Below are 44,482 nucleotides of genomic sequence, written 5' to 3' on the forward strand. Positions count from 1 at the left end.
GCAACGGTAATCAATATTCACCACGCCAATGCAATCAATCCTTATATCAATTATCCTTTTATTGAATATAAAAAGATGAAATCGTATATCGATGAAGCACATCAAAAAGGCTTAAAAGTAAAAATCTACAACACGGTTAGAGAGGTTTCTAACAAAGCTTATGAAACTTTCGCTCTTAGAAGTTTAGGTCACGAAATTTATTCTCCAGGAAAAGGTGGCGGATTCTCTTGGCTGCAAGAACACGTTGGCGACGATTATATAGCTGCTTGGTTTGTTCCTGAAATAAAAGATGCTGCAATCGTAAACAGCGGTATGAACCGTTGGCATAATTATTATGTAGAAGGTATGAACTGGCTGACCCAAAATGTGGGCATTGACGGAATATATCTTGACGACGTTGCTTTCGACAGAATCACGATGAAACGTATCAAAAGAGTTTTGACTAAAGATGGTCATCCCGGAATTATCGATTTACATAGTGCGAACCAATATAACAAAAGTGACGGATTTAATAATAGTGCCAACTTATACATGGAGCACTTCCCGTACATCAATAGATTATGGTTTGGAGAATATTTTGATTATGAAAAAAATCAGCCTGACTTTTTCTTGACAGAAGTAAGCGGAATCCCGTTTGGTTTAATGGGAGAAATGCTTCAAGATGGTGGAAATCCGTGGAGAGGAATGGTTTACGGAATGACAAACAGACTACCATGGAGCGATGGTGCTGATCCAAGAAACATCTGGAAACTTTGGGATTCTTTCGGAATTAAAGGTTCTGAAATGATTGGATATTGGAGCGAAAACTGTCCTGTAAAAACAAACAACGACAAAGTTTTGGCAACTGTTTACAAAAAGAACGGAACAGCTTTAATTTCAATCGCAAGTTGGGCAGATGCCGATGTAAATGTGAAATTAAATATCGACTGGAAAAAACTAGGAATCAATCCTGCAAAAGCGACAATTACAGCTCCAGAAGTTACCAATTTCCAACCAGCAAAAACATTTACAACAAAAGACGAAATACCAGTTTCTAAAGGAAAAGGCTGGTTGTTGATTGTGAAATAATAAAATCCATATTTTGTTGTGCCGTTAGGCACTAAATATCGGTAGAAAACATGAATTAGAAAAAATTTAGCGTGCCGTAGGTACGCAACAAAACGATAATTATTGCGTACCTACGGCACGCCAACGTATTTGAACCTGATTTTCTCTACCAATATCTAGTGCCTAACGGCACATTTAACGCCAATTAACACAAATTAAATCATTTTAATCTATGTAATCTGTGGCAAAAAAACAACCACAAATAACCAAGCTCTCCATCATGAAATTTAGACCATTATTATCAATTCTACTCCTTGGAAGCCTGTTTGTCAACGCACAAAACAAACCGACTGTAAAAGAATACAAAAAAGTATTTACCACATATCCGTTCTCAGATCCTGATCCGATTCCAAAACCTGACACAAAGTTTTATCCGTATTTCCGTTTTGACGGTTTTACTGACAAACCCGTTCAGAAAGAATGGAAAGTAATCGAAATTGAAAATGATTATATCAAACTGATGATTTTGCCAGAAATTGGCGGAAAAGTCTGGTCGGCTATAGAAAAATCTACAGGAAAAGACATTGTTTACAACAATCATGTGGTAAAATTTAGAGACATTGCCATGCGCGGACCGTGGACAAGCGGAGGCGTTGAAGGCAATTACGGAATTATCGGCCATACGCCAAACTGCGCCACTCCTGTCGATTACAAAATTATAAACCGAGAAGACGGAAGCATTAGCTGTGTGATTGGCGTTTTAGATTTATTGACGAGAACTTCTTGGAAATTAGACATTAATCTGCCAAAAGACAAAGCGTATTTTACCACAAATTCGTTTTGGTCGAACACAACCGAATTTGAACAGCCTTATTACACTTGGATGAATACGGGAATAAAAGCAGCCGAAAATCTGCAGTTTATTTATCCTGGACAAACATATATCGGTCATAACGGAGAATACAATTCGTGGCCAATTGACAAAGAAAACGGCAAAGATTTATCTTTCTACAAAAACAACAATTTTGGAGGCTACAAATCGTATCACGTATTCGGGAAATATGATGATTTCTTTGGAGGATATTATCACGACGAAGATTTCGGAATGGGAAGATATGGCAATCACGATGACAAACCCGGCAAAAAAATATGGATTTGGGGATTGTCGCAGCAAGGCATGATTTGGGAAAAATTACTGACCGATACTGACGGACAATATGTAGAAGTGCAAAGCGGAAGATTGTTTAATCAGGCAAGCGAAACCAGTAGTCTTACACCTTTCAAACAGCGTTCCTTTGCTCCATATCAAACTGATACTTGGACCGAATATTGGTTTCCTGTAAAACACACAAAAGGCTTTGTAAAAGCCAACAATTATGGTTCAGTTAATATCAAAAACGAAAATGGCTGGCTGAAAATCTATTTTTCTCCGCTTCAAAAATTAAACGAAAAAATTGAAGTTTTTGAAAACGATAAAAAAGTGTATTCTAAAGATATTGCTCTGAATACCATGCAAACTTTCAAAGATTCTATTCAAGTAAAAGTGGATTCTAATAAATTGAAATTTGTTTTAGGTCAAAATAAATTAGTTTGGAATTCAGCGCCAGAAGATGGAAACATCAACCGTCCTGTAGAAATTCCAAAAGATTTTGACCATAATTCAGTTTATGGATTGTATCAGCAAGGAAAAAATTACATCAGTTTCAAAGATTATGCTTTGTCTGAAGACAAACTAAATGCTTGTTTGAAACTAGATCCAAACTACGCTCCTGCCCTTTCTGCATTGGCTTCTTTGCAAATTAGAAAATTAGATTATAAAGCAGCTGCAAATTTAGCAAGCAAAGCTTTATCAATAGATACTTACGATGCTTCGGCGAATTATTTTTATGCTTTGGCTAATTTCCATTTAGGAAATACTATTGATGCAAAAGATGGTTTTGATATTGCCGCTGCAAGTGTTGAATTTAGAAGTCCTGCTTACACCGCTTTAAGCAAAATTTATTTAGCAGAAAACGATCTTTCAAAAGCGGCTGAATATGCTGAAAAAAGCTTAATCTATAATCAATACAATATAGAAGGTTTACAGGTTTTAGCGGTTTTATATCGTCTTCAAAATAATTCTGATAAAACAAATTCAGTTTTAAAAATCATTACAAAATTAGATCCGCTAAATCATTTTACTGATTTTGAAAAATACCTTTGGAACAATTCAAACGATTCCAAAAATGCTTTTGTTTCTGCGATCCAAAACGAAATGCCAGAACAGACTTTTCTTGAATTGGGAATTTGGTACAATAATTTAAGCCGAAAAGAAGAAGCTCTAAAAGTGTTTTCTATTGCAGAACCAAGCGCTGAAACTATATATTGGAAAGCTTTCTTAGAAAACAAACCAGTTGATGTAAGCAAAATCAAACCTGGAACTAGTTTCCCTTTCAGAAATGAAACTGCTGAAATTCTAAAATCATTAATTAAAACAAATGATCAATACCAATTAAAATATCATTTAGGCTTGATTGAATGGAATCGCAATAGCATTTCAGAAGCTAAAAGATTGTTTTCAGAATGCGGTACAAAACCAAATGATCCTGCATTTTATGGAGCTAAAGCTTCTTTATTTAAAGACGATGCTTCGATAGTATTGACAAGTCTTCAACAGGCTATAAAATTGGATCCGCAAGGTTGGAGATACCATAAAATGCTGGCAGAACATTACATCGCTCAAAAACAATTTGATAAAGCGCTTACAACGGCTGAATCTTTTTATAAAAAACATCAAGACAATTATTTGATTGGAATGCTGTATGCCAAAACATTATTGCTAAACAAAAAATACCGCGAAGCTGATGTGTTTTTAACCAAATTGCAGATTCTTCCGTTTGAAGGTGCAACAGCTGGAAGACAACTATATCACGAAGCTAAACTGATGCAGGCTTTGGCAGAAATCAAAAACAAGCAGTACAAAAAAGCATTACAATTTATTGCTGATGCAAAACTGTTTCCAGAGAATTTAGGCGTTGGAAAACCGTATGACGAAAATATTGATGAAAGATTAGAAAACTGGTTAGATTATCAATGTTACAGCAGTCTTGGAAACAAAGAAATGGCTTCTAAATCTTTAGAAAAAATTGTCGCTTTCAAACCAGTAGTCGATAATACGGTTATGAATTTCCTCCCAGCAAATCAATTGGTTTCGGCTTGGGCAATAGAAAAAACTTCCTCTGCTAAAGAAGCTGAAAAATGGATTAAATCTCAGGCCGATTTATATCCGACAAATAAAATAGTGCAATGGACTTTATTGTCTTACACTAAAAAACCATCGGATATTTTAAGTGAAGATGAAAAAGACGGCGAAGTCAGAATTATCGAAAAATTGTAAAGAACTTTCAAAACAATAAAATGAAAAAGCATTTTTTAAAATATACATTTTTGGGTCTTGTCGTTTTGATGAGTCCAAAAATTGAAGCACAAAACAAAGCAGAAAAGGTTGATGAATTATCCATTTACCGTGCTACTCCTTTAAAAACACATGATTTAATTCATACCAAACTCGAAGTTTCATTCGATTACGGAAAACGTTATTTATACGGAAAAGAATGGATTACTTTAAAACCTCATTTTTACGAAACCGATTCGCTTAAGTTGGACGCAAAAGGAATGGATTTTAAAGAAATTGCTATTATTGACGGCAAAAAAAGTATTCCGTTGCAATACAAATACGATAACGAAGAACTTTCAATCGCTTTAAACAGAAAATACAAACGAACTGAAAAGTACACGATTTTCATTAATTACACCGCAAAACCAGCAGAACTGAAAAGCAAAGCTGGCGAATCGATTACCAATTCAAACGGATTGTATTTTATTAATCCTGACGGAAAAGGTGACAAACCAACACAAATATGGACGCAAGGCGAGACGGAAGCTTCTTCTTGCTGGTTCCCAACAATCGATAAACCCAATCAGAAAACAACTTCTGAAATTGCGATGACTGTCGAGGCAAAATATACGACGCTTTCAAACGGTAAACTAACGTCGCAAAAAGTAAATAAAGACGGAACAAGAACAGATATCTGGAAAATGGAACAGCCAAATGCGCCTTATTTGTTTATGCTGGCTGTTGGTGATTTTAAAATCTATAAAGATTCGTATAACGGTAAAGAAGTCAGCTATTATTTGGAGCCAAAATATGCGCCTTATGCCAAACAGATTTTCTATAAAACGCCCGATATGATGAATTTTTACGGTAAAATGCTTGGTGTAGAATATCCTTGGGCAAAATATGCGCAAATTGTTGTGAAAGATTATTTTGGAGGTGCGATGGAAAATACTTCTGCGACTGTTCATGGAGAATATGTACAAAAAACAGAAAGAGAATTATTAGATGATAATCAAGAAAGCACCATTGCTCACGAACTTTTTCATCAATGGTTTGGAGATTACGTAACGGCTGAGTCTTGGTCAAACTTAACCATGAACGAATCGTTTGCCACTTTTGGAGAAGTTTTATGGCATGGTCATGATGCTGGACAAGATGCTGAAGACAGATCGCGTTATGAAAAATTGCAGAATTATTTACGCTCACAAAAAAATGGCGACAGTCCAATTTTAGCACGTTTTCATTACAAAAATGCAGACGATATGTTTGATAATATCAGCTATTCTAAAGGTTCTATCATTTTGTATGCCATGAAAAACCAAATGGGTGATGAAGCCTTTTTTAAAGGACTAAATCATTATTTAACCACAAATGCTTATAAATCTGGCGAACCGCATCAACTGCGCTTGTCTATGGAAGAAGTAACTGGAAAAGACTGGTTGCCTTATTTTGAGCAATGGTATTATAACGCTGGAAGTCCGATTCTGGATGTGACTTACAGATATGCTAACGGAAAAATTATTATTACCATTAGTCAATCTCAGGATAGCGCAGTGCAAACTTTTACCCTGCCTTTGAAAGTTGATTTTTATGTAAACGGAACTAAAATCAGAAAGGATATTTTAATTGATAAAAGACAACAAAGCTTCACTTTTGATCTTCCTTCAAAACCTGAATTTATAGATTTAGATCCAGATAAAATTCTAGTGGGCGAAGTGAATGTAGACAAAAAAACAGCAGCTGATTATTTGTATCAATATAAAAATGCTCCATCCTATTACAACCGAATTGAAGCTATAAAATTTGCTTCGAAAGACAGAAGTCAGGAATCGCAACTTATTTTACTGGAAGGTTTAAAAGACCAACAGGAAGATTTAAGAGTTCTGAGTATCAAGTCAATTGACTTAAATGAAAAACAAACAAAAGATCAGGTTTTAAAAACGCTACTTGATGTTGCAAAAAATGATAAAAAGACAATTGCCAGAGCTAATGCTATTGTAAAATTGGCTTCTACAGGAGATGCTTCTTATAAAAGTTTAATGGAAGAAAGCATTAAAGAACAGTCGTATAACGTGATTGCAGCAGGATTAGCAGGATTAACAAAATATGCGGCAGCTGAAGCAGATAAAGCATTGGCTTCATTAGATGACGATACCCAAAAACATGTAACGCCATTAATGAAAAGATTTAGTAGTCAAAAATAATTATTAAAAGTCCTTTAGGTCTGTTTTTGTTTTTGAAAACCTCTCTAATTTGGTTCATTAGAGAGGTTGTTTAAAAAAATTATCTAACAATAATCACTCATGAAAATCACCTTCTTAAAACCTATAACAATCCTTTTTCTTTTGTTCGGATGGACAATTGCATCGGCACAAATGATTAAGACCAAAACGCCTTCACGTCCAAAAGGACAGCAAGACGTATTGAGAATGGCAGCAGATCCAATTCCGACGGTTCGTGTTGCTTTCATCGGACTTGGAATGCGCGGCCCTGGAGCAGTCGAACGCATGACACATATTCCAGGTGTAGAAATTGTGGCTTTGTGCGACATGACTCAAGAAAATACTGCGAAGTCAAATGAAATCTTAACGAAAGCTGGTTTCCCAAAAGCACAAGAATTCTATGGTGATGAAAATGCTTGGAGAAAAGTTACGGCTTTGCCGAATGTAGACTTGGTATATGTTGCCACAGATTGGAAACATCACGCTGTGATTGGTGTTCAGGCCATGAAAGATGGAAAACACGTTGCAATAGAAGTTCCAGGCGCTTTGACCATGAAAGAAATCTGGGAATTGATAGATACTTCTGAAAAGACGAGAAAACACTGCATGCAATTGGAAAACTGTGTTTATGATTTTTTCGAATTGACCACTTTAAATATGGCTCAGCAAGGCGTTTTTGGAGAAATTCTTCATGCAGAAGGTTCGTATATTCATGGTTTACAGCCTTTTTGGGGAGAATACTGGAACAACTGGAGAATGGATTATAACATTAAACATCGTGGAGATATTTATGCCACACACGGAATGGGACCTGCATGTCAGGCACTAAATATTCACCGTGGTGATAAAATGAATTTCTTGGTTTCTATGGATACGAAAGCTGTTGGAAATCCTGCTTACATTAAAGAAAAATCGGGACAGGAAATTAAAGATTTTAGAAACGGAGACCATACGATGACGATGATTCGCACAGAAAACGGAAAAACAATTCACATCCAACACGATGTTACTTCTCCTCGCCCATACAGCAGAATGTATCAATTAAGTGGTACAAAAGGTTTTGCTAATAAATATCCGCTTGAAGGTTATGCTTTGGACGGAAAAGAATTAAGCGATGACGTAAAACCAAATCACGAAAAATTGAGCGCGCATTCTTTTGTTCCTGAAGAAGTGAAAAAAGCGTTGATGGAAAAATACAAACACCCTATTGCCAAAGGAATCGAAGAACAGGCTAAAAAAGTGGGCGGTCATGGCGGAATGGATTTTATTATGGACTATCGTTTAATCTATTGTCTGCAAAAAGGACTTCCGCTTGATATGGACGTTTATGATTTAGCCGAATGGTCTTGCCTTGGACCATTAACAGAAATTTCATTAGACCATAATTCTGCTCCTGTAGAAATTCCAGATTTTACTCGTGGAGGCTGGAACAAACTTAAAAAATTAGAGTTTTCAGAATAAATATTATTGGTTAGTTAGTAAGAGGAACAAGAGGGCAAAGTAGATGTTGCTCTCTTGTCTGTTTTAGACAATTCGTAAAAACAAAAAAGCCACCTGATTCTCTCAGATGGCTTCTTTTATTTTTGATAAAAATTAATTCCAGTTGAACGTAATTTTCTTTTCGATTTCACTGCTTAAGCTTAAAAACACTGGGCAAGTCATTGCAGCACGTTCTAAAATAGTTTTGCTTTTTTCGTCAGCATTGCTTTTCATTTGAAACACAATTTCAATTGCACCGATTCTTCTTGGTTCAGCATTCATGATTTTAGTTACTTCTGCTGTAGATCCAATAAAATCAACTTCTAAATCACGAGCTTTGATTCCCATAATAGTCATCATGCAGCTTGCCAAAGCGTTTGCAACAGTATCTGTTGGAGAAAATGCTTCTCCTTTTCCGTTATTATCTAATGGTGCGTCAGAAATGATTTCGCTTCCTGATTGCACATGAATTGAACTTGTTCTTAAATCTCCTAAATAGGTTACTTTTGATGTCATTAATTTGCTACTTTTAAAGTTAAGTCACTATCATAATATAAGATGTAAACACCTTTATTAGCGTGTCCGCCATCTTCTTTTCTATAATATTGAAATTTATTATCTACCTGCTGAGTTGCCATCAAATCAGCTGTTTCTTGGAATGTTTTTCCTTGCATTAAACGGATCATCGTATCAAACGTTACGTCAAATCCTCTGGTTGCATAAGTCGTCGGATTTGCTTTGTTTTTTAGACGATATTGTTTTTCATAAATTAAAACTGGCTGTTCATCACTTTCGCGAGTTACAGAAGGATACATTAATTTTAGTTTTACCAAGTTATCAAAATTGATTTCATCTGTATCCAGTGTACTATTTGGTTCTAAAATCACTAATTGAACCTGACACGTTTTTTGAGAATCGAGTAAAGCTTTTATAGTAGCTTTTACCATCGCTGTATTTCCTGTTTCCATCACAACATAATTCAAACGATTTGGTATTAACAGACTTTTTAAGTTAGCCACATCCAAACCGCCAGTTTCAGTTAGAGATGCAAATGCCACTCCTTTCTGATTTTGCTTAATGTAGTTGATAACAGATTCTTTTTTCTTATCAACGACCGCTACGATATTTCCGTTTTTAGAACGCATATAATCAAAAACTGAATTTCTGATTACATCGTTTGACGGTATAGTTTGGTACAAATTATCAATCGGATTAGCACTATCTTTTGATAAAGGCGAAATTACAGGAACATTATACGAACGCAACATGCTTGCTGCCGTTTCTGCGTTACTTTGGTAAAATGGCCCAATTACAGCATCTGCATCTTGAAGTTTCGGAGTCAAACCTACAACATTCGAAGTGGTTTTAGTTTCCTGAGAGTCATAAATTGCAACGTCAATTGGCAGTTTCAATGTTTTTGCAGAATCAATCGCCATCAAAGCTCCAGAATAAAAATCTAGAGTCATATTTAAGAACTTATCGTTTTTAATTCTGTTAGCCGTTCCCGAAGTATCGCTTTGCACTTTAGCCAAATTAAAAGGAAGCAATAAAACTACTTTTTTGCGCTCATTGATACCTCTTTTTTTGGTTAATTCCACAATTTCTACATTTTCGTTTTCAGTAGATTTTACTTTATCAACAATCTTAATTCCACCGCCAGTACTTTCTGCTGGTTTACTTGTAGAAGAATCAGCTGGTTTATCACCAGGAACTTGTGCTGCAATAATTGGTGCAGGAGCTACATATCCAGCAGGAACTTTTAGAACCATCCCCTCTTTTACACCTTCCGAAAGTGACGGATTTAATGCCACTAATTCATCTTGAGATAAATGAAAAACTCTTCCTAAACTATAAAAAGTCTCTTTCGGTTTCACCTGATACTCCATATACGTAACCGCTTTTTTAGAAGATTCGGCAGGTTTCTTATTTTCCGCAGGCTTTGCTGTTTCAGTTGCAACATGCTCTGTTTTTGGAGCTGTTCCTTTTATGGTCAGTCTGTACCCAACTGGCAAACTAGAAACAATATCTGGATTGCGTTTTTCTAATTCTTCTACAGTCATATTATACTGCTTTGCAATTCCAAATTTTGTTTCTTTTGGCTGAACATCGTGATAAACATATTTTTCAGCGCCTTTTTCTTTCGAAGGTTTTGCTGTTGCTTTTGGAGCAGATCCTTTTGCAGGAATAACCAGTTTCTGTCCAATCTGTACGCCAGTTTTCTCCAAAAACGGATTTGCTGCTTTTAAAGCTTCATCAGAGATTCCGTATTTTTTCTCAATGCTGTAAAACGTTTCTTTTGGCTGTACTTCATGAATAATTTCTTTTCCTGAAGCAACAGTTTTAGTTTCAGAAACTTCTTTTTTTGCTTCTCCAGTCGCCGTCGGAATCAGCAATACTGTATTTGGGCTTAAACCCGTTCTAGCATCTGGATTTAGCTTATAAATATCATAAGGAGTTACCTTAAATTTTTGGGCAATCTGATTAATAGTTTCACCGCTTGACACTTTATACTTCACCACTTTTTCCTGAGAAAAAGCACTTGAACTGATAAAGAATACAAGAGACAATAATGTTAAATAGTATTTCATAATATGGCTTAAAACAATTTAATTTCTAATTTAAAAATATCTCACAGATTTCTTCCAAGCAAAATTCGAGCCGTTTGTTATTTCAATCGAAAATCATCTCAAATCGATTTCTACTTTGGCAATTATGATTTCTTTATATAACTCATCTTCTTCTTTTTTCTTGCATTTATAAAGCACTTCTTCCATGTTTTCGAATTTATCGCTGTAAACATAGTATGAAAGACTGTTAATATTGAAAAAGAAACTAGCGTTAAAATCGCCAGAATCAATGAGTTTCATAATAAGCTTATCTCGGTCAACTGCGTCTGTAAATATACCCAAAACTAAGTAATACCCGTTCGAAACTTCTCTAAGATTATCATAAACTTCTACTTTTACTGTTTTATCAGGTCTTAACGGATTGTCTTTCAATTCCTGTTTCATTTCTTCCAGCGAAATTGTTTTTGAATTTTCAGCAGTGTTGTCCTTTTTCTGTTTTTTGACTGCTTCATCCTGATATTTTTTTAGTTTAATCAAAGCCAATTTATCATCAAACTTTCGAGCTTCCATGCTATAATACGAAGCTTTACTGATATGTCTTTTTACTTCAATTTTTTTCTGATTGTCAAGTGAATCAATTTTAGCAATCAAGAGCTGATTTTTTTCGTCTCCTTTTTGCTGATCTTCTTTATAGCGTTTAATTTCTTCTAAAGATAAACGCTGCTGCAAAGGTTCTGTATTGGCTTTTTTCTCGCTTTCGCGGATTTTCTTTTTATACTCCTGATTTTCCTCAACGACAATTTTCTCTACTTTATTCATCAAACCAGCATACACTTTTCTATTTTCTGCCAGTTCCTTTTTCAGTTGAGATGATAATTCATTGGTTTTATTGATTCCCTCAGAAGATTGTTTTTCAAGTCTTTTTGATTCTTCGACATTTAGAATATCCATTCGTTTCAATTCTTTCAAGTCATCATTCATTGTCGTAACAAGCGAATCTAATTTTGCCATTAAAACATCTTGAACATTTTTATTGGCTTCTAAAACCAAACGCAATTTTTCAACTGAATTTTCTTTAGAACCATTCATATCGTTCAGATTCACTTTCAAATCATTAATCTTTATAATTTTCTGATTCATCTCTTTCTGAACAACCAATCGGTCTTTTAAATCTTCAATTTCAACCGTTTTGGCTCTTGTTTTTTCAACCACAACTTGTTTTTCGGCAAGCGCCAGCATCAATTCTTCGCTTTCGTTTGCTGGCTTTATTGCTGTAGTATTAATAGCCAATTTGTTTCCAACAATTAATCCGTTTACAATTTCAGGATTTTGAGATTCTAGCTGATCGATCGAAATTCCGTATTTCTTTGCAATCGAAAATTTGGTTTCCTTCGGTTCAACCACATGAAAAACCGTTTCCTGGTTTATCACACGAACTCTTCCGTCCAGAGTTTTTCTTTTGTTTGGAATCGAAATCGTCTGTCCAATCTGCAATCCATTAATTAAAATATCTTTATTGAGATTTTCTAAATCCTGAACCGAAACATTATATTGTCTAGCAATGCTAAATAAAGATTCTTTAGCTACAACCAAATGTGTCGCTTTTGAAGAAACAACATTTTCTTGCTTTGAAAAATGATCTGGATTTTGAGGAATAATCAGTTCTTGACCGATTTGAAGTCCGTTGGCAAGAGTTTCCTGATTGGCATTTTGAATAGCTTCAACTGAAACATCATATTGTTTTGATAAACCAAACAATGTTTCTTTTGGTGCAACAATATGAGTTTGCTGCTTTGAAATTGTGTTTTCTGAGTGGTGAACTGGAATCTTTAAAACCTGATTGTCTTTGATTCCGTTTTGCGATTCGGGGTTGAGTTTGTAAATCTCATCGATAGAAACCTTATACTTTTGGGCAATAAAATAAGCGGTCTCACCTTTTTGAATCTTGTGCTCGATAATTGAATCTTGCGCAATTATTTTGTTAAAAGACAAAATAAACACAAGAGAAATTGTTAAAAGTTCTCTCATAAATAGTAGGTTATAAAAAATTAAGGCCTTACAAATGTAAGACCTTAATTTTAAATTATGCTACTATTCCCACTCAATTGTTGCAGGTGGTTTTGAACTAATATCGTAAACTACACGATTCACGCCTTTTACTTTATTGATAATATCATTAGACACTTTCATCAAGAAATCGTAAGGTAAATGAACCCAGTCAGCGGTCATACCGTCTGTTGATTCTACAGCTCTAAGCGCTACTACTTTTTCATAAGTACGCTCATCACCCATAACTCCAACACTGTTTACAGGAAGCAAAATTGCTCCCGCCTGCCAAACTTTGTCGTATAATCCCCAAGATTTTAATCCTTCAATGAAAACAGAATCTACATCTTGCAAAATTCTAACTTTCTCTGGAGTAATATCTCCTAAAATTCTTATTGATAATCCTGGCCCTGGAAAAGGGTGTCTTCCTAATAATTCAGGATCTATTCCTAATGTAGCTCCTACTCTTCGCACTTCGTCTTTGAAAAGCATTCTAAGCGGTTCTACAATTTTTAATTTCATATAATCTGGCAATCCACCAACGTTGTGGTGTGATTTAATAGTTGCAGATGGCCCTTTTACCGAAACAGACTCAATAACGTCTGGGTAAATAGTTCCTTGTGCCAACCATTTTACGTCTTCTAATAAGTGCGATTCATCATCAAAAACTTCAATAAATACACGACCGATTGTTTTACGTTTTGTTTCAGGATCACTAATTCCAGCTAATTCACCAAGGAAGCGATCCCCTGCATCTACACCTTTTACATTTAACCCCATTCCTTTGTATTGGTTCAATACATTTTCGAATTCGTTTTTACGTAAAAGACCGTTGTTAACAAAGATGCAATATAAATTCTGTCCGATTGCTTTGTTTAATAAAACTGCTGCTACAGTAGAATCTACTCCACCAGATAAACCAAGAACTACTTTATCGTTTCCTAGTTTTTCTTTTAATTCTGCTACCATTTCGTCAACGAAAGCATTTGGAGTAAAGTTTTGAGGAACTTCAGCAATTTTCACTAAGAAGTTTTCCAACATCTTTTTTCCATCTGTTGAATGGTAAACTTCTGGATGGTATTGAATCGCATAAGTAGTTTCGCCTTCAATTTTGTAAGCTGCGTATTCTACATCATGCGTGCTAGCTAATTTTACAGCATTTGTTGGAAGCGCTTTGATACTATCGCTATGGCTCATCCAAACTTGGCTGTTTTCTGAAACTCCTTCAAAGAAAGTTTCGCCTTCTTTAATATAAGACAAGTTTGCTCTACCGTATTCTCTAGTATTTGAAGCTGCCACTTCTCCACCGCTGAAATGAGCTAAATATTGTGCTCCGTAACAAACAGCAAGTAAAGGCATTTTACCTCTAATTTGTGATAAATCAGGATGTGGTGCATCTTCTCCTCTTACAGAGAAAGGGCTTCCTCCTAAAATTACGGCTTTATAACTTGATAAATCACTTGGAATGTGATTGTAAGGAAAAATTTCGCAGAATATATTTAATTCGCGAACTCTACGCGCAATAAGCTGAGTATATTGCGATCCGAAATCTAAAATAAGTACGTTGTGTTGCATGCGCAAAAGTACTTTTTATATTCGAAATTCAAAAATCGGAACGGTGAAAAAAAATATTTTTTTTTCACCGGAAGATACTAAGAAACTAAGATGCTAAGATTCTAAGCTTTTTTCTTCGCAAAACTAAAAACTTAAAATCTTAGCATCTTAGCATCTTAGTAACTTAGAGACTTAGTATCTTCGCAAAAAAAATCCAAACAATCCAAAAATCCGTATCTAACGAAAACCCAATTTAAATTTAACTATGAAATCAAAAATTATTGCCCTGACTGCTTTTGTGTCGGTCTTTTTTTCTTCTTGTAATACGGTTGATGATTTATTGACTTTTACAATTTCGAACAATACTTCGATTACAATCAAAAGCACTTCACCTGTTAACTTGCCATCAGAAATTTTTACACCAGAGGTTACAACCAATTCTTCTGCTGAGTTTGAAAACAACAAAACCAAAGCTAGTTTGGTAAAAGATGTAAAAATCAGATCGCTGAAATTATCCATTACAGATCCTTCGGATAAAACATTTACATTTTTAAAATCGATTCATCTGTATATTTCAACATCAAATTCTGATGAAATCGAATTAGCGTATGCAGACAATATCAACGTATCTAGCAACACAATCGATTTGATTTGTACCGATCAAAAACTAGATCAATACATTAAAGCAGATAGCTACAAAATAAGAACTAAAGTGACCATAAAGGAAACTTTAACAAAAGATGTTACTGTAAAAGCAGATATGAAGTTTAAGGTGACGGCGGATCCGTTCTAAGATACTGAGATGCTAAGATTCTAAGACTCTAAGTCGTGAAATAATCAGATTATAAAAAAAGGCGATTCTAAAATTAGAATCGCCTTTTTTGTTTGTTTAAGCTTCCGGAAAAAACTTAGAATCTCAGTATCTTAGAACCTTAGCATCTTAAAAAAAAATCATTCTTTCGTCACAACAATAGAAGCCTTGAATCCTGCAGCTAGATTATCCCAATAATCATTTGTCACTAAATTGCCTTTATCGTCGTAGACTTGTATTTCTGCCGTATTTCCTCCTAGTGTACCTATATTTAAGGCTTCAAAGTCTAATTTATTGAATCCTTGTGCCAAATTGATTTTTACTTGCTGGAAATTGGAATCCAATAAAATTCTATCACGGATTACATAATCGTTTGAAGATACTTTTACTAAATCTCCGTCAATAGCTCCAAAATCCCGGAACTTAACAATAAAGTATTCCGATTTGGTTTTAAAATCCCCTAGCGAAATATTTTTCTTTACCAAAACACCGCGACCTTCCCTTAAGCCGGCGTCTTTTAAAGATTTATCCAAATCTTTTTCCATTTTGGCTACATATCGATCGCCTGGATTAGCAAAATCTGTTTCTGTAGACATCGTAAATTTGCTTTTCTCTTCTCCAATCTGAAACTTTGATTTTGGAGTTATAGTCGTATTTTCAAAAACATTTGGAGTTTTAATTGCTGGCATATCATTAAAATTTGCCAGTGGGTCTTTTGTCTCAGGAACCGGAGTCTTTTTAGGTTTTGCAGTAAACTTTCCGCCTGGAATAGTTTTGAATTTAGTACTAGACTCAATTTGGGCTGATACAGACAGTGCAGTAAAAAATAATATGAAAAATAAAATGTGCTTCATTGAAAAAAAAGTATTATCGAATCGCCTTTTATAATTAATATAATCAAAAGTCCAGCTTCACAAAAATAGTATAATTTACTTACTTGCTACAACTTTAGGAGTTTTATAACATATAATTAAGCTAATTTTTGGAAGCAAAAAACCTGCCAAGATTTTTTATTTCATAAAAAATAAATTTCAAATCTAAAATTTACAAATTCCAAAAAAATCATTTTACAAAAGCATTCAGCATTTTGATTATTAACAACTTATTCTTAACTTCAAGACTTTATTTTACCATTTAAAATCTCAATAAAATGGATTATATCGATTATTACAAAGTATTGGATGTCACAAAATCTGCTACAGAAGCGGAAATCAAAAAAGCATATAGAAAATTGGCTAGAAAATATCATCCCGATTTAAATCCGAATGATAAAGAAGCGGAAAAAAAATTCAAGGAGATAAATGAAGCCAACGAAGTTTTAAGCAATGCAGAGAACCGAAAAAAATATGATAAGTACGGAAAAGACTGGAAACATGCTGACGAATTTGAAAAAGCGGGCTACAATCCTAATCAGCAGCAAAGCAGACAGCAAAGCGGTTATCAATATTCTGAAGACGATTTTTCTGGTTTTGGAGGCGGAGACTTTTCTGGCAGTGATTTCTCAGATTTTTTCAATTCGATGTACGGCGGAGGCAGAAGCAGATCGCAGTCCAAATATAGAGGACAGGACTTTAATGCCGAACTAGAATTAGACCTTAAATCGGCTTACACTACACACAAACAGAATTTAACCGTAAACGGAAAAAATATCCGAATTACAATTCCTGCTGGTGTCGAAAACGGACAGATCATTAAAATTCCCAATCATGGCGGACCTGGTGTAAACGGTGGCCCAAACGGCGATTTATACATTACGTTTATAATTTCTAATAATTCAGATTTTAAACGAGAAGGAAATAATTTATATGCTGAGGCTCCAATAGATCTGTACACCGCAGTTTTAGGTGGCGAAACGTATATCAACACTTTTGACGGGAAAGTAAAAATCAAAGTCCCGGCAGAAACACAGCCAGGAACAAAGGTGAAGTTGAAAGGAAAAGGTTTTCCTGTTTATAAAAAAGAGAATCAGTTTGGAGATTTATACATCACGTACACTATAAAAATTCCAACAAAACTGTCGGATAAAGAAAAAGAGTTATTTGAAGAACTAGCAAAACTTAGAAAGTCATGAAAAATAAAAATTTAATCCAGATCAAACAGTTTTGTATTTACCACGAAATTGAGAACACCTTTATAACCGAACTTCATAATTACGGACTCATTCATATTATAACGGAAGAAAATGACGAGTATCTGGAACCAAAACAGCTTCCTATAGTTGAAAAAATGATTCGTATGCATTATGATCTCAAAATAAATCTGGAAGGAATTGATGCCATTGCAAATCTTTTGAATAAGATCGAAACCCTACAGCAAAATTTGAATACCGTACAAAACAGGCTTCGTATTTACGAAGAAAAAGAAACCGAATAAAATATCACAAAAAAGCTTGATTTCTGAATTGATTTCAAGCTTTTTTTAATCGCCGAGAGAAGCATAATCCTTAAATTGCGGCATCTTTAATTAACCTGAATTTGCTTTTAAAACCATACTGACAAATTCGCAAAAATTATAAAAAATGAAAAGAGAAAACATCTTGACTGGATCTCCGTGGGAAGACAAAATGGGATATTGCCGTGCCGTAAGAATTGGCAATATTGTTGAAGTTTCTGGAACTGTGGCTATTGTTGACGGCGAAAAAGTAAAAGCTGATGACGCTTATGCTCAAACATATAATATTTTGGAACGAGTAGAAAAAGTTTTAGAAGATTTAAATGTGGGGATGAAAGATGTGATTAGAACAAGAATTTTCACAACAGACGTCTCTACTTTCGAAGAAGTCGCTAGAGCGCACTCTGCTTTCTTTAAAGATGTCAAACCCACAACAGGATTTTATGAAATTAGCAAATTAGTTGCTCCAGAATATTTGGTAGAAATCGAATTTACTGCTGTAGTATAATATTTTTTTGTCACGAATTTCGCTAATTCCGCCAATTATTTTCCTTTTAATTCGCGAAAATTGGCGAAATTCGTGGCAAACTTTTAGAATTCATTAATGGCTTCCCAAAATCCTAACCAATTTCTGCTTTCTCTTCCTAAATGGATTCTTATCTGTGCTTTAGTAGGCATATTTTCAGGTTCTGCATCTGCTTTCTTTTTAGTTGCTTTAGAATGGGTTACACAATTTAGAATCCAGCATAAGTGGATTATCTGGCTTTTGCCTTTTGGCGGATTTTTGGTTGGATTGAGTTATTACTATTGGGGAGAATCTGTTGCCAAAGGAAATAATCTTTTACTGGAAGAATATGAAGAACCTAAGAAAGTGATACCTTTTAAAATGGCTCCTTTAGTTCTTTTAGGAACATTACTTACCCATTTATTTGGAGGATCTGCAGGACGCGAAGGAACAGCAGTACAGATGGGAGGCGCAATTGCCGACCAATTTACCAAGTTTTTCAACCTTGATCATTCAGAACGCAGAATTTTAATCATTCTCGGAATAAGCGCGGGTTTTGCCTCTGTTTTTGGAACACCTCTGGCTGGTGCCATTTTTGCATTGGAAGTTTTATATTTCAGTAAAATTAACTTCAAAAGCATTTTACTTTCTTTTCTAGTAGCTTACGCTGCTTATTTTACTGTAGAATTTTGGCAAATAAAACATACACATTACAGCATTCCAATAATTCCAGAACTTAGCTTAAACAATATAATTTTTACTCTAATTATTGGAGTTTTATCAGGATTTGCGGCTTTATTATTTTCTAGAAGCACACATTTTTGGGGCTATATTTTTTCAAAAAACATTAAATATCCTCCGCTTCGTCCTGTAATTGGCGGTGTGATTTTAGCTATTGCTATTGCAGGTTTAGGTTTTACAAAATTCTCTGGACTAGGCGTTCCTGTTATTGTTGATTCCTTTTCAAATGCAAATCAGTGGTATGATTTTTTACTTAAAATTTTATTTACAGGATTTACACTCGGAGCTGGTTTTAAAGGCGGAGAAGTAACGCCTTTATTTTTTGTTGGAGCTACTTTAGGAAGCGCTTTATCAACCGTAATTCCGATGCCAATTGCTCTCTTAGCAGGAATCGGATTTGTTGCTGTCTTTTCTGGAGCAACCCATACTCCTATTGCCTGCACCGTTATGGGAATGGAATTATTCGGAATTGCTCCTGGAATCTTCATCGCAATCGCCTGCACAATTGCTTATTTTTCTTCTGGTTCTATTGGAATCTACAAATCTCAGATTGTAAAAGGAGCAAAATATAAATTATACCAAAAATTTCTTTAGAGTATCTTAGTCTCAGTCACAGTTTTCAGTCGCAGTCGTTGTTTACGCCAATAGTATGCTGCAAACTGGGCCTAAACAAGAAGACTGAAAACTGAGACTGAGACTGACCACTTAACACTGCCACTAAAATTATTTTCAGCATTACATTAAAAAAATGTAAATTCGCACACTATGAAAATACAAGATATTCAAGCGATTCAATTATTGCTTGCTGCACCAAAGAAAATCGCAATAATTCCGCACAGAGGACCAGATGGTGATGCCATGGGTTCTACTCTAGCTTTGTACCATTTTTTACTCAAAAATAATCATCAGCCAACCGTTATTTCTCCAAATGATTTTCCTGATTTTTTAGCTTGGCTTCCAGGTTCAGAAACAGTAAAAATCTATGAAAAAGACACTCAAAACTGTATTAAAATATTAGAAGAAGCCGAGCTTATTTTTACGCTAGATTTTAATGCTTTTCATCGTACAGGGGAAATGGAGCATACTCTAGCAAAACTTACAGCTCCATTTATCATGATCGATCATCATGAAAAACCTCATGATTATGCGGCTTATATGTACTCAGACACTTCTTACGGATCTACTTGTGAGATGGTTTATAATTTCATTGCCTTCTTAAACAAAAAAGAAGATATTGATAAAACCATTGCCACTTGCATCTATACAGGAATTTTGACTGATTCAGGCTCTTTCCGTTTTCCAGGAACCACTGGAAACACGCATAGAATTATTGCCGAATTGATCGATTTAGGAGTCGAAAACACTCAAATTCCGGTTTTACTATACGATAATAGTTCTTTTAGCCGTTTGCAGTTATTGGGTCGTGCACTTCAAAACATGAAAATTTTTGAAGAACATAAAACGTCTTACATGACACTTACACAAGAAGAACTTGATTCGTTTAACTATGTAAAAGGTGATACTGAAGGAATCGTAAATTACGGATTAAGCATTCGCGGAATTGTTTTTACAGCCATATTTATTGAAAACAGAGAAGAAAAAATCATAAAAATTTCTTTCCGTTCTCAAGGCGGATTTGATGTGAACCAATTTGCAAGAGACCATTTTAATGGAGGCGGACATGTCAATGCAGCAGGCGGAAGATCTGAGGCTTCTATGGAAGAAACAGTAAATAAATTTGAAGATTTAGTCAAAAAACTAAAATTATAACCCAAATCATGAATTACCTAAAACTTAGCATTTACACTTTGCTTTTTACTGTTTTCTTAAGCAGCTGCAAGCATCATGAAGAAGCCAGAAGACCTATTTCTAGAGCTTCGGGAACATTCATGAAGAAATCGGCCGACCGAAATAAAAAGTTAGTCGCAAACGAAGAAAGCGTTATAAAAAAAATAATCCAAAACAATCCAAAAGTAAAATATTATGCCACGCCAAAAGGGTACTGGTTTTGCTACGAAGAAAAAAATACAGCAGAAACTGCAGCGCCAAGAAAAGGTGATATTGCTTACTTCAACATGGAAATAAAAGATATAAAAGGCAATAGTATTTACTCTGAATCTGATCTTGGCCCGCAAACCTATTATGTAGACAAACAAGATATTATGATGGGTTTACGGGACGGAATTAAAAGAATGCATAAAAATGAAACGGTTACGTTTTTATTTCCATCGCATATGGCATACGGATATCACGGAGACAACAAAAAAATTGGTCCAAACGAATCTTTAATCGTTACGGTTACGCTTAGAAATTTTGTTCCAGATCCAGCGGCACAAACGGCAAAACCAGCTACACAATCGCCTCAAACCGCAACACCAAAACCTCCAGTTGCAAAACCTGCAGCGCAAGCCAATAAAGACACATTAACTCAATAAACACAATATCTTAAAATGAAAAAGAGTATTTTATTATTACTAATAGCCGTAAGCTCATTTTATTCTTGTAAGGACGATCACAGTAATCTGCCAGATGGTTTATATGCCGATATCGAGACAAACAAAGGTCACATCATTGTGGAACTTGATTACAAAAAAGCACCTATCACTGTAGCCAACTTTGTGACTTTAGCTGAAGGCAAAAACGAGTTCGTAACACACGAACAGTTAAAAAAGAAACCTTTCTTTGATGGTCTAAAATTTCATAGAGTAATCGAAAGTTTCATGATTCAAACTGGTGACCCGTTAGGAACTGGTTCTGGTGATACTGGATATAAATTTAAAGACGAATTCTCAGATTTAAAATTTGACAAAGCCGGAGTTTTGGCAATGGCCAATAACGGACCTGGCACAAACAGCAGCCAATTTTTCATCACTCACGTAGAGACTCCTTGGTTAGATAACCTTCATACTATTTTTGGTCATGTGGTAAGCGCAAAAGATCAGGAAGTGGTCAACAAAGTGGTTCAAGGTGACAATATTGTTTCTGTTACGATCATCAGAAATGGTGAAGCTGCTAAAAAATTTGATGCTGTAAAAGTATTCCATGATTATTTTGCTGACATTGCGAAAGAACAGCAGAAATATGCTGGAGTTCAAAAAGAAAAAGTAGATTCTTATGCTACTTTAAAAGCAAAAGCAACTAAAACGACGAGCGGTTTAGAATATGTAATTACAGAAAAAGGAAATGGCAAAAAACCTGCTGCAGGAAGCCAAATCTACATTAGCTATGCAGGTTTCCTTGAAAACGGAACTTTGTTTGACACTAGCATTGAAGAAGTGGCAAAACAATTCGGAAAATTTGATCCAGCTAGAGCAGCACAAGGCGGCTACCAGCCAATTCAATTTCAAGCTGGAAAAAAAGACGGTTTAATTCCTGGTTTTATTGAAGGGGTTGAACAATTATCTTTTGGAGACAAAGCAGTTCTTTTCATTCCGTCTCACTTGGCTTATGGAGCAACCGGTGCTGGAGGTGTAATACCGCCAAATGCTAATATTATTTTCGAAATTCAAATTTCAGACAAAAAATAACCGAATTATAGACTTAAAATTAAAAAGCAATGAAATTTAAATTTCTGTTTTTATTTTGCTTAGCAATAGTAAATATTCAGGCTCAAACTAAAAAACCTGCTGCAAAGCCAGCAGCTAAACCTGCAACAGCAGCAACTGCTGCGGCAAATCCAGGCGATGGAATTTTTGCAACAATTTCTACTACAAAAGGAGACATTGTGCTTTCTTTAGAATATGTAAAAGCTCCTGTTACAGTAGCAAACTTCATTACTTTAGCAGAAGGAACAAATCCTAATGTCAAAGCATCTCTTAAAGGAAAACCATTTTATAACGGATTAAAATTTCACAGAGTTATTAACGATTTCATGATTCAAGGTGGTGATCCTGAAGGAAATGGCACTGGAGGTCCAGGATATTCTTTTAAAGATGAATTTGTAGACGATTTAAAATTTGAAAAAGGCGGTGTGCTAGCGATGGCAAATTCTGGTCCTGCAACAAACGGAAGCCAATTTTTCATTACACATAAAGATACACCTTGGCTGAACGGAAAACATACTATTTTTGGACATGTGGTTTCTGGAATGGACGTTGTAAATAAAATTGTTCAGGACGATGTAATGACAAAAATCGTTATTACACGCAAAGGTGCAGCAGCAAAGAAATTTGATGCTTTGAAAGTTTTAAGTGATGATGTTAAAAAAGAAGCCGCTAAAAAAGAAGAAGCAAAAAAAGTAATAACGGCTAAAGCAGCTTATTTTAAAGACTTGAAAGCAAAAGCAACTGCCACTTCAACAGGTTTAAAATATGTAGTAACTCAAAAAGGTACTGGCGTTAAAGGTGCTGAAGGTTCTACAATCTACTTTCACTACGCTGGATATTTTGAAGACGGAAACTTATTTGACAGCAGCATGGCTCAAGTAGCAAAAACACACGGAAAATATGATGCAAACAGAGATGCTCAAGGCGGTTACAAAGCTTTTCCTTTTACAGTTGGTAAAAAAGACGGTATGATTCCTGGTTTTATTGAAGCGCTTGATATGATGACAGACGGAGAAAAAGCGACTTTCTTCTTGCCTTCAAATTTAGCGTATGGAGAAAAAGGCGCTGGCGGTGTAATTCCTCCAAATGCAACTTTGATTTTTGAAATTGAAACATATCAAAATCAGCCTAATTAATTAGAAAAGAGAAGATTTGTTCTTCATAAATATAAAAAGCCATCAGAATTATTTTTGATGGCTTTTCTATTTTCGCCATTTTAGTTTTTTAAAGAATTCTTAATTCAAGACTTTAAAACCCATTTTTGTTGCCATTTAATTACCATTTTCAACATAGTACGATAGAATCCTAAACAAAATAGCTTACCTTTGCCGGCTTAATTTTTTAAAACAGATAATTTATGACGTCGCAAAATAATGTATTAAAAGGTGTTTTTCTTGTTGCTTTGGGAGCAACCACTTACGGAATGTTGGCCACATTTGTAAAAATGGCTTATTCTGAAGGATACACAACTGCAGAAGTCACAACCTCACAATTTATTTACGGAATTCTAGGTATTCTTATAATCAATCTTTTTCAGCGCATTAAAAACAAAAATACAGCCGTAAAAGCATCTCCTAAAAACATTTTCAACTTAATGCTCGCAGGAACTTCATTAGGAATGACAAGTTTATTTTACTATTTGGCTGTCAAATATATTCCTGTTTCTATTGGAATCGTTTTATTAATGCAAACCGTTTGGATGGGAGTTTTACTTGAAATGATTTTAGAAAAAAAATTGCCTTCAAAACAAAAAGTAATTGCTGTATGTATTGTGCTTTTCGGAACTGTTTTAGCAACCAATATTATCAATAATGATATCAAATTAGACTGGAGAGGTTTAGTTTGGGGAATGCTGGCCGCAGCTTCTTTCACTACAACAATGTTTACTGCCAATCGTGTCGCAACCGAAATTTCTTCAGCGCAAAGAAGTCTTTATATGCTTCTAGGCGGTGCTATTATTGTTTTTTCATTCGCTTTTGCAACTCAGGTAACTGCATTCAATCTAGAAATCTTCTTAAAATGGGGAATTGTTTTATCATTGTTTGGCACTATAATTCCACCGCTTTTAATGACTGCTGGATTTCCTTTAACGGGAATTGGATTAGGAAGCATAGTTTCTGCGCTTGAACTGCCAGTTTCTGTAATGATGGCCTATGTTTTATTAAACGAAAAAGTAATCTTTTCTCAATGGGTTGGAATTGTATTGATCATTCTAGCCATTATTATTATGAATGTAAATTTCAAGCCTAAAAGATAACTCCAAATAAGCATTATTAAAAAAAACAGTTCTGTAATGCAATAATTGTTAATTTTTTTATAATTTCGTGATAAACAATTAAATATCATGATTTTACCTTGGCATTTATATTTAATGGCTTCCTTATATATTCTTGCTGGACTAAATCATTTTAGAAATCCTGGAATGTACATAAAAATCATTCCGCCTGCATTTAAAAACCCCAAATTAATAAATATTTTAAGTGGTGCCGCCGAAATCATTTTAGGCATCTTTCTGCTCCTGCCTTTTTCATCACATTTTGCCGCCTGGGGAATTATAATGCTATTAATTGCTGTATTTCCTGCTAATTTGTACATGTTTCAAAATAAAAAAGCAGGTTTTGGTTTACCAAGATGGATTTTATTTGTACGTTTGCCCTTACAAATTGTTTTAATTTATTGGGCTTACCAATATACATTCTAAACATTAACCATTAAATTATTTTATTATGAAAAAATTATTTGCAGAGTTTTTTGGGACTTATTGGCTTGTTTTTGGCGGATGCGGAAGCGCAATTTTTGCTGCTGGAATTCCAGATTTAGGAATCGGATTTGCGGGTGTTGCTTTAGCTTTTGGTTTAACGGTACTTACCATGGCATACGCTGTTGGTCATATTTCTGGCGGTCATTTTAATCCAGCGGTTTCTTTTGGTTTGTGGGCAGGCGGAAGATTTTCTGGTAAAGATCTTATTCCGTACATTATTGCACAATGTGTTGGAGCTGCTGCTGCTGCCGGAACTTTATACACAATAGCTTCTGGAAAGGCTGGTTTTGCAATAGACAACACAAAAGCTGGTGCCTTTGCATCTAATGGTTTTGGAGCTTTTTCTCCTGATGGTTATTCGTTACAGTCTGCTTTTATTGCAGAATTTGTACTTACTTTATTCTTCTTATTAGTAATTTTAGGAGCAACCGATAAATTTGCAAACGGCAGATTTGCAGGAATCGCAATTGGTTTGGCTCTGACTTTAATACACTTAATCAGTATTCCAATTACAAATACTTCTGTAAATCCTGCAAGATCATTATCTCAAGCTATTTTTGTTGGTGGAGAGCCATTATCTCAGGTTTGGCTGTTTTGGGTCGCCCCTATTCTTGGTGCATTAGGGGCTGGTTTCCTTTATAAAACACTGCTTCAAAATCATGCCGAAGCATAAAAGAGAAGAAGTCGACATATCATCAAAAAAAATAAAATATGGAATTTTTATATTTCTTACTTATAGGAGCCATTTCTGGATGGCTAGCCGGTCAAATCTGGAAAGGTTCTGGTTTTGGATTACTTGGCAACATCGTTGTTGGAATCATAGGCGGATTTATCGGAGGATGGATCGCCGGAAAACTTGGTATAGGAGGCGGAGGTCTTCTGTGGCAAATTCTGATTGCCGTAGGTGGTGCTTGGGTTTTATTATTTATAATCAGCCTCATCAAAAAATAATAACCAATTAGTTGGTACATAATTGAAATCGAAAGAGAAAATCTGATATATTTATATTTGATTTTCTCTTTTTTTGGATAAAATCAACAAGAAAATTTTATTTCAACTCAAATATGTATGTATTATGAACGAAATCATTTCTTACTTCAGTACGATTCCATCGTCGCATAGAAGCCTTATTCTGGTAGGTGGTATTACGATTTTCTGGCTTATTGAAAACAGTTTCCCTTTGTTTAAAATGCAATATAAAAAATGGCCTCATGCTGGAATAAATTTCTTTTTTACCTTCACCACCATTGTAGTCAACTTTATTCTTGCGTTTATTTTAATAAAAACCGCGGCATGGACAATCGAAAATAATTTTGGAATTCTGCAATGGCTTCCGCAAATGCCTATTTTGCTTTATACCATAATTGGGTTATTGCTTTTGGATTTAATTGGGGCTTATTTAGCTCATTTGGTAGAACACAAGGTAAAAATTTTATGGCAGTTTCATTTAGTTCACCATACCGACACTTGGATCGACACTACAACAGCAAATAGACATCATCCGGGAGAAAGCGTAGTCCGTTTTGTTTTTACCACTTTAGGCGTTTTAATTGTTGGAACACCAATGTGGATGGTCTTCCTCTATCAGTCATTATCTGTTATTGCTTCACAATTTAATCACGCCAATATTTCGCTTCCAGAAAAATTAGATGTTTTCTTAAGTTATTTTATCGTTTCTCCAAATATGCATAAAGTTCACCATCATTATGTGCTGCCTTACACGGATAGCAATTACGGAAATATTTTTTCTGTCTGGGACAGACTTTTTGGAACTTTCACCTATTTGCCCAAAGATCAGCTTGTATACGGTGTAGATACTCATATGCTTCCTGAGGAAAATAATGAGTTGAAGAATTTGTTAAAAATTCCATTTCAAAAATCAAGATCCTTTAAAAACAGCTAAATTCTCTAAAAAAAGTGCACTTTCCTGAACCAACTTATTATTTTTTTTTTTAATATTGATACAAGAATTGAAAATCAATCTATTAATAATTAACACCCTATTTTGAATTAATTTTCACGAGATGAAAAAGAGTAGCCGCAAAGAATTAACTCCGGAACAAACCGAAAGACTTGTTTCGTTAGCTTTAGAAGAAAGAAATCCATTTGAAATTATAAAAAAAGAATTTGGATTGGCAGAAAAAGAAGTCCTGGACATCATGAAAAAGAAAATGCCTCTTGAAAAATTTGAGATGTGGAAAAAGAAGGCAATTGCGAACAAGCCAAAACCAAAACCAGTTAAAATAGATGATTTTGATGAAGATTTGGACGGAAAATATTATATTAAGAATAAATTAGACTAACATAGAGCTCCTGTTTTTCAGGAGTTTTTTTTATTATTAAATTTATTGTGATTTTTTAGTAACTTTTTAATGCTTTTTGTGACAAATACAATTAACTAAACATATACAAATGAAAAAAATACTTTACACCTTAGCTCTAGCGGTCACTTTTTGGAGCTGTAAAACAGGGAGCACAGGAGCCGCAAAAAGCAATATAGTTGAAGTTAATATCAATTTAACGGATGTTAAAGACGATAAAGTCTTAGTAACAGTCACACCACCAGCCATTAAAACGGATGAAATTGTTTACAGTATTCCGAAAACCGTCCCTGGAACCTATTCAACAGATAATTACGGAAAGTATTCTGAAGATTTCAGAGCATTTGATGCTAAAGGCAATCCTCTTACAGTAAAAAGATTAGACGATAATTCTTGGTCTATTTCAAACGCAAAAACACTAAAAAGAATTACTTATTTAGTAAACGATACTTTCGATACTGAAAAAGGAACTGGATTTGGAAACGATGATGTTTTCTCTCCTGCAGGAACAAACATCGATGCCGGAAAAAATTTCATGGTTAATACTCATGGATTTGTGGGGTATTTTAAAGATAAATTAGATGTTCCGTACAAAGTTACTATCACTCATCCTGAAACACTTTGGGGAGCAACTTCTATGACCGATCAGGATGCAAGCAATACTTCTGATGTGTTCACGACTTCTCGTTATGCAATTTTGGTAGAAAACCCAATTATGTATTCTAAACCTGATTACACTACTTTTAATGTAAACGGAATGGACATCTTAATTGCCGTATACTCTCCTACTGGAAAATATACTGCTGAAAGCATTACTCCAGAGATGAAAACGATGATGACCGCGCAGAAAAACTTTTTAGGAAAAGTAAATTCTACTAAAAAATATACTGTGTTATTGTACTTATCAAGTATGGCAAAAGATGATGCTCACGGTTTTGGAGCTTTGGAACATCCAACTGCTACAACGGTAGTTTTGCCAGAATCTATGCCAAAAGAAAAATTGGTAGAATCTATGAAAGATGTGGTTTCTCATGAGTTCTTCCACATTGTAACTCCATTAACTATTCACTCAAAAGAAATTCAGTATTTTGATTACAATGCACCAAAAATGTCTGAACATTTATGGATGTATGAAGGTGTAACAGAATATTTTGCTAATCTTTTCCAAATCAACCAAGGTTTGATTGACGAATCTGAATTCTATACTCGTATTGCCGACAAAATTGCACAATCTAAACAATTAGATGATACAATGTCTTTTACTGTAATGAGTAAAAATGTATTAGAACAGCCTTATAAAGACCAATACTTAAATGTGTACCAAAAAGGAGCTTTAATTGGAATGTGCATCGATATTATCATTAGAGAAAAAAGCAATGGAGAAAGAGGAATTCTTGATTTAATGCATAAATTATCTGATGAATATGGTGTTGAAAAACCGTTCAATGACGATGAATTATTTGCTAAAATCACTTCATTGACTTATCCTGAAGTTGGAGACTTTTTAAACAAATATGTGGCTGGAACTACTCCAATTCCTTACGATTTTTACTTAGCTAAAGTTGGTGTTACAAAAGCAATGGAGAAAAAATCTGGAAATCCGTTTATTAAAGGGCAAACTCCATACATTACGGTTGATAAAGCAACAAAAGAAATTGCTGTTCGCCCAGATTCAGAATCTGTTGATTTCTATAAAAATCTGAATTTAAAAGGTGGTGATAAAATCTTAGCTGTAAATAATAAATCATACAATTTGGATAACATTTATGATTTGGTTACTGAAAGCGAAAACTGGAAAGATAATGACCCAATTACCTTGAAAGTAAAACGTGGCGGAAAAGAAGAAACCATTAAAGGAACTGTAAAACTACCTTTTGAAGAAGCTGAAACTTTTAAAGCAACTGATGCTTCAAAGGAGAAACTTAAAAATGCATGGTTAAAAGGTTAATTTCCTTTTAAAGCATAAAAAAACCGACAAGTGATTGTCGGTTTTTTTATGCTTTGTCATCCTGAGGAACGAAGGATCGCACTTGCTAATCGTCAAAGATTATCAAATATACTTTGTGGAGTTTCTTGTGTGATCCTTCCTTCGTGAGGATGACAATATTATACCTATTTCTTCACAGGAAATTTCCAATCAAACTCATCTTTGTTGTTGATGATCGCTCCAATTTCAAACTTCACTACTTCATCAAATTCAGTTTGAAGGATAAACCAATTGTCTTCGTTGAAATAGTTTTCAAAAGTATCAAAAGTCTCTTGATTGTATTTATTGATTCCTTTTGCAGCGAAATCTTTCTTTACATCAGCAATTTTTCTTCCGATTAATTTGAATCCGAAAACTTCTAAGTCATTACTTGAAGCTACAATATATCCCAATTTAAGATCTTCTTCCTGATAAAAAGTTAATCTCATTTTATGAGCATTGTAAACAAAAATTACGTTATCATCTTCGTCTTTATAGTTTTTATCAGGTTTTCCTAAAGCAGCTGTTACGTCATTCTGCTTCATTCCGAAAAGCAGTTTATCTATTCCTGATTTTAAATTGATCTTCATATTGATTGTCTTTATTTGAAGTGCAAATTTCGTGAAGTTTTTATAAAATTGGATACATTTCTGTTTTTATTAAAAATTAATTATTTAATACGGCCAACTTTTCTAGCAACTGTTATATAATCTTCTGATTCAACAAATTTTATAGCTTCTAAAATTATACGATTCAATGCATCCGTTTCACTTTGAGATATGTTTGTTCCGAATTTAGCAACTTTAATTTCTGAAAGTATTTCCTTTTCTAATGATGATCGTATCTCAACCTCCTTTCTGTTTAGCAAAAGACTCCCGGGAACTAAACTATTTTCAATTTGTCTTTTACTTTTTTCTAAAATGACTTTTTGCACAAAATCAATTTCATAAAAAATTGAATTATCTTTTTTCATTTTTAATGTGACAGTTCCCCCATCCATCCAAACACCAACATTTTCAATTATAATTTCCTTTTCCATTTGAAATTATTTACCAACAAAATTCTTTTTATTCGGTTTACTGCTCATATAAAATGTAATTTTCCCTCCATTTATAACATCTTCATGTTTCAAGAAAGGTTTCGAAAGTTCTTTTCCGTTTAAAAGTACTTTTGAAACAAAAACATTTTTATCAGATTGATTTACGGTTTCAACTTCAAATGTCTTTCCATTTTCTAAATTTAAAATAGCACTTTTAAGCAACGGACTTCCCAATGCGTATTCATCAGAACCCGGAGCAACTGGATAAAATCCTAAACTGCTGAAAATATACCAAGCACTCATTTGTCCGAAATCATCATTTCCGCCTAAACCATCAGCGCCATTTCGGTACATTTTTTTCAAAATCATTCTAATTTTATCTTGAGCTTTCCACGGAGAATCTGTCCAGTTGTACAAGTACACAACATGATGCGAAGGCTCATTTCCATGAACATAATTTCCAATAATCCCGTCTCTTGTGATATCTTCAGTATTTTCAAAATATTTGTCTGGAAGATGCATATTGAATAATGAGTCTAAACGAACTTTAAATTTCTCATTTCCTCCCATCAATTGAATCATATTGGCAGGATCTTGCGGAACATATAAGCTGTAATTCCACGAATTTCCTTCAATAAAACCTTGTCCGTGGGTATCTAATGGATCAAATTCTTTCTTAAAGGTTCCGTCATTCAATTTCGGACGCATAAAACCTGTTTTTTCATCATAGACATTTTTATAATTTTTAGATCTATTGATGAATTCATTATAAATAGCTGTCTTTCCCAATTTCTTCGCAGCTTGCGCAATTGCCCAGTCATCATAAGCATATTCTAAAGTTTTAGAAACCGAAGCGCCATTTTTATCTTCTGGAACATAGCCTTTATTCATATAAAATTCTAAACCATCATAATACGGCACTTTTGCAGTATTAACACAAGCTTGAAGCGCTTTTTCGGCATCAAAACTGATGTTGCTTTTTACAATTGCATCTGCCACAACCGAAACAGAATGATATCCAATCATACACCAATTTTCGTTAGCATAATGTGACCAGATTGGAAGCATTTTATGAACGCTTTGATCCGAATGTGCCAGCATCGAACTTACCATATCTCCGTTTCTTTTTGGCTGCACAATATTAAATAATGGATGCAAAGCACGATACGTATCCCAAAGCGAATAACTGGTATAATTGGTAAAGTTTTCGGCTTTATGAACATTCATATCCAGACCCTTATAATTTCCGTTTAAATCCATGTATTCCGTTGGACCTAAAAATGCATGATACATTGCAGTATAAAAATTTACCAAATCTTCCTTTTGAATGGTTTCAACCTGAACTTTATTCAATTCTTTGTTCCAAACTTCCTGACTTTGCTTTTTCACTTTTTCGAAATCCCAATCAGGTGTTTCTTTTTTCATGTTTTCAAGTGCTCCGGCAGAACTCACAGGCGACAATGCCATTTTGATTTTGATTTTTTCTCCTTCATTCGTATCAAAATCAAAAAACAATTTTAGGTTTTGTCCTGCCATTTCTGGAAAATTTTTCGTTTGATCAAATCTTCCCCAGAAACCTCTGTAAACGCTTTTTTCCTGAGCCGCTTGTCCGTAACTCTTAATGGGTTTATTAAATGACATCGCAAAATAAACTGTTCTGGTTCTTGCCCAGCCGTTTGTCTGACGGTATCCTGTTATCAGAGTATCGTTTTCTACACGAACAAATGTCCAAACATTCTTTTTATCATAATTATAAATTCCTGAAGTCAAATCGAGAATGATATGTGCCTCATCAGATTTCGGAAAAGTATACTGATGCATTCCGACACGAGTTGTTGCCGTAAGTTCTGCCTTTATTTTATGATCTTCCAGAAAAACGCTGTAGTAAGCTGGTTCAGCTTTTTCTGTCGAATGCGAAAATGCCGATCTATAACCCGATAATGGTTTTGATGCCACACCTGGATTTAATTGTAGTTTTCCTGTTGTTGGCATAATCAAGAAATCGCCTAAATCTGAATGTCCTGTTCCACTGAAATGGGTATGGCTGAAACCTACAATCGTTTTATCTTCGTACTGATAACCAGCACAGTATTTATAGACTTCGCCGTTATATTTTCCGTTTAAACTATAAGCAATAGTGTCCGTTTCTGGGCTCAATTGTACGCTCCCAAAAGGAACTGTTGCTCCTGGATAAGTATGTCCCATTTTGGCTGTTCCAATCATCGGATCAACATACTGAATAAGGTTTCTTTTTTCAGTTACTTTCTTCTGCCCATTTATAGTATTTGAAAAAGCGAACAGTAAAATTGATAGTCCGAAAAAGCAATTTTTAAAGTTAGTTTTGATCATTTTAGATTTTTTATTTTCTGAAATCTTTGTGTTTTCAATTCATGCAGAAAAGTACAACAAAATCTATTTTTAAAAAACATAAATTTAGCAGGACTCAAAAGGTTTAAATATCTTTGGTCTACTAAAAGCCGAATCTAAACATGAAAAAATATATTTTAATTTTACTTTCTTTTTCTTCTTCATTTATTTTTTCTCAAAAAATTGAAAGCCATAGATTAACGAAACAGGAAATTGCGCAACGAGAACTCGAAAATCTAACCGATTTTCCGATCTACAGAGCGTTTGAGTTTAGTGATAAAGGTGGTGTTTATGAATTGGTTTTGGGCGAAAACCAGAAAACAATTTCTAAGAAAGATACTCTAAACACCAAAATACAGGCAATTTGTGTCATAAATGATCATGGCGGTTTTTTGGAAAAATGGAGAATTAACGACTTACTTGAAGATACTCTCCCAAAAGAAAAAAATATTTGGTTCTGGACAAAATATTGCAGCACAAAAGATATTGATGGCGACGGTTATATTGAACCTGTTATTGTGTATGGAACTCGCAACGAAGATGGCTATATAAGGCGCGTAAAAATTATTACGGTTTATAAGAACAAAAAATATGTTATTCGCGCAGTTGAATGCGATTTCGATAATTGCAGAAGTTTTGAAAAGGATCAAAGTTGGAATACGCTTCCGCAGAAAATAAAAACGTATATCAATCAATTGACTGAAAAAATGAGAAAAGAACAGAATGTGCTTTTAAAAAACGGGTAGATTTAATTGATAATTGATAATTGCTATTCGCTCATTTCATCATAACGTTCTGGAACTTGCGGATCGTAAAGCGGGCATTTGAATTCTTCCATGATATCTACTAATTTATTCATGGTTTTTCCTTCTGTTCCGTAGCAGTCAATTTTTACACTTTGCGGAGTGGTAATTACTTGAAATGCACCTTTCCCTTTAGGATTCTTCCAGCTATTTTCATCCACTCTTTCCCATTCAGAAAAAACAGAATTGATTCTATTCACGATTACTTCAACTTGAAGTTCAGCCAGACCTTCAACTTCTTGTTTTTCAACAAGCGCTTCATAAACTTCCTGATTATTCAGGTAAATTTCGTCTAGATATCTCCAAAAAAGTAATTCGTACATAATATAATGTTTTAAAAAAAGATAGAGATGCACAATTATGCATCTCTAAATTTAATAATTATTTTTAAAAGTTTCAAAATCTTTGCAACTCTGAACCTTTGAACCTTTGCAACTTAAAAATTAATAATTGAATGTTCCGTATTCGCTAGTAATAGTAAGTTTTTTAGAATCCGAAACTTCTACTCTACCTACGATTTGTGCGTCTACATTGAATGATTTCGAAATTTCAATAATATCTTGTGCGATATTTTCCGGAACATAAAGCTCCATTCTGTGACCGCAGTTGAATACTTGATACATTTCCTTCCAATCTGTTTTTGATTGTTCTTGAATTAATTTGAACAATGGCGGCACTGGAAATAAATTATCTTTTATAATGTGCAAATCTTTTACGAAATGTAAAATTTTAGTTTGTGCACCACCGCTGCAATGCACCATTCCGTGAATATCTTTTGGTGTGTATTTATCTAAAATCTTTTTGATAATTGGCGCGTAAGTTCTGGTTGGCGAAAGCACTAACTGACCTGCATTTATCGGACTGTTTTCTACCTCATCAGTCAAATTTACTTGTCCTGAATAAATTAATTCTTCTGGAACTGCTGCATCGTAACTTTCAGGATATTTTTTTGCTAAATATTTGCCGAAAACGTCGTGACGCGCTGAAGTTAATCCATTACTTCCCATTCCGCCGTTATAGCTTTTTTCGTAAGTTGCTTGACCAAAAGAAGCTAAACCAACAATTACATCTCCAGCTTGAATGTTTGCATTATCTACAACATCAGAGCGTTTCATTCTTGCTGTTACAGTAGAATCTACAATAATAGTTCGAACGACATCGCCAACATCAGCAGTTTCCCCTCCCGTTGAATGAATGGTAACTCCGAATGATTTTAATTCGTTGATTAATTCTTCTGTTCCGTTGATGATGGCAGAAATAACTTCGGCAGGAATTAAATTTTTATTTCTTCCAATAGTAGAAGAAAGCAGAATATTATCTGTTGCACCAACACATAGTAAATCATCAATATTCATGATTAAGGCATCTTGAGCGATTCCTTTCCAAACCGAAAGATCTCCAGTTTCTTTCCAATACATATAAGCCAAAGATGACTTTGTACCTGCTCCGTCAGCGTGCATAATAAGGCAATGCTCATCATCCTGTGTTAGATAATCAGGAACAATTTTACAAAATGCTTGCGGAAATAAACCTTTGTCAATATTTTTTATAGCGTTATGTACGTCTTCTTTTGATGCCGAAACACCTCTTTGTGCATATCTTTTGCTAGAATCTGAACTCATGAAAATTAGTTTGTGTTGATGTGCTGCAAAGATAATCCCTTTTTTTAATTCTTTTACTTATTCGATTATTTGATTCTAAAAAAAATTGCCACGAATTACACAAATTTTCACAAACTTTTATCTTTCTATAAAATCATCTTCATCTGAAGATTTTTGAAAAAATTAATTTGCGTGAATTCGTATAATTCGTGGCAAAACTATATTCCAAAATTATTATTTCGTGAATAACAATTCTCTGTATTTAGTCAATGTCCAGCTTTCGTCATCTACTAGCAGCTCTAATTTATCGCAGTGATTACGAATATCTTCAAAATAAGGCTTCACATTATTGCAATACGCTTCTGCCATTTTTTGCGCATCTGTCAATTGATTTGCTTTTTTTCTTTCGTTAGTCATTGCCAATACTTTAGAATTGATTCCTTCAATATGACCTGAAATTTCTTTAATTAAAACAATCTGCTCTTTGGCTAATGCTTCAAAATCTTTTCCGAAAATTTCTTTTAGTCCTTTAACGTTGTCAATTAAAGTATTTTGGTAACGAATTGCAGTCGGGATAACATGATTTCTAGCAATATCTCCTAAAACACGTCCTTCAATTTGGATTTTTTTAGTGTATTCTTCCAGTTCGATTTCATAACGCGCTTCAGCTTCAACATGATTAAAAATTCCTAATTGCTCAAACAAATCCAATGCTTGTTTAGAAACTTTAGCCTTAATCGCTTCTGGAGTAGTTTTAAAATTGCTTAAACCTCTTTTTGCCGCTTCTTTTTCCCAAGCTTCGCTATAACCGTCGCCTTCAAAAAGAATCTTTTTAGATTGTTTGATGTATTCTCTTAAGACATTAAAGATTGCATCGTCTTTTTTCATGTCTTTATTTTCAATCAAATTCTCTACTTCATTTTTAAAGTCAAATAATTGTTTTGCTACAATCGCATTCAAAGTTGTCATTGCATTTGAACAGTTTGAATTTGAACCGACTGCTCTAAACTCAAATTTATTTCCTGTAAAAGCAAAAGGCGAAGTTCTGTTACGATCTGTATTGTCTAATAATACGTCTGGAATTTTACCAACAACATTCAATTTCAAATCTGTTTTTTCTTCTGGCGAAAGTTTTCCTGTTGTTACGCTTTCTAATTCAGATAAAACTTTTGTCAATTGAGCACCAATAAATACAGACATAATCGCTGGCGGCGCTTCGTTTGCTCCTAATCTGTGATCGTTACTTGCTGTTGCAATAGAAGCTCTAAGCAAAGTTTCGTTATCGTTTACTGCTTTTATTGTATTAATAAAGAAAGTCAGGAACTGTAAATTACTCATTGGGGTTTTACTCGGACTCAATAAATTAACTCCTGTATCGGTAGCCAATGACCAGTTGTTGTGTTTCCCGGAACCGTTAACTCCTTTAAATGGTTTTTCGTGAAATAATACTTTAAAGTCATGACGCTCTGCCACTCTCTGCATTACATCCATTAATAAAGAGTTATGGTCAACTGCTAAATTCGTTTCCTCAAAAATCGGAGCCAACTCAAACTGATTTGGCGCTACCTCATTATGACGCGTTTTTACAGGAATACCCAATAACATACATTCCTGCTCCAAATCTCTCATATAGGTAAGAGCGCGAGTTGGGATAGATCCGAAATAATGATCATCTAACTGCTGTCCTTTTGCAGACGTGTGTCCTAATAATGTTCTCCCTGTCATCATTAAGTCTGGGCGAGAATTTGCCAAAGCTTTATCGATCAAGAAATATTCCTGCTCCCATCCTAAAGTTGCTGTTACCTTTTTTACGTTTTTGTCAAAGTATTTACAAACTTCAGTCGCTGCCTCATCAATTGCAGATAATGCTCTTAATAAAGGAATTTTATTATCTAAAGCCTCGCCAGTGTACGCAATAAATACTGTTGGGATACATAAAGTTGTACCATATATAAAAGCTGGAGAAGTTGGATCCCATGCTGTATAACCTCTTGCTTCAAACGTATTTCTAATTCCGCCGTTCGGGAAACTAGAGGCATCTGGTTCTTGCTGTACCAATTGCGCGCCTCCAAATTTTTCTACAGATTCGCTTCCGTCATAAGAAGTTTCAAAAAAAGCATCATGTTTTTCTGCCGTAGTTCCTGTCAATGGCTGAAACCAGTGCGTATAATGAGTCACTCCCTTAGAAAGAGCCCATTCTTTCATTCCCATGGCAATATAATCAGCCAGCTTTCTATCTATTTTTGTTCCATGCTGGATGGCATCTCTTACTCCTCTAAAAGCATCTGAAGTTAAATATTGCTTCATTGCTTTTTCATTAAACACATTTGAACCGAAAAGATTTGATTTTCGGCCAATTTCTTCAAAATGCACCGGCTTTCTGTTAGAAGCTTGCTGTAAAGCTTGAAAACGTAATGTTGACATGGTTATGTATATTTTAAATTCGTAATAATTTTCATTAAAAAAATAAGAGACAAATATAAACAATAAATGAGCCTATTTTAAATATAAACAATAGAAATTTAGTCAACGATTTTTCAACAGAAGACGCTTTTTATGAAGAATAATGAATTCAAATCGCAGAAATATAACAAAACTGTACGGTATTATTGATTAAATAAACATTTTTTCATAATTTCTTAACTCATAAATTCAAAAATGAGCCTTAATTATTACGAATTTATTTTTTTAAGGTTCATAAAATTGCTTTTTTTAAAATATACCCCTATCAAAATTGCGCTTATCCAAAAAATTATACTTCACAAAACAAAATAGCCCCCTAATTTTTGGGACTAAAAAAATAAATCTATATTTGACCCAACGAAAAAAAACAAAAAAATTAATTTATATTATTATGGCTAAAATTAAGTTAGAGTACATTTGGTTAGACGGATATGAACCAACTCAAAATCTTAGAAGTAAAACTAAAGTTGAAGAACATGAAAACTTCAAAGGAACATTAGAAGAACTTGGAAATTGGTCATTTGATGGTTCATCAACAAGACAAGCTGAAGGTGGATCTTCTGACTGTTTATTAGTTCCAGTTGCAATCTATCCAGATCCAACTCGTATCAACGGATGGTTAGTAATGTGCGAAGTTATGTATGCTGACGGAACACCACACCCTTCTAACGGTAGAGCTACAATTGATGATGATAATGATGATTTTTGGTTTGGATTCGAACAAGAGTATTTCATTATGGATACTAAAACTCAACTTCCACTTGGTTTCCCAGTTGGAGGATACCCTGCTCCACAAGGGATGTACTACTGTTCAGTAGGTGGAAAAAACACACACGGTAGAAAATTAGTTGAAGAGCACGCTGATTTATGTATTGCTGCTGGAATCAACTTTGAAGGAATCAACCAAGAGGTTGCTTGCGGACAATGGGAGTTCCAATTATTCGCTAAAGGAGCTAAAAAAGCTGGAGACGAAATCTGGGTTGCTCGTTACCTATTAGACCGTTTAACTGAGAAATATGGTTACTATATCGAATATCACCCAAAACCTCTAGGAGATACAGACTGGAACGGTTCTGGTATGCACGCTAACTTCTCTAACACAGTTCTTAGAACATGCGGTTCTCAAGAAGTTTACGAGAAAATCTGCGAGGCTTTCCGTCCTGTTACAAAAGAGCACATCGCGGTTTACGGAGCTTACAACGAGCAACGTTTAACTGGTAAACACGAAACTGCTTCTATCAACGATTTCTCTTATGGAGTTTCAGACAGAGGATGTTCAATCAGAATTCCTTTAATGACTGTTCAAAGAGGATGGAAAGGTTGGTTGGAAGACAGAAGACCAGCTTCAAACGGAGACCCTTACAAAATCGCTGCTAGAATTATCAAAACTGTTAACTCAGCGCTATAATTCAAAGCTTACATTATATTCTAAAAGTGCCACATTTATTTGCTGGCACTTTTTTTTTGAAAAAATCTTAACAAGTTCAACTTTGTCAAAGTTTCAAACTTTGACAAAGTTCACTCATAACTCATAACTCATAACTTATAACTTATAATTTTAAAAGCAAGTTTCTGATAAATTTAATTTTTAAGTTAAACTTCAAAACTTATCTTTGTAAATCATTTAAAAAAAATCATTATGATAGTCTGGTCACTCTTTTTACTTGCTGTAGTTTTTATTCTTGCTTTAGACTTAGGGGTCTTCAACAAAACACCACATATTATTAGCACAAAAGAAGCCAGCAAATGGACCTTAGTTTGGGTTACCTTATCCTTCCTGTTTTCAGGGGTAATTTATTGGCTGTACACTACAGATTATATCGCAAACCCAGATGATTTAAAACCATCAGTCGCTTCGATGAAGTTTATAACGGGTTACTTAATTGAACTTTCGCTAAGTGTCGATAACATTTTTGTTATTGCCATTATTTTTGCTTCATTCAAAATTCCGCAAAAATACCAGCACCGTGTTTTGTTCTGGGGAATCTTAGGGGCTATTGTTTTCCGCGGATTGATGATTTTCTTCGGAGTAATGCTGATCAATAAATTTGCTTGGACAACTTATGTATTTGGAGTTTTCTTAATATTTACTGCGATAAAAATGCTTTTTTCTGGAGAAGAAGAAGATTTTCACCCAAAAGACTCATTCGTTTACAAGACATTAGGCAAAGTTATGCCTATTACATCTGAAATGGATGGAGAAAGATTTTTCATTTCAACCAAAACAGCAAAAAAAGCTGCTACTCCATTATTCGTAGCCCTAATTGTTATTGAAGTTATGGACGTTTTATTTGCTGTTGACAGCGTTCCCGCAATTCTTGCTATAACCAAAGATCCGTTTTTAGTATTCAGTTCCAATATTTTTGCTATTCTAGGACTACGTTCTATGTATTTCTTCTTAGCAAATATGCTGGCAAAATTCAGTTATTTAGAATACAGTTTGGTAGCAATATTAGCTTTTGTTGGATTAAAAATGCTTTTGCACGATTTCTTCCACGTACCAGAATGGGCTTCATTAGGATTTATTGCTTTATCTCTTCTAGTAGGAATTTTGGTTTCTCTTAAGTTCGGACCAGAAAAAGTTTTAAATGATTCGTCAAGCGAAGAATAATAGCTATAAAAATATATTCATAAAAAAAGGAAATCTTAAGATTTCCTTTTTTTATGAATATATCAAAAACCATCACAGCTTAATTTGTTGCACCTGACTCTCACTTAACTTAGCAGCTTTCATTACATCATTAAGACTATTTTTATTAACTGTCGAAGCTAAAGCAGAAGGAATTACAACAATTCGAAAAGATTGGTTATTTATATAACTAGGAGTTTCTGCAAGATCATAATTTGCTCCTACATAAATTTGAAAATCTTTTTTACTAAAATCGTAATCGTATGTTATTTCATCTCCATTATTAAAGTAAAGCGTGGTTGGAATTAATTGCCAAATTGGAGTTTGAGGATTTATTGTCCCTTTTAATCGATAAACTAAAACTGTTTCATCGTCAAACAAATCACCTCCAACTTTACTTTGAAAAGTTCCAGAAATAAAATAACCGTCATTAGCATTATATGAAAAATTTGCATTTAAAATTTCAAATGCTTCTCCAGTTAAACCATCTCTTCCTGGAGGCCCTTCTGGTCCTTCACAGCTAGAAAATGCAATTAAACCGATAACTGCAAATAAGGTAAGTATCTTTTTCATAATTATTTTTTTTAAGGATTATACTATAAAGGTATTCCAAAAATTAAACCAAAAAAAAGAAAAACATGATTTTCCTCTAACTTTTTTAAACCTCATCCACATTTGCTGAATCATCTTACTTGTAAAACACTCGTAATTAAAGGATAAACAAAAAAATAATTTTCAAAAAAAAGCATCCGCTTTTAACGGATGCTTTAAATAAGATTTATAAATTATTTAATTACCTGCAGAAATAATTTTTTTAGTACTACTGCCTTTGTTAGTTGTAATTTGTAAAATGTAAACTTGGAATTTACCTACGTAGAAATCAATATTAAAGTTATATTCTTTTCCAAAATAAGAATCTGTATCTGTTTTTGAAGATAACAGTTTTCCTGATAGATCAAACAATTCAATTTTTACATTGGTAGCATAATCAAAGTTATAACGAATCGTAATGTAGTTTTTGAATGGAACAGGATAAGCATCAAAACCAGGTTTTTTACTTTCTTTTGCGCTACTCTGCACTACAGCTGTTTCCTGAGTAGTAGGTGCCTGAGTAACTATTGACTCTTGAGTAGCGACACAAGCAAGTGGCTGAATATTGTATCCTATTGCGATTCTACATTCGTCAAATGCATTATTTATCAAATCTACTAAGCTTGCAATATCAGAAAGAGAAACTCCATAAGTGTTTCCTCCACCTAATGCTTGATTAGCCAAGTTAAACAAATCACCAACTGTTTTATCTCCTCCTAGTTTACTAACGACATTATTCGGAATAGTGTAATATTTGTATTCATTACTTACTGTTCCGTCAGGATTACAAGAACGTACTTTTGGAGTTTTAGATCCACAACCGCCCTCAGGTTGAGCAACTGCCAATATACCTGCCTGCAATTTAAATTTACTCAATTCACTATCAATACCTAAATTAAGTCCTAACGTAATGGTTTGAGCCAATAAGGTATTATCAAGTTTTCCTTTTTTAAGATATGATGCAGGTAATGCGCTTATATGAGGATCTCCATTTGCCAATTTTTTACTTGCACCTCCTCCTGGCAAAACTGCTATTACACCATTAATATCAGCTTGATTATTAGATACCAAAACAGATTTTCCAACTAAACCAATTGTCATTGTTCCTCCTGGATAAGCACTTAATGCTTTCGCAATAAGAGCTTTGGTTGTGTAAGATTGTCCTCCTACACAGGCAATACCTCCAACATTTCCGTAAGCTCCTTGAGTATAAGTACAAATTGGTGTTGTACACGGAGTGATCAAAAATGTAGATACTTTTTTAATCGTTTCACAATTGTTAGAAACAACGTATTCAATAACTAATGCTGTTCCAATCTGAGGTTTCACAAATTGAGATAAATCTGTAGCCTGAACATTTCCAGCACATCCTCCCGTAAATTTAAATCCGGCAATCCAAGCTGCAAATGCACCATCTGGATCCTCACCGCAAACAACTGTTTTATTTGGAGGACTTAAAACATTAAGCAAGTTTACTTTAGTAATAGTAAAGTCTCGGCTGATTGTAGTTTCATAACATTTATCAGTTACTTTATAGCTAACTGTTGTTGTTCCACCCTCACATAATTTTGGTGCAACCGGACTGCCTTGAATAGCTCCTTTCGCATCACAACCGCCGCTTACTTTAAAGCCTGCTTTGAAGGTTTCAAAAGCAGCATCCAATGCAGCCTGATCAGCGTAGATACAAGCAGAAGCGCTTACTGCAGCAGGAGCCTCTGGTGTTACAGCTGCAGGAACGGTAATGGTAAAGTCTCTAGTGATTGTAGTTGTATAACATTTATCAGTAATCATATAACTTACACTGGTAGTTCCGCCCTGACATAAGTTTGGCGCTGTCGGATTACCTACAAATGAACCTTTGGCATCACAACCACCACTTACGCTAAAGCCTTGTTTGAAGATTTCAAAGGCAGCATTTATAGCAGCTTGGTCAGCATAAGCGCAAGCGGAAGCGCTAAACGGATCTGGCGATACAGGAACCACTGCTGAAGGAGCTGTAATCGTGAAGTCTCGGCTGATGGTTGTCTCATAGCATTTATCAGTCACTTTATAGGTAACTGTCACTGTTCCGCCATCGCATAAATTCGGCGCTACGGGACTGCCTTGGATTTCCTCTTTCGCATCGCAGCCGCCGCTTACGCTAAAGCCTGATTTGAAGGTTTCGAAAGCTGCGTCCAATGCAGTCTGATCGGCATACGTGCATGCGGAAGCGCTAAACGGATCTGGCGTTACAGGAACCACTGCTGAAGGAGCGGTAATCGTGAAGTCTCTGCTGATGGTTTCTTCATAGCATTTGTCGCTCACTTTATAGGTAACTGTCACTGTTCCTCCGTCGCATAGTTTCGGCGCTACGGGACTGCCTTGGATTTCCCCTTTCGCATCACATCCTCCGCTTACGCTAAAGCCCGCTTTGAAAGTCTCGAAAGCTGCGTCCAATGCTGCCTGATCGGCATACGCGCAAGCGGAAGCGCTAAACGGATCTGGAGATAAAGGAACCACTGGTGAAGGAGCGGTAATGGTGAAGTCTCGGCTGATTGTAGTAGTGTAGCATTTATCAGTAATCATGTAGCTTACACTTGTAGTTCCGCCCTGACATAAGTTTGGCGCTGTCGGATTACCAATAAATTCACCTTTAGCATCGCAGCCGCCGCTTACGCTAAAGCCTTGTTTGAATATCTCGAAAGCTGCGTCCAATGCTGCCTGATCGGCATACGCGCAAGCGGAAGCGCTAAACGGATCTGGAGATAAAGGAACCACTGCTGAAGGAGCGGTAATGGTGAAGTCTCTGCTGATGGTTTCTTCATAGCATTTGTCGCTCACTTTATAGGTAACTGTCACTGTTCCTCCGTCGCATAGTTTCGGAGCTGTCGGACTGCCTTGGATCTCCCCATTCGCATCACAGCCGCCGCTTACGCTAAAGCCTTGTTTGAATATCTCGAAAGCTACATCCAATGCTGCCTGATCGGCATACGCGCAAGCGGAAGCGCTAAACGGATCTGGCGATACAGGAACCACTGCTGAAGGAGCGGTAATCGTGAAGTCTCTGCTGATCGTTTCTTCATAGCATTTGTCGCTCACTTTATAGGTAACTGTCACTGTTCCTCCGTCGCATAGTTTCGGAGCTGTCGGACTGCCTTGGATTTCCCCTTTCGCATCGCAGCCGCCGCTCACTTTAAAGCCTGATTTGAAGGCCTCGAATGCGGCATCCAGTGCGGCCTGGTCTGCATACGCGCAGGCTGAAGCGCTGACTGCGGTCGGAGCTTCTGTGCTCACCGTCGCAGGAGCCGTAATCGTAAAGTCTCGACTGATGGTTGTAGTGTAGCATTTATCAGTAATCATGTAGCTTACACTTGTAGTTCCGCCCTGACATAAGTTTGGTACTATTGGACTGCCCACAAATTCACCTTTCGCATCACAGCCGCCACTTACGCTAAAGCCTGCTTTGAAGGTCTCGAAAGCTGCGTCCAATGCTGCCTGATCGGCATACGCACAAGCAGAAGCGCTAAACGGATCTGGAGATACAGGAACCACTGCTGAAGGAGCAATAATGGTGAAGTCTCGGCTGATGGTTGTCTCATAGCATTTATCGGTCACTTTATAGGTAACTGTCACTGTTCCGCCGTCGCAAAGTTTCGGCGCTACGGGACTGCCTTGGAT

The 44,482-nt window shown here is 35.1% G+C and carries 36 protein-coding genes (1 of these 36 only partly in view); 23 read left to right on the forward strand and 13 right to left on the reverse strand.

Translation table 11 applies throughout. The features are described from left to right. The 4 genes from BLP44_RS06240 to BLP44_RS06255 form a co-directional block, all read left to right on the forward strand. On the forward strand, nucleotides 1-1,068 hold the 3' portion of the coding sequence (locus tag BLP44_RS06240) for a glycoside hydrolase domain-containing protein (RefSeq protein ID WP_091130662.1). It extends 1,887 nt beyond the left edge of the window; the window shows 1,068 of its 2,955 coding nt (coding positions 1,888-2,955); the start codon falls outside the window, past its left edge; it ends in the stop codon at nucleotides 1,066-1,068. A gap of 259 nt (nucleotides 1,069-1,327) precedes the next feature. After that, nucleotides 1,328-4,423: a DUF5107 domain-containing protein gene (locus BLP44_RS06245; RefSeq protein ID WP_091130665.1), complete on the forward strand. Its 3,096-nt coding sequence runs from the start codon at nucleotides 1,328-1,330 to the stop codon at nucleotides 4,421-4,423. Between the two features lie 20 nt (nucleotides 4,424-4,443). Then, entirely contained in the window at nucleotides 4,444-6,627 is a 2,184-nt protein-coding gene (locus tag BLP44_RS06250; protein WP_091130670.1) for a M1 family metallopeptidase, read from the forward strand. A gap of 99 nt (nucleotides 6,628-6,726) precedes the next feature. Beyond that, complete coding sequence (locus tag BLP44_RS06255) at nucleotides 6,727-8,106, forward strand: Gfo/Idh/MocA family protein (protein ID WP_091130671.1); 1,380 nt, start codon at nucleotides 6,727-6,729, stop codon at nucleotides 8,104-8,106. A gap of 132 nt (nucleotides 8,107-8,238) precedes the next feature. On the opposite strand, the gene BLP44_RS06260 is transcribed toward BLP44_RS06255, so the two are convergent. The 4 genes from BLP44_RS06260 to guaA form a co-directional block, all read right to left on the reverse strand. After that, on the reverse strand, nucleotides 8,239-8,640 hold the full coding sequence (locus tag BLP44_RS06260) for an OsmC family protein (protein WP_091130672.1): 402 nt from the start codon (nucleotides 8,638-8,640) through the stop codon (nucleotides 8,239-8,241). Beyond that, entirely contained in the window at nucleotides 8,640-10,712 is a 2,073-nt protein-coding gene (locus BLP44_RS06265) for a PBP1 and LysM peptidoglycan-binding domain-containing protein (RefSeq protein ID WP_091130673.1), read from the reverse strand. Before BLP44_RS06265 ends, BLP44_RS06260 begins: the two co-directional genes overlap by 1 nt. A gap of 93 nt (nucleotides 10,713-10,805) precedes the next feature. Further along, a complete protein-coding gene (locus BLP44_RS06270) occupies nucleotides 10,806-12,719 on the reverse strand; it encodes a LysM peptidoglycan-binding domain-containing protein (protein WP_091130674.1) in 1,914 nt (637 codons plus the stop codon). Nucleotides 12,720-12,782: 63 nt separating this feature from the next. Then, complete coding sequence (guaA, locus tag BLP44_RS06275; RefSeq protein ID WP_008462460.1) at nucleotides 12,783-14,312, reverse strand: glutamine-hydrolyzing GMP synthase; 1,530 nt, start codon at nucleotides 14,310-14,312, stop codon at nucleotides 12,783-12,785. 244 nt (nucleotides 14,313-14,556) lie between these two features. Between guaA and BLP44_RS06280 the strand changes: the two genes are divergently transcribed. Continuing rightward, nucleotides 14,557-15,084 carry a hypothetical protein gene (locus tag BLP44_RS06280; RefSeq protein ID WP_066032310.1) on the forward strand — a complete coding sequence of 176 codons (528 nt, stop codon included), beginning with the start codon at nucleotides 14,557-14,559 and terminating at the stop codon, nucleotides 15,082-15,084. 158 nt (nucleotides 15,085-15,242) lie between these two features. On the opposite strand, the gene BLP44_RS06285 is transcribed toward BLP44_RS06280, so the two are convergent. Continuing rightward, nucleotides 15,243-15,956, reverse strand: coding sequence for a hypothetical protein (locus tag BLP44_RS06285; RefSeq protein ID WP_091130675.1), 714 nt, complete (start codon nucleotides 15,954-15,956; stop codon nucleotides 15,243-15,245). A gap of 296 nt (nucleotides 15,957-16,252) precedes the next feature. Here BLP44_RS06285 and BLP44_RS06290 point away from each other — a divergent pair, with 296 nt between their 5' ends. The 15 genes from BLP44_RS06290 (at nucleotide 16,253) to BLP44_RS06360 (ending at nucleotide 29,314) form a co-directional block, all read left to right on the forward strand. Beyond that, entirely contained in the window at nucleotides 16,253-17,173 is a 921-nt protein-coding gene (locus BLP44_RS06290) for a DnaJ C-terminal domain-containing protein (protein WP_091130676.1), read from the forward strand. Further along, complete coding sequence (locus BLP44_RS06295; RefSeq protein ID WP_091130677.1) at nucleotides 17,170-17,475, forward strand: chaperone modulator CbpM; 306 nt, start codon at nucleotides 17,170-17,172, stop codon at nucleotides 17,473-17,475. Before BLP44_RS06290 ends, BLP44_RS06295 begins: the two co-directional genes overlap by 4 nt. A gap of 145 nt (nucleotides 17,476-17,620) precedes the next feature. Next, on the forward strand, nucleotides 17,621-18,001 hold the full coding sequence (locus tag BLP44_RS06300) for a RidA family protein (RefSeq protein ID WP_008462456.1): 381 nt from the start codon (nucleotides 17,621-17,623) through the stop codon (nucleotides 17,999-18,001). 96 nt (nucleotides 18,002-18,097) lie between these two features. After that, entirely contained in the window at nucleotides 18,098-19,333 is a 1,236-nt protein-coding gene (locus BLP44_RS06305) for a voltage-gated chloride channel family protein (RefSeq protein ID WP_091130678.1), read from the forward strand. Nucleotides 19,334-19,504: 171 nt separating this feature from the next. After that, complete coding sequence (locus BLP44_RS06310) at nucleotides 19,505-20,509, forward strand: DHH family phosphoesterase (protein ID WP_008462454.1); 1,005 nt, start codon at nucleotides 19,505-19,507, stop codon at nucleotides 20,507-20,509. A gap of 8 nt (nucleotides 20,510-20,517) precedes the next feature. Next, nucleotides 20,518-21,174: a gliding motility-associated peptidyl-prolyl isomerase GldI gene (gene gldI, locus BLP44_RS06315; protein WP_066032316.1), complete on the forward strand. Its 657-nt coding sequence runs from the start codon at nucleotides 20,518-20,520 to the stop codon at nucleotides 21,172-21,174. A 15-nt stretch (nucleotides 21,175-21,189) separates the two neighbouring features. Next, nucleotides 21,190-22,266, forward strand: coding sequence for a peptidylprolyl isomerase (locus BLP44_RS06320; RefSeq protein ID WP_091130679.1), 1,077 nt, complete (start codon nucleotides 21,190-21,192; stop codon nucleotides 22,264-22,266). Nucleotides 22,267-22,295: 29 nt separating this feature from the next. Then, nucleotides 22,296-23,420 (forward strand): peptidylprolyl isomerase, encoded by a 1,125-nt coding sequence (locus tag BLP44_RS06325; RefSeq protein WP_091130680.1) that lies wholly within the window; start codon nucleotides 22,296-22,298, stop codon nucleotides 23,418-23,420. Nucleotides 23,421-23,641: 221 nt separating this feature from the next. After that, nucleotides 23,642-24,541 carry an EamA family transporter gene (locus BLP44_RS06330; RefSeq protein ID WP_008462450.1) on the forward strand — a complete coding sequence of 300 codons (900 nt, stop codon included), beginning with the start codon at nucleotides 23,642-23,644 and terminating at the stop codon, nucleotides 24,539-24,541. Between the two features lie 87 nt (nucleotides 24,542-24,628). Next, complete coding sequence (locus tag BLP44_RS06335; RefSeq protein ID WP_066032319.1) at nucleotides 24,629-24,985, forward strand: DoxX family protein; 357 nt, start codon at nucleotides 24,629-24,631, stop codon at nucleotides 24,983-24,985. Between the two features lie 25 nt (nucleotides 24,986-25,010). After that, nucleotides 25,011-25,718, forward strand: a complete 708-nt coding sequence (gene aqpZ / locus BLP44_RS06340; RefSeq protein WP_091130681.1) for an aquaporin Z — start codon at nucleotides 25,011-25,013, stop codon at nucleotides 25,716-25,718. Between the two features lie 38 nt (nucleotides 25,719-25,756). Then, nucleotides 25,757-25,996, forward strand: a complete 240-nt coding sequence (locus BLP44_RS06345) for a GlsB/YeaQ/YmgE family stress response membrane protein (protein ID WP_008462447.1) — start codon at nucleotides 25,757-25,759, stop codon at nucleotides 25,994-25,996. Nucleotides 25,997-26,120: 124 nt separating this feature from the next. Further along, nucleotides 26,121-26,948 (forward strand): sterol desaturase family protein, encoded by an 828-nt coding sequence (locus BLP44_RS06350; RefSeq protein WP_091130682.1) that lies wholly within the window; start codon nucleotides 26,121-26,123, stop codon nucleotides 26,946-26,948. A 121-nt stretch (nucleotides 26,949-27,069) separates the two neighbouring features. Next, the gene (locus BLP44_RS06355; RefSeq protein ID WP_008462445.1) at nucleotides 27,070-27,348 is read left to right on the forward strand and encodes a DUF2805 domain-containing protein; all 279 of its coding nucleotides are present in this window, start codon (nucleotides 27,070-27,072) and stop codon (nucleotides 27,346-27,348) included. Nucleotides 27,349-27,457: 109 nt separating this feature from the next. Continuing rightward, entirely contained in the window at nucleotides 27,458-29,314 is a 1,857-nt protein-coding gene (locus BLP44_RS06360) for a M61 family metallopeptidase (RefSeq protein WP_091130683.1), read from the forward strand. A 164-nt stretch (nucleotides 29,315-29,478) separates the two neighbouring features. Here BLP44_RS06360 and BLP44_RS06365 read toward each other — a convergent pair whose 3' ends face one another. The 3 genes from BLP44_RS06365 to BLP44_RS06375 all read right to left on the reverse strand — a co-directional run bounded on the left by BLP44_RS06365 (nucleotide 29,479) and on the right by BLP44_RS06375 (nucleotide 32,720). Further along, nucleotides 29,479-29,922 carry a hypothetical protein gene (locus BLP44_RS06365; RefSeq protein WP_066032324.1) on the reverse strand — a complete coding sequence of 148 codons (444 nt, stop codon included), beginning with the start codon at nucleotides 29,920-29,922 and terminating at the stop codon, nucleotides 29,479-29,481. Nucleotides 29,923-30,002: 80 nt separating this feature from the next. Continuing rightward, complete coding sequence (locus BLP44_RS06370; protein WP_008462442.1) at nucleotides 30,003-30,371, reverse strand: hypothetical protein; 369 nt, start codon at nucleotides 30,369-30,371, stop codon at nucleotides 30,003-30,005. Between the two features lie 6 nt (nucleotides 30,372-30,377). Further along, nucleotides 30,378-32,720, reverse strand: coding sequence for a GH92 family glycosyl hydrolase (locus BLP44_RS06375; protein ID WP_091130684.1), 2,343 nt, complete (start codon nucleotides 32,718-32,720; stop codon nucleotides 30,378-30,380). A gap of 140 nt (nucleotides 32,721-32,860) precedes the next feature. On the opposite strand from BLP44_RS06375, the gene BLP44_RS06380 reads away from it, so the two are divergent. Further along, nucleotides 32,861-33,484, forward strand: a complete 624-nt coding sequence (locus BLP44_RS06380; protein WP_008462440.1) for a M949_RS01915 family surface polysaccharide biosynthesis protein — start codon at nucleotides 32,861-32,863, stop codon at nucleotides 33,482-33,484. 23 nt (nucleotides 33,485-33,507) lie between these two features. Here the strand turns inward: BLP44_RS06380 and BLP44_RS06385 are convergent, their stop codons facing one another. From BLP44_RS06385 to BLP44_RS06395, 3 genes are all read right to left on the reverse strand, one after another. Next, entirely contained in the window at nucleotides 33,508-33,864 is a 357-nt protein-coding gene (locus BLP44_RS06385; RefSeq protein ID WP_091130685.1) for a hypothetical protein, read from the reverse strand. A 120-nt stretch (nucleotides 33,865-33,984) separates the two neighbouring features. Then, nucleotides 33,985-35,163 (reverse strand): AIR synthase related protein, encoded by a 1,179-nt coding sequence (locus BLP44_RS06390; RefSeq protein ID WP_091130686.1) that lies wholly within the window; start codon nucleotides 35,161-35,163, stop codon nucleotides 33,985-33,987. 213 nt (nucleotides 35,164-35,376) lie between these two features. Next, nucleotides 35,377-37,566, reverse strand: coding sequence for a glutamine synthetase III family protein (locus tag BLP44_RS06395; protein WP_008462435.1), 2,190 nt, complete (start codon nucleotides 37,564-37,566; stop codon nucleotides 35,377-35,379). Between the two features lie 430 nt (nucleotides 37,567-37,996). On the opposite strand from BLP44_RS06395, the gene BLP44_RS06400 reads away from it, so the two are divergent. Together BLP44_RS06400 and BLP44_RS06405 are read left to right on the forward strand one after the other, a co-directional pair. Continuing rightward, a complete protein-coding gene (locus BLP44_RS06400; RefSeq protein ID WP_008462434.1) occupies nucleotides 37,997-39,013 on the forward strand; it encodes a glutamine synthetase beta-grasp domain-containing protein in 1,017 nt (338 codons plus the stop codon). Between the two features lie 231 nt (nucleotides 39,014-39,244). Continuing rightward, the gene (locus tag BLP44_RS06405) at nucleotides 39,245-40,216 is read left to right on the forward strand and encodes a TerC family protein (RefSeq protein ID WP_066032329.1); all 972 of its coding nucleotides are present in this window, start codon (nucleotides 39,245-39,247) and stop codon (nucleotides 40,214-40,216) included. Nucleotides 40,217-40,288: 72 nt separating this feature from the next. Here the strand turns inward: BLP44_RS06405 and BLP44_RS06410 are convergent, their stop codons facing one another. Both BLP44_RS06410 and BLP44_RS06415 read right to left on the reverse strand, forming a co-directional pair. Next, entirely contained in the window at nucleotides 40,289-40,807 is a 519-nt protein-coding gene (locus BLP44_RS06410; RefSeq protein WP_091130687.1) for a hypothetical protein, read from the reverse strand. Between the two features lie 216 nt (nucleotides 40,808-41,023). After that, nucleotides 41,024-44,482 (reverse strand): T9SS type A sorting domain-containing protein (locus BLP44_RS06415; protein ID WP_170830219.1); only part of this gene is annotated, 3,459 nt, incomplete at its 5' end.

Source organism: Flavobacterium anhuiense (assembly GCF_900101855.1).
GTDB lineage: Bacteria > Bacteroidota > Bacteroidia > Flavobacteriales > Flavobacteriaceae > Flavobacterium > Flavobacterium anhuiense.

Bases quoted from the DNA above. Each gene is read 5' to 3' on its own strand.
- BLP44_RS06245 (WP_091130665.1), top strand. From the start codon at position 1,328: ATGAAATTTAGACCATTATTATCAATTCTACTCCTTGGAAGCCTGTTT.
- BLP44_RS06250 (WP_091130670.1), top strand. From the start codon at position 4,444: ATGAAAAAGCATTTTTTAAAATATACATTTTTGGGTCTTGTCGTTTTG.
- BLP44_RS06255 (WP_091130671.1), top strand. From the start codon at position 6,727: ATGAAAATCACCTTCTTAAAACCTATAACAATCCTTTTTCTTTTGTTC.
- BLP44_RS06260 (WP_091130672.1), bottom strand. From the start codon at position 8,640: ATGACATCAAAAGTAACCTATTTAGGAGATTTAAGAACAAGTTCAATT.
- BLP44_RS06265 (WP_091130673.1), bottom strand. From the start codon at position 10,712: ATGAAATACTATTTAACATTATTGTCTCTTGTATTCTTTATCAGTTCA.
- BLP44_RS06270 (WP_091130674.1), bottom strand. From the start codon at position 12,719: ATGAGAGAACTTTTAACAATTTCTCTTGTGTTTATTTTGTCTTTTAAC.
- guaA (WP_008462460.1), bottom strand. From the start codon at position 14,312: ATGCAACACAACGTACTTATTTTAGATTTCGGATCGCAATATACTCAG.
- BLP44_RS06280 (WP_066032310.1), top strand. From the start codon at position 14,557: ATGAAATCAAAAATTATTGCCCTGACTGCTTTTGTGTCGGTCTTTTTT.
- BLP44_RS06285 (WP_091130675.1), bottom strand. From the start codon at position 15,956: ATGAAGCACATTTTATTTTTCATATTATTTTTTACTGCACTGTCTGTA.
- BLP44_RS06290 (WP_091130676.1), top strand. From the start codon at position 16,253: ATGGATTATATCGATTATTACAAAGTATTGGATGTCACAAAATCTGCT.
- BLP44_RS06295 (WP_091130677.1), top strand. From the start codon at position 17,170: ATGAAAAATAAAAATTTAATCCAGATCAAACAGTTTTGTATTTACCAC.
- BLP44_RS06300 (WP_008462456.1), top strand. From the start codon at position 17,621: ATGAAAAGAGAAAACATCTTGACTGGATCTCCGTGGGAAGACAAAATG.
- BLP44_RS06305 (WP_091130678.1), top strand. From the start codon at position 18,098: ATGGCTTCCCAAAATCCTAACCAATTTCTGCTTTCTCTTCCTAAATGG.
- BLP44_RS06310 (WP_008462454.1), top strand. From the start codon at position 19,505: ATGAAAATACAAGATATTCAAGCGATTCAATTATTGCTTGCTGCACCA.
- gldI (WP_066032316.1), top strand. From the start codon at position 20,518: ATGAATTACCTAAAACTTAGCATTTACACTTTGCTTTTTACTGTTTTC.
- BLP44_RS06320 (WP_091130679.1), top strand. From the start codon at position 21,190: ATGAAAAAGAGTATTTTATTATTACTAATAGCCGTAAGCTCATTTTAT.
- BLP44_RS06325 (WP_091130680.1), top strand. From the start codon at position 22,296: ATGAAATTTAAATTTCTGTTTTTATTTTGCTTAGCAATAGTAAATATT.
- BLP44_RS06330 (WP_008462450.1), top strand. From the start codon at position 23,642: ATGACGTCGCAAAATAATGTATTAAAAGGTGTTTTTCTTGTTGCTTTG.
- BLP44_RS06335 (WP_066032319.1), top strand. From the start codon at position 24,629: ATGATTTTACCTTGGCATTTATATTTAATGGCTTCCTTATATATTCTT.
- aqpZ (WP_091130681.1), top strand. From the start codon at position 25,011: ATGAAAAAATTATTTGCAGAGTTTTTTGGGACTTATTGGCTTGTTTTT.
- BLP44_RS06345 (WP_008462447.1), top strand. From the start codon at position 25,757: ATGGAATTTTTATATTTCTTACTTATAGGAGCCATTTCTGGATGGCTA.
- BLP44_RS06350 (WP_091130682.1), top strand. From the start codon at position 26,121: ATGAACGAAATCATTTCTTACTTCAGTACGATTCCATCGTCGCATAGA.
- BLP44_RS06355 (WP_008462445.1), top strand. From the start codon at position 27,070: ATGAAAAAGAGTAGCCGCAAAGAATTAACTCCGGAACAAACCGAAAGA.
- BLP44_RS06360 (WP_091130683.1), top strand. From the start codon at position 27,458: ATGAAAAAAATACTTTACACCTTAGCTCTAGCGGTCACTTTTTGGAGC.
- BLP44_RS06365 (WP_066032324.1), bottom strand. From the start codon at position 29,922: ATGAAGATCAATTTAAAATCAGGAATAGATAAACTGCTTTTCGGAATG.
- BLP44_RS06370 (WP_008462442.1), bottom strand. From the start codon at position 30,371: ATGGAAAAGGAAATTATAATTGAAAATGTTGGTGTTTGGATGGATGGG.
- BLP44_RS06375 (WP_091130684.1), bottom strand. From the start codon at position 32,720: ATGATCAAAACTAACTTTAAAAATTGCTTTTTCGGACTATCAATTTTA.
- BLP44_RS06380 (WP_008462440.1), top strand. From the start codon at position 32,861: ATGAAAAAATATATTTTAATTTTACTTTCTTTTTCTTCTTCATTTATT.
- BLP44_RS06385 (WP_091130685.1), bottom strand. From the start codon at position 33,864: ATGTACGAATTACTTTTTTGGAGATATCTAGACGAAATTTACCTGAAT.
- BLP44_RS06390 (WP_091130686.1), bottom strand. From the start codon at position 35,163: ATGAGTTCAGATTCTAGCAAAAGATATGCACAAAGAGGTGTTTCGGCA.
- BLP44_RS06395 (WP_008462435.1), bottom strand. From the start codon at position 37,566: ATGTCAACATTACGTTTTCAAGCTTTACAGCAAGCTTCTAACAGAAAG.
- BLP44_RS06400 (WP_008462434.1), top strand. From the start codon at position 37,997: ATGGCTAAAATTAAGTTAGAGTACATTTGGTTAGACGGATATGAACCA.
- BLP44_RS06405 (WP_066032329.1), top strand. From the start codon at position 39,245: ATGATAGTCTGGTCACTCTTTTTACTTGCTGTAGTTTTTATTCTTGCT.
- BLP44_RS06410 (WP_091130687.1), bottom strand. From the start codon at position 40,807: ATGAAAAAGATACTTACCTTATTTGCAGTTATCGGTTTAATTGCATTT.